Source organism: Saccharomonospora piscinae (assembly GCF_005862235.1).
Lineage (GTDB): Bacteria > Actinomycetota > Actinomycetes > Mycobacteriales > Pseudonocardiaceae > Saccharomonospora > Saccharomonospora piscinae.
Map to the genome: position 1 here is coordinate 1088575 of NZ_VCEK01000002.1, position 45906 is coordinate 1134480.

At 70.3% G+C, this 45906-nt stretch carries 44 protein-coding genes (1 of these 44 only partly in view); 28 read left to right on the forward strand and 16 right to left on the reverse strand.

Annotated features, from left to right (window positions below; translation table 11 throughout):
* From FFT09_RS10970 to FFT09_RS10980, 3 genes are all read left to right on the forward strand, one after another.
* Nucleotides 1-1834: the 3' portion of an aerobic carbon-monoxide dehydrogenase large subunit gene (locus tag FFT09_RS10970; RefSeq protein ID WP_081193413.1), read on the forward strand. The gene continues 554 nt to the left of window position 1, outside the view; 1834 of the gene's 2388 nt are visible here — the last part of the coding sequence; the start codon falls outside the window, past its left edge; the stop codon is at nt 1832-1834.
* Nucleotides 1831-2769, forward strand: a complete 939-nt coding sequence (locus FFT09_RS10975; RefSeq protein ID WP_138382553.1) for an XdhC family protein — start codon at nt 1831-1833, stop codon at nt 2767-2769. Before FFT09_RS10970 ends, FFT09_RS10975 begins: the two co-directional genes overlap by 4 nt.
* A gap of 102 nt (nt 2770-2871) precedes the next feature.
* Nucleotides 2872-3201 (forward strand): SH3 domain-containing protein, encoded by a 330-nt coding sequence (locus tag FFT09_RS10980; protein ID WP_244231299.1) that lies wholly within the window; start codon nt 2872-2874, stop codon nt 3199-3201.
* A gap of 4 nt (nt 3202-3205) precedes the next feature.
* On the opposite strand, the gene FFT09_RS10985 is transcribed toward FFT09_RS10980, so the two are convergent.
* Nucleotides 3206-3958, reverse strand: coding sequence for an MBL fold metallo-hydrolase (locus tag FFT09_RS10985; protein WP_138382554.1), 753 nt, complete (start codon nt 3956-3958; stop codon nt 3206-3208).
* A 53-nt stretch (nt 3959-4011) separates the two neighbouring features.
* Here FFT09_RS10985 and FFT09_RS10990 point away from each other — a divergent pair, with 53 nt between their 5' ends.
* The 5 genes from FFT09_RS10990 (at nt 4012) to FFT09_RS11005 (ending at nt 6429) form a co-directional block, all read left to right on the forward strand.
* A complete protein-coding gene (locus FFT09_RS10990; RefSeq protein ID WP_138382555.1) occupies nt 4012-4812 on the forward strand; it encodes an exodeoxyribonuclease III in 801 nt (266 codons plus the stop codon).
* A 7-nt stretch (nt 4813-4819) separates the two neighbouring features.
* The gene (locus tag FFT09_RS10995) at nt 4820-5086 is read left to right on the forward strand and encodes a nucleotidyltransferase family protein (RefSeq protein WP_138382556.1); all 267 of its coding nucleotides are present in this window, start codon (nt 4820-4822) and stop codon (nt 5084-5086) included.
* 76 nt (nt 5087-5162) lie between these two features.
* Entirely contained in the window at nt 5163-5300 is a 138-nt protein-coding gene (locus FFT09_RS22900) for a hypothetical protein (RefSeq protein WP_167305358.1), read from the forward strand.
* 95 nt (nt 5301-5395) lie between these two features.
* Complete coding sequence (locus FFT09_RS11000; protein ID WP_081193419.1) at nt 5396-5872, forward strand: hypothetical protein; 477 nt, start codon at nt 5396-5398, stop codon at nt 5870-5872.
* Nucleotides 5872-6429, forward strand: a complete 558-nt coding sequence (locus FFT09_RS11005) for a DUF3558 family protein (protein WP_138382557.1) — start codon at nt 5872-5874, stop codon at nt 6427-6429. Before FFT09_RS11000 ends, FFT09_RS11005 begins: the two co-directional genes overlap by 1 nt.
* An 11-nt stretch (nt 6430-6440) precedes the next feature.
* On the opposite strand, the gene FFT09_RS11010 is transcribed toward FFT09_RS11005, so the two are convergent.
* A complete protein-coding gene (locus FFT09_RS11010; protein WP_081193423.1) occupies nt 6441-6686 on the reverse strand; it encodes a hypothetical protein in 246 nt (81 codons plus the stop codon).
* A 222-nt stretch (nt 6687-6908) separates the two neighbouring features.
* Between FFT09_RS11010 and FFT09_RS11015 the strand changes: the two genes are divergently transcribed.
* Nucleotides 6909-7382, forward strand: a complete 474-nt coding sequence (locus tag FFT09_RS11015) for a hypothetical protein (RefSeq protein ID WP_244231301.1) — start codon at nt 6909-6911, stop codon at nt 7380-7382.
* A gap of 21 nt (nt 7383-7403) precedes the next feature.
* The gene (locus tag FFT09_RS11020; RefSeq protein WP_279631018.1) at nt 7404-7958 is read left to right on the forward strand and encodes a DUF3558 domain-containing protein; all 555 of its coding nucleotides are present in this window, start codon (nt 7404-7406) and stop codon (nt 7956-7958) included.
* A gap of 11 nt (nt 7959-7969) precedes the next feature.
* On the opposite strand, the gene FFT09_RS11025 is transcribed toward FFT09_RS11020, so the two are convergent.
* Nucleotides 7970-8275 carry a hypothetical protein gene (locus FFT09_RS11025; RefSeq protein WP_244231303.1) on the reverse strand — a complete coding sequence of 102 codons (306 nt, stop codon included), beginning with the start codon at nt 8273-8275 and terminating at the stop codon, nt 7970-7972.
* A 47-nt stretch (nt 8276-8322) separates the two neighbouring features.
* Between FFT09_RS11025 and FFT09_RS23435 the strand changes: the two genes are divergently transcribed.
* The 5 genes from FFT09_RS23435 (at nt 8323) to FFT09_RS11050 (ending at nt 13543) form a co-directional block, all read left to right on the forward strand.
* Nucleotides 8323-8454, forward strand: a complete 132-nt coding sequence (locus FFT09_RS23435) for a hypothetical protein (RefSeq protein ID WP_279631017.1) — start codon at nt 8323-8325, stop codon at nt 8452-8454.
* A 705-nt stretch (nt 8455-9159) separates the two neighbouring features.
* Nucleotides 9160-9495 carry a hypothetical protein gene (locus FFT09_RS11035; protein ID WP_138382559.1) on the forward strand — a complete coding sequence of 112 codons (336 nt, stop codon included), beginning with the start codon at nt 9160-9162 and terminating at the stop codon, nt 9493-9495.
* Nucleotides 9496-9680: 185 nt separating this feature from the next.
* Nucleotides 9681-11123, forward strand: a complete 1443-nt coding sequence (locus FFT09_RS11040) for an alpha-amylase (protein ID WP_138382560.1) — start codon at nt 9681-9683, stop codon at nt 11121-11123.
* A gap of 189 nt (nt 11124-11312) precedes the next feature.
* A complete protein-coding gene (gene yhjD / locus FFT09_RS11045; protein ID WP_081193583.1) occupies nt 11313-12281 on the forward strand; it encodes an inner membrane protein YhjD in 969 nt (322 codons plus the stop codon).
* A gap of 17 nt (nt 12282-12298) precedes the next feature.
* Entirely contained in the window at nt 12299-13543 is a 1245-nt protein-coding gene (locus FFT09_RS11050; RefSeq protein ID WP_138382561.1) for an MFS transporter, read from the forward strand.
* Nucleotide 13544: 1 nt separating this feature from the next.
* On the opposite strand, the gene FFT09_RS11055 is transcribed toward FFT09_RS11050, so the two are convergent.
* Nucleotides 13545-14789 carry a D-alanyl-D-alanine carboxypeptidase family protein gene (locus tag FFT09_RS11055; protein WP_425273053.1) on the reverse strand — a complete coding sequence of 415 codons (1245 nt, stop codon included), beginning with the start codon at nt 14787-14789 and terminating at the stop codon, nt 13545-13547.
* 42 nt (nt 14790-14831) lie between these two features.
* Here FFT09_RS11055 and FFT09_RS11060 point away from each other — a divergent pair, with 42 nt between their 5' ends.
* The gene (locus tag FFT09_RS11060) at nt 14832-15092 is read left to right on the forward strand and encodes an SCO4848 family membrane protein (RefSeq protein WP_024877897.1); all 261 of its coding nucleotides are present in this window, start codon (nt 14832-14834) and stop codon (nt 15090-15092) included.
* Complete coding sequence (locus FFT09_RS11065) at nt 15089-15523, forward strand: hypothetical protein (RefSeq protein ID WP_138382562.1); 435 nt, start codon at nt 15089-15091, stop codon at nt 15521-15523. Before FFT09_RS11060 ends, FFT09_RS11065 begins: the two co-directional genes overlap by 4 nt.
* 102 nt (nt 15524-15625) lie before the next feature.
* Here the strand turns inward: FFT09_RS11065 and FFT09_RS11070 are convergent, their stop codons facing one another.
* From FFT09_RS11070 to sdhC, 4 genes are read right to left on the reverse strand one after another with little or no spacing between them, the layout of a single operon-like run.
* On the reverse strand, nt 15626-16405 hold the full coding sequence (locus FFT09_RS11070) for a succinate dehydrogenase iron-sulfur subunit (protein WP_138382563.1): 780 nt from the start codon (nt 16403-16405) through the stop codon (nt 15626-15628).
* Nucleotide 16406: 1 nt separating this feature from the next.
* Nucleotides 16407-18194 (reverse strand): succinate dehydrogenase flavoprotein subunit, encoded by a 1788-nt coding sequence (gene sdhA / locus FFT09_RS11075; protein ID WP_081193439.1) that lies wholly within the window; start codon nt 18192-18194, stop codon nt 16407-16409.
* Between the two features lie 27 nt (nt 18195-18221).
* On the reverse strand, nt 18222-18641 hold the full coding sequence (locus tag FFT09_RS11080) for a succinate dehydrogenase hydrophobic membrane anchor subunit (RefSeq protein ID WP_024877901.1): 420 nt from the start codon (nt 18639-18641) through the stop codon (nt 18222-18224).
* Nucleotides 18641-19087 carry a succinate dehydrogenase, cytochrome b556 subunit gene (sdhC, locus tag FFT09_RS11085; protein WP_024877902.1) on the reverse strand — a complete coding sequence of 149 codons (447 nt, stop codon included), beginning with the start codon at nt 19085-19087 and terminating at the stop codon, nt 18641-18643. Before sdhC ends, FFT09_RS11080 begins: the two co-directional genes overlap by 1 nt.
* Nucleotides 19088-19531: 444 nt before the next feature.
* On the opposite strand from sdhC, the gene FFT09_RS11090 reads away from it, so the two are divergent.
* The 6 genes from FFT09_RS11090 (at nt 19532) to FFT09_RS11115 (ending at nt 26407) form a co-directional block, all read left to right on the forward strand.
* Complete coding sequence (locus FFT09_RS11090) at nt 19532-20629, forward strand: BMP family lipoprotein (RefSeq protein ID WP_081193441.1); 1098 nt, start codon at nt 19532-19534, stop codon at nt 20627-20629.
* Between the two features lie 139 nt (nt 20630-20768).
* Nucleotides 20769-22322 carry an ABC transporter ATP-binding protein gene (locus FFT09_RS11095; RefSeq protein WP_138382564.1) on the forward strand — a complete coding sequence of 518 codons (1554 nt, stop codon included), beginning with the start codon at nt 20769-20771 and terminating at the stop codon, nt 22320-22322.
* Entirely contained in the window at nt 22319-23413 is a 1095-nt protein-coding gene (locus tag FFT09_RS11100) for an ABC transporter permease (RefSeq protein WP_138382565.1), read from the forward strand. Before FFT09_RS11095 ends, FFT09_RS11100 begins: the two co-directional genes overlap by 4 nt.
* The gene (locus tag FFT09_RS11105) at nt 23410-24702 is read left to right on the forward strand and encodes an ABC transporter permease (protein WP_024877906.1); all 1293 of its coding nucleotides are present in this window, start codon (nt 23410-23412) and stop codon (nt 24700-24702) included. Before FFT09_RS11100 ends, FFT09_RS11105 begins: the two co-directional genes overlap by 4 nt.
* A 2-nt stretch (nt 24703-24704) precedes the next feature.
* Nucleotides 24705-25097 (forward strand): cytidine deaminase, encoded by a 393-nt coding sequence (locus FFT09_RS11110; protein ID WP_081193443.1) that lies wholly within the window; start codon nt 24705-24707, stop codon nt 25095-25097.
* The gene (locus tag FFT09_RS11115; RefSeq protein WP_138382566.1) at nt 25094-26407 is read left to right on the forward strand and encodes a thymidine phosphorylase; all 1314 of its coding nucleotides are present in this window, start codon (nt 25094-25096) and stop codon (nt 26405-26407) included. The genes FFT09_RS11110 and FFT09_RS11115 overlap by 4 nt, the downstream gene beginning before the upstream one ends.
* A gap of 27 nt (nt 26408-26434) precedes the next feature.
* Here the strand turns inward: FFT09_RS11115 and FFT09_RS11120 are convergent, their stop codons facing one another.
* The gene (locus FFT09_RS11120) at nt 26435-27487 is read right to left on the reverse strand and encodes a coiled-coil domain-containing protein (RefSeq protein WP_138382567.1); all 1053 of its coding nucleotides are present in this window, start codon (nt 27485-27487) and stop codon (nt 26435-26437) included.
* Nucleotides 27488-27700: 213 nt separating this feature from the next.
* Between FFT09_RS11120 and FFT09_RS11125 the strand changes: the two genes are divergently transcribed.
* Nucleotides 27701-28789 (forward strand): adenosine deaminase, encoded by a 1089-nt coding sequence (locus FFT09_RS11125; protein WP_138382568.1) that lies wholly within the window; start codon nt 27701-27703, stop codon nt 28787-28789.
* 66 nt (nt 28790-28855) lie between these two features.
* Here the strand turns inward: FFT09_RS11125 and FFT09_RS11130 are convergent, their stop codons facing one another.
* Complete coding sequence (locus FFT09_RS11130; RefSeq protein WP_138382569.1) at nt 28856-30157, reverse strand: primosomal protein; 1302 nt, start codon at nt 30155-30157, stop codon at nt 28856-28858.
* Between the two features lie 143 nt (nt 30158-30300).
* Here FFT09_RS11130 and FFT09_RS11135 point away from each other — a divergent pair, with 143 nt between their 5' ends.
* From FFT09_RS11135 to FFT09_RS11145, 3 genes are all read left to right on the forward strand, one after another.
* Nucleotides 30301-32835, forward strand: coding sequence for a DEAD/DEAH box helicase (locus tag FFT09_RS11135; protein WP_138382570.1), 2535 nt, complete (start codon nt 30301-30303; stop codon nt 32833-32835).
* 175 nt (nt 32836-33010) lie between these two features.
* On the forward strand, nt 33011-36247 hold the full coding sequence (locus FFT09_RS11140; protein WP_244231305.1) for a S8 family peptidase: 3237 nt from the start codon (nt 33011-33013) through the stop codon (nt 36245-36247).
* Nucleotides 36248-36427: 180 nt separating this feature from the next.
* Nucleotides 36428-39721 (forward strand): S8 family peptidase, encoded by a 3294-nt coding sequence (locus FFT09_RS11145; protein WP_244231306.1) that lies wholly within the window; start codon nt 36428-36430, stop codon nt 39719-39721.
* Between the two features lie 106 nt (nt 39722-39827).
* Here FFT09_RS11145 and FFT09_RS11150 read toward each other — a convergent pair whose 3' ends face one another.
* From FFT09_RS11150 to FFT09_RS11170, 5 genes are all read right to left on the reverse strand, one after another.
* Nucleotides 39828-40691: an aldehyde dehydrogenase family protein gene (locus tag FFT09_RS11150; protein ID WP_138382572.1), complete on the reverse strand. Its 864-nt coding sequence runs from the start codon at nt 40689-40691 to the stop codon at nt 39828-39830.
* On the reverse strand, nt 40678-42117 hold the full coding sequence (locus FFT09_RS11155) for an aldehyde dehydrogenase family protein (protein WP_081193457.1): 1440 nt from the start codon (nt 42115-42117) through the stop codon (nt 40678-40680). The genes FFT09_RS11150 and FFT09_RS11155 overlap by 14 nt, the downstream gene beginning before the upstream one ends.
* 2 nt (nt 42118-42119) lie before the next feature.
* Nucleotides 42120-43073 carry a deoxyribose-phosphate aldolase gene (deoC, locus tag FFT09_RS11160; RefSeq protein WP_024877916.1) on the reverse strand — a complete coding sequence of 318 codons (954 nt, stop codon included), beginning with the start codon at nt 43071-43073 and terminating at the stop codon, nt 42120-42122.
* A 56-nt stretch (nt 43074-43129) separates the two neighbouring features.
* On the reverse strand, nt 43130-43771 hold the full coding sequence (locus tag FFT09_RS11165) for a DUF1707 SHOCT-like domain-containing protein (protein ID WP_081193461.1): 642 nt from the start codon (nt 43769-43771) through the stop codon (nt 43130-43132).
* 80 nt (nt 43772-43851) lie between these two features.
* Nucleotides 43852-44241, reverse strand: coding sequence for a VOC family protein (locus tag FFT09_RS11170; protein WP_081193463.1), 390 nt, complete (start codon nt 44239-44241; stop codon nt 43852-43854).
* A gap of 73 nt (nt 44242-44314) precedes the next feature.
* Here FFT09_RS11170 and upp point away from each other — a divergent pair, with 73 nt between their 5' ends.
* On the forward strand, nt 44315-44938 hold the full coding sequence (gene upp / locus FFT09_RS11175; protein ID WP_024877919.1) for a uracil phosphoribosyltransferase: 624 nt from the start codon (nt 44315-44317) through the stop codon (nt 44936-44938).
* Here the strand turns inward: upp and FFT09_RS11180 are convergent.
* Complete coding sequence (locus FFT09_RS11180; RefSeq protein ID WP_081193465.1) at nt 44920-45528, reverse strand: TetR/AcrR family transcriptional regulator; 609 nt, start codon at nt 45526-45528, stop codon at nt 44920-44922. The genes upp and FFT09_RS11180 overlap by 19 nt on opposite strands.
* Nucleotides 45529-45906: the final 378 nt, after the last annotated feature.

Here is a 45906-nt window from a genome sequence, read left to right on the forward strand (position 1 = left end):
CGTGGTCGTCGAACAGGACATGCTGTATCCGAGGGTGCATCCCGCGCCGTTGGAGACCTGCGGCGCCGTGGCGGACATGGACGCCGTCACCGGCAAGCTCACCGTCTGGACCACCTCGCAGGCCCCGCACGCCCACCGCACCCTGTACGCGCTGGTGGCGGGGTTGCCCGAGCACAAGATCCGCGTGATCGCGCCGGACATCGGCGGCGGGTTCGGCAACAAGGTCGGCATCTACCCCGGCTACGTGTGCGCGGTGGTGGGCTCGATCCTCACCGGCAAGCCCGTGAAGTGGGTGGAGGACCGCTCCGAGAACCTCATGAGCACGTCGTTCGCCCGGGACTACCACATGCACGGCGAGATCGCCGCCAGCCGCGACGGCACGATCCTCGGCCTGCGGGTGCGGGTACTCGCCGACCACGGCGCGTTCAACGGCACCGCCCAGCCGAGCAAGTACCCGGCCGGGTTCTTCGGCGTGTTCACCGGCTCCTACGACCTGCAGGCCGCGCACTGTGAGGTCACCGGCGTCTACACCAACAAGGCGCCCGGCGGGGTGGCCTACGCGTGCTCGTTCCGCATCACCGAGGCCGTGTACCTGGTGGAACGCATGGTGGACGTGCTGGCCCACGACCTCGGGCTCGACCCGGCGCGCCTGCGCGAGCACAACCTGCTGCGGCCCTCGCAGTTCCCGTACCGCAGCAAGACCGGGTGGGAGTACGACTCGGGCGACTATCCGAGGACGCTGCGCACCGCGCTGGAGCTGGCGCACTACGACGACCTGCGCGCCGAGCAGCACCGGCGTCGCGACCGCGGTGAGCTGATGGGCATCGGGGTCAGCTTCTTCACCGAGGCCGTGGGCGCGGGGCCGCGCAAGCACATGGACATCGCGGGCCTCGGCATGGCCGACGGCGCCGAGCTGCGCGTCCACCCCACCGGCAAGGCCGTGCTGCGGCTGTCCGTGCAGACGCAGGGCCAGGGCCACGAGACCACGTTCGCGCAGATCGTGGCCGAGGAGCTGGGGATCTCACCCGCTGACGTCGACGTCGTCCACGGCGACACCGACCAGACGCCCTACGGCCTCGGCACGTACGGCTCGCGCAGCACGCCCGTCTCGGGAGCCGCGACCGCCGTCGTGGCCCGCCGCGTGCGCGACAAGGCACGCCTGGTGGCCTCGGCGATGCTGGAGGTCGACCCCGGCGATCTGGAGTGGGAGAAGGGCCGGTTCGCCGTGCGCGGCGACCCCGACTCGGCCAGGACCATCGCCGAGATCGCGCTCGCCGCCCACTCGGACCTCGACCTGCCCGAGGGCGTCGAGGGCCACCTCGACGCGAGTTGCGTCTACAACCCGCCGAACCTGACGTACCCGTTCGGTGCGTACGTGTGCGTCGTGGACGTCGATCCCGACACCGGGCAGGTGCGGGTGCGCGACTTCGTGGCCGTGGACGACTGCGGCGTGCGCATCAACCCCATGATCGTCGAGGGGCAGATCCACGGCGGGCTCGCCGACGGTGTCGGCATGGCGCTCATGCAGGTCATGGCGTTCGACGAGGACGGCAACCACCTCGGCGGCTCGTTCATGGACTACCTGCTGCCGACCACGATGGAGTGCCCGTCGTGGCGGCTCGGCCAGACGGTCACCCCGTCGCCGCACCACCCGATCGGCGCGAAGGGCGTCGGGGAGTCCGCCACGGTCGGCTCGCCCGCCGCCGTCGTCAACGCCGTCGTGGACGCCCTGAAGCCCCACGGCGTGCGGCATCTCGACATGCCGCTGACGCCCGCCGTGGTGTGGCGCGCCATGCAGGGGCGACCGCTGCGCACCGACCTGGCGATCACATGAGCACCTGGTCGCGCGCGTTGTTCGCGCACGCCGAGCGGCTGCGGGACGAGCGGGCGCCGTTCGTCCTCGCGACCGTGGTGCGCGCGCGGCGCCCCACCAGCGCGACCCCGGGCGACCGGGCGCTGGTGCTGGCCGACGGCACCGTGGAGGGCTTCGTCGGCGGCGTGTGCGCGGAGTCCACCGTGCGCCTGGAGGGGTTGCGCGTGCTCGCGTCGGGGCGGGCGACGATGCTGCGTATCACTCCGGACGCCGCGGCGGAAAGCGCGGAAGGCAAGCAGGAGCCGGACGAGCTGGACACCGTCACGGTGGCCAACCCGTGCCTGTCCGGGGGAGCGGTGGAACTCTTCCTCGAACCCCAGCTGCCACCGCCGCTGGTGGAGGTGTTCGGCGACTCGCCGACCGCGCGGGCGCTGCGGGATGTCGGTGCCGTGCTCGACTACGACGTCCGGACCTGCGCCCCCGACCCCGACTTCGGTGACGGCACCGAGACCGCCGTGGTCGTCGCCTCCCACGGCAGGGACGAGGAACCGGTGCTGCGCGCGGCACTGCGGGCCGGCGTCGCCTACGTCGGCCTGATCGCGAGCCCGCGCCGGGGGCGTGCCGTGCTCGACGCGCTGGGCGAGCCGGACGCGGAGCGCGTCCACACCCCGGCGGGGCTCGACCTCGGCGCGCGGAGCCCGCACGAGATCGCGCTCTCCGTGTACGCCGAGATCGTGGCGACCCGCCCTGGGGTGCCGGAACAGCGGCGTGAGCACACGGTGCCCGAGGTCGTCGAGGCGGTCGATCCGGTGTGTGGCATGACCGTGGCCGTGGCGCCCAGCACGCCCCAGTCCTCCTACGAGGGGCGGCGGTACTACTTCTGCGGCATCGGCTGCGCGGAGGCGTTCGCCGCGTGGCCAGCGCGCTACGCCACCAGCGGTGCCCACGCCGGGTGATCACGCGGGAGCGGCCGGTTCCACCGTGCGGACCTGTCGGCGCGGCCCGCGATTCTTCTACGCTGCACGCAGTCCGTGTCGCCGGAGACGAGGAGCCACGGCGTGCTGGGGATACCGAAGCGCACGTTCGTCATCGTGGGCGCCGTCCTCGGCGTCGCGCTCATCTACTCCAGCGGCGCGGAGCAGCGGGAGTCGGAGGCCGAAGGTGCGGGAGGCTCGGGCGAGCAGGCAGCCTGCACTGTGACCGTGACCGCCGACGTCCTCAACGTGCGCTCCGGCCCCGGCACCGGGCACGACGTCGTCGGCAAGTACCGCGAGGACGCGGAGGTGGAGGCCACCACCGAGGTGCGCGACGGTTTCCGCCGCGTCGGCGACGGACAGTGGGCGTCGGACGAGTTCCTGGAACCGGTCGACGGCGCCCGCTGCGAGTGAGCTGTCAAACGGTCAGCACAAGACCCTCGTGGGCGGCCAGCACCGGTCCGCCGAACACCGCGCGGGCCCGTCGTACCGCGTCGGCGCGGTCGGCGCCGGGCCAGAAGTGGGTGAGCAGCAAGCGGCTGGCGCCCGCCGCTCGGGCCGCCCCGGCGGCCTGTTCTGCCGTCAGCAGCCGTGCCGGCGGGGCCTCGGGGTCGGTGAGCGTGGCCTCCGCGACGAACAGGTCGGCGCCCGCGCCCAGCTCGGTCAGCACGTCGCTGGGCCCGGTGTCGCCGGTGTAGGCGACGGTCGCGCTCGGGCCGTGCAGACGCACCCCCACGGCGGGCACGTGGTGCGGCACCGGGACCGCGAGCGCGTCGATCCGGTCGGCGATGCGCTCGCCGATGCGCCAGGTCGCCCGCCCGTCGAGTGGGCACACGTCGAACACCGCACTCGGGTCGATCGTCGGTTCGGCCGCGGTCAGCACGTCCAGCACCCCGGGCGGGCAGTACAGCGGCACCCGTGGTTCACCCGCCGCCCGGTAGTGCCGCACCCGCGCCAGCGCGCTGAGATCCGCGCAGTGGTCCGGGTGTTCGTGCGTGATCACCACCGCGTCGACCGCCCCGTCGGGGCAGTGCTCCAGCAACCTGCTCACCGTGCCGTAGCCGAGGTCGAGCACGATGCGCGTCCCGCCGTCGCGGAACAGGAAGCCACTGCAGGCCCGGCCGGCTTCCGGCCACGCACCACTGCTGCCCAGCACCGTGAGCTCGCCCATGCCCGCAGTGTGGCAGGGCTGTGTGCGGAACGTTCGAAGGTAACCTGCGCGGGGTGTTCACCGTGTCCACCGTCAACGTCAACGGCCTGCGCGCCGCCGCGAAGAAGGGCTTCACCGAGTGGCTCGCGGCGACCGGTGCCGACGTCGTGGCCTGCCAGGAGGTGCGCGCCGACCTCACCGCCCTGCCCGGCGCGCTGCGCGAGCCCCCGGGCTGGCACACCGCGCACGCGGTGAGCGCCACCCCCGGCCGCAACGGCGTGTCCCTGCACAGCCGCGCCGAACCCGACGCCGTGTCGGTGGGCATCGGAGCCGCCGAGTTCGAGGCCAGCGGCCGCTACGTGGAGATGTGGCTGCCGGACGTGGTGGTGGGCAGCCTCTACCTGCCCAGCGGCGACGTCGGCACCCCGAGGCAGGACGAGAAGGAACGGTTCATGGCCGCGTTCGGCTCGTACCTGGCGACCCTGTGCGACAAGGCGGCCTCCGAAGGCAAGGAGGTCGTGGTCATGGGGGACTGGAACATCGCCCACACCGAGGCCGACCTGAAGAACTGGCGCGGCAACCGCCGCAACTCCGGCTTCCTGCCCGAGGAACGCGCCTGGCTGGGCGAGGTGTTCGACGACCTCGGCTACGTGGACGTGCAGCGCAACCTGGACCCGGACGGCCCCGGCCCGTACACGTGGTGGTCCTACCGGGGCAAGGCGTTCGACAACGACTCCGGCTGGCGCATCGACCTCGTCGTGGCGACACCGGGCCTGGCGCGGAGGTGCACGTCGGTGACGGTGGAACGCGCGGCGAGCTACGCGCAGCGCTGGTCCGACCACGCCCCGGTGACGGCGGTGTTCGAGGGGGCGTGAAGGTGGGCTGTGCCGCGGGCTTCCGGTGCGCCGGCTCGACGTGTTCGGCTCGGCGGTCGGAGACTCGTTCGACACGGAGACCAGTGATGTCGACGTGCTCGTCGAGTTCGAGGCGGGTGCCGAATTCGACTATTTCGACGCGTACTTCGAGCTGCGCGAAGGGCTGGAACGAATCCTCGGCCGCCCGGTCGATTTGGTGAGTGCCACCCCCCCTCCCAACCCGTACGTCAAGCAGCGGGTGCTGGCGACGCGGGAGCTCCTGTATGCGGCGTGAGTTCTCGCCGAGCTGGTGGCGTTTCTGACTGAAGCGGGCGGACCGGTTGGCGCGGAAGCTGCTGCAGGGTCTATGGGTGGTGTGTCCCGGCGATACGGGAAAGGAAGCGCCGCAGCGGGATGGGATCCGCGTGGAGGCGTTGACGGAGTCGGAGCGGGCGGTGCTGGACAAGGGCTACCTGCATGATCTGCGGGAGCACGCGCAGGCGAGCTGAGGCATGGGGTTCGGTCATCTCACTTCGGGCTGGTGGTGGGGTCGGTACCCTCCGAAGTCGAACGGTTCCGCGACGACGGCTTGTGGGGGTAAGTGATGGCCGATCCCATGGAGGTGGCTGGGAGCGCTGGTGCGCTGGCACCGGGTGGGGCGATCGTGAGCGCGGCGTCGGCTTTAAACAGGTCGATGGGCGTTGAGTCGATGGCTCAGATGAGCCAGGCAGCGGACGGGCTGGTCGCCTCGGCGAAGTCGGGGGGCTTCACCGTGACGAAGGAAGCCGCCGACCCGATCATCAAGACGCTGGAGGAGTTCATAGAAAAAATTGAAACGCTAAAGTTCGACATGAAGGTATTTGATCAGGCGCCTCAGCTTGGAGAGCATGACTACGGGAAGAAGATGGCGCAACATCTTCATGAGGCGGCAAATGACGACAAGTCTGCTCGCTTTGCGCTTGGTTCGCTACAGGATGTGCTGAGGCAAAGCCGAGAAGCGCTCCTGCGGGCTTCGGATCAATATCAAGAGCAAGAAGAATCGACGCGGGATGTGTTTCGGAAGCTGGGCGGAGGAGGCTAATGATCGCCAAGTATGGTCGAATTCTAACGGGAATATCTGCCGTAACGCTGCTGTCGCTAGGGGTATCTGGCTGTTCGAGTGAGAAACAGGGAGTCGCGGAGCCAGGGCCGTCCCCCAGTGTTTCATCCAGTGAGAAAACGATACCATCATCGGTGGTCCCGGTCAGCGCTTCGATCGATCCATGTGAATTGATTTCTGCCGCAGATTTAGCTGATATCGGAAAGTTTGAATCGGAGTACAGGGAGGGCGGTGCGGCTCGCTCCTGCTATTGGGGGCACAGTTTTGAGAATGGTGGAGATGGCTTTGGCTTCGGTGTAAGTGTACGAGATGCGCAAACTATTGAGTCGGTGAATGATAATGGCGGAGGGCTTCAATCTGCCGACATAAATCAGCGTCCAGCGGTCTCAACGGAAGATCCGAACTCGGGCGACTGCACTTTCGCGATGAAGATCGATGATCTTTCCCGGGTCGATGTGACTGTCACTGGGGAAGACGGATGCGAGATCGCTGAGGTAATCGCGGGTCTGGTCGAGCCTCGTCTGCCTGATATCCCGTGAGGCTCGTACCGTTAACATGACGTTAGTTCGTCGCCCTCTCCGCCGTAGCCAGGCAGGTCGTAGGTCTGGGCTACGGCGGTTTCGATGGCTTGGCAATTCATGCCGCCGTGTTCGGCGATGGTGAAGCCGAGTTCGAGGAGGCGGAAGGCGATGGCGCGGAGGGCTGGGTCGGCGTCGGTGTGGCCGTTGTCCTGGCGGTGGTAGAGCGCTTCTGTTTCGGTGTCGATGGCTCGCGTGATGCGTAGGAGTGTGGCCAAAGGGGCATGGTGCGGGGTTTGCCGTGCTGAGCTGGTTCCCGGCGTAGGGCTGTGATGCGGTGCTGTAAGCGGTGGTGCTGGGAGGTGCTCCTTGCGTGGGCTGCGGGAGCATGCACAGGCGAGCTGAGGCGCGGGGTTCAATTATCTCGCTTCGGGCTGGTGGTGGGGTCGGTATCCTCCGAAGTCGAACGGTTCCGCGACGACGGCTTGTGGGGGTAAGTGATGGCCGATCCCATGGAGGTAGCTGCTAGCGCTGGTGCGCTGGGGCCGGGTGGGGCGATTGTGACGGCGGCGTCGGCTTTGAACAAGTCGATGGGCGTCGAGGCGATGGCGAAGGTGACCAACTCGGCGAATGAGCTGGTCGCGTCGGCGAAGTCCGGCGGATTCACGGTCACGAAGGAAGCGGCTGACCCGATCATCAAAACGCTCGATGAGTTCATCGACCGGGTGGGAGCGCTGAAGTCTGACTTGAGTGTATTCGACCAAGCCCCTCCGCTTGGTGATCATGCCTACGGAAAGATGATCTCTCGGCACATGTATCAGGCAGCAAATGATGACCAGTCCGCTCGTGCTGCTGTGAATTCGCTTCAGGTGGTTCTGGAAAAGAGCAAAGAAGCGCTGTTAAGGGCATCGAGTCAGTATGAAGAGCAGGAGCAGTCGGCGCGTGATGTGCTCGAAGGAATGGGTGATTCATAACCTATGGTATCGAAAACGGGTATGCGGTCACTAGCGGCCGTTGCGGCGCTGCTGTCGCTGGTGGTCTCGGGGTGTGCTGCCAAAAAGCAAGGATATGTGGAGCCAGAGACGTCGCCAAGTAGTTCATTGGACGAAACGCATACGAGCTCTTCAAATCCATCAAGTTCGATTGGCTCTTCGATCGATCCCTGCGAACTGCTTTCCGCAGAAGATCTGGCTGAGGTTGGGGATTTCAAGCCTACGTATAAAGAGCAGGGTGGGGCTCGCGCCTGCCATTGGCAGAATAGTGTTAAGGACGGCGGGGATGGGTTTGTATTTGCTGTCAGCGTGAGGGATTCGCAAAGTATAGAAACCGTGAATGACGAAGGTGGAGGAATCCGCGAAGATGAGGTCAACGAGCGTCCGTCGGTAGTGACAGGAGACCCGAAGTTCGATGACTGTGCGATCGTGATGAAGCTTGACGACATGTCGCGTGTCGATGTAACTGTCCCTGGGGATCCAGGGTCGGACAACTCATGTGAGGTAGCCAAGGTAATCGCGGGTATGGTCGAGCCTCGTCTGCCCGATATCCCGTGAGGCTCGTACCGTTAACATGACGTTAGTTCGTCGCCCTCTCCGCCGTAGCCAGGCAGGTCGTAGGTCTGGGCTACGGCGGTTTCGATGGCTTGGCAGTTCATGCCGCCGTGTTCGGCGATGGTGAAGCCGAGTTCGAGGAGGCGGAAGGCGATGGCGCGGAGGGCTGGGTCGGCGTCGGTGTGGCCGTCGTCCTGGCGGTGGTAGAGCGCTTCGGTTTCGGTGTCGATGGCTCGCGTGATGCGCAGGAGTGTGGCCGGGAGGTCGCGGTGCGGTGCCCGCATCGTCGTGACGTCGGCGGCGCCGGTCGTGGTGTTCATGGCTGGTTCCCTTCCCTGCGGGCTGGTTACGGCACGGGTTGTGTGGAGTGCTCCAGCATGTGGCGGGCGAGGTCGGCCACGGCCTCTCCCGTGGCTCGCACGGCGCGCGGGTCGTCGGTGGCGGCGTCGGCGAGATGGGCGAGCTCGCCGATGACCTGCTGGACACGTTGCTGAAGTGAGTCGCCTCCAGGCAGGGCAGTGCTCTTCGCGGAGATGTGCGAGCGCACGGACGGCAACGGCGTCGATCCCGGCCGCCCGCGCATGCAGGTCCGCTGCGAGGGCTGCGAGCCGGTCGGCCAGCGCACACAGCCCCTCGGCGGGTAGTTCCCCGCCGTCTTGCCGATGCATCAGCTCGACCGCCACCGCGCCGAGATGACGGTTGAACCGGCCCAGTCTGGTCAGTAACTCCCGGTCCGTTTCGATCACATTGACTCCCCTCAAGTCGTGCGCGTAGACGGTGCCGCGATCCTGTTCGCCCCAGCCGCTCGATCACGGGTGGACGCTAAACGGACGGAACCTCGTCGCGCTGCTCGATCGACACGCTTGGCACCGATGCGACGGATGCGACGGTCTGGGGCCGCGTCCTTCGTGAAGGCCAGATAGGCGTCAACGAGCATTGTGAGGACGCTATTGGGACCAAGAGGGCGGTCCCTCGCAGCTACGTATCGCTACGTCTCGATGCGAGTCGACCGGGGGAACGCGGACTGGATCGAAGTGCGCGTGAGACCGGCACCCCCCCCGTCCGAGGGGTGGTGTCGGAAGCGTTAGTCTCACCCGCGCCCGTGGGCACCGGGGTTGACACGCTCGGTAATGTCCAGGGGCGCGACATTCACACGTAGTGGTGAATGGCTGCGTCGATCAGTCGAGAAGCAGGAGGCACTCCGGTGCGCAACGCAGGCAAGGCGTCGAGTGGTCCGGCCCAGCGCGCTCTGCGCGGGTCGGCGGTGTCCGGCGCCGTGGCCGTGGCCGCGCTGCTGACGAGTGCGGGCACCGCGTCGGCGGATGACTCGACGCTGTCGGTGGCAGTTCAAGCTGAGCCCAACGCGATGACGTTCGGGTTGCTTGGCCCGGTAGGCCTCGTGGCCGTGGCGCTCGGGGTGCTCGGCATGGTGGCCGGCGTGGTTCGCCAGCGTCGCAACTCGCGCCCTGAGGCGGCAGTCCCCGCGGGCGATGCCGGTACGGAGTCCGAGGCTCCGGTGCCCGCTTACGCGGCCGACTGACGATCCTTTCTGCCCGCCGCTGCGGGTGATCTTTGCAAGAATCTCCACGGTTTTCCCAGGTCGAACCAACCGCGCCCGACGACTTTCGCAAGTTTCTGCAAGTTTCTTGACAGTCGTGTCGCGCGTCCGCTCTCATGGCTGAGCCGCCGGTGGCCGTCACATCAGCCGAGCACGGAGGTTCGACGATGTTCCAACGTGTTGCCAGTGCGGTCGCGCTCGCGGCCGCTTTCCTGACCGTTCCCGCCACCGCGCCACCCGTGGCCGACGCGGCCCCGCCCGGGGACCGCGACGTGATCGCCACCCTGTTCCAGTGGAACTGGGACAGCGTCGCGACGGCCTGCCGCGACCAGCTCGGACCCGACGGCTACGGTGCCGTCCAGGTCTCGCCGCCGTCCGAGCACGTCGTCCTCGGCGATCAAGGGCACCCGTGGTGGCAGGACTACCAGCCGGTGTCCTACTCGCTCGACCGGACGCGCCGGGGTACCCGCGCCGAGTTCGCCGCCATGGTCCAGACCTGTCACGACGCCGGTGTGCAGGTCTACACCGACGTGGTCGTCAACCACATGACCGGGCAGGAGAGCTGCGGCACCGGCAGCGCGGGATCCGGCTACTGTCACTACGAGTACGGCGCGGCGGGCTACGGCTACGACGACTTCCACCACTGCGGCCGCAACGGCAACGACGACATCGTCAACTACGGCGACCGCTACGAGGTGCAGAACTGCGAGCTCGTCAACCTCGCCGACCTGGCCACGGAGTCCGACTACGTCCGGGACCGCATCGGGGCGTACCTGAACGACCTGCTCTCGCTGGGAGTGGACGGGTTCCGAATCGACGCGGCCAAGCACATGCCGGCGTCGGACGTCGGCGCGATCCTCGACCGGCTCGCCGGGCCCGCCTACATCTACCAGGAGACGCTGTACGGCGCGGGTGAGCCGGTCACGCCGGACGAGTATCTCGGCAACGGCGACGTCTACGACCAGCGCTACGCCCGCGATATCGCGCGGATCTTCGACTCCGAGCGGCTGTCGTACCTGCGGGAGTTCGGCACGGCCGTGCCGTCCGAGCAGGTCGTGGTGTTCATCGACAACCACGACAGCCAGCGCGGGGGCGAGACACTGAGCTACCACGACGGCGCGCGGTACTCGCTGGCCAACGCCTTCATGCTGGCCTGGCCGGTGGGCACACCGAAGATCATGAGCAGCTACACCTACAGCGACTACGATGCCGGCCCGCCCTCCGATGGCGCGGGCAACACCACCGACGCCGACTGCGCCTCGGCGGCCTGGCAGTGCGAGCACGACTGGCAGCCGATCCGCAACATGGTCGGGTTCCACAACGAGGTGGGCGACGAGCCGGTGGTGCACTGGTGGGACAACGGCAACGACACCATCGCCTTCGGCCGCGGTGACAACGGCTACGTCGTCATCAACGACGAGTCGGGGCCGGTGACGGGGCGCTCGTTCCAGACCGAACTGCCGCAGGGCACCTACTGCGACGTGCTGCACGGCGACGTCGAGGGGGGTACCTGCACCGGACCGACGTACACCGTCGACGCGGGCGGCTGGTTCCGCGCCGACATCGGTGCGCACGACGGCGTGGCGCTGCACACCGGCGCCCGGGGCTGACCCGTCGAACGCCGTGTCCGCAGCCTGGGTAGCCGTGTCCGCACCGCACGGTGCGAACTCGGCTACCTAATCTGCGGACACGGCTACGTCGTCTGCGGACACGGCGTTCGCGTTGCGGGGGGCCCGTGGCGTCGTTAGCGTCGGCGCGTGAGTGATCAGCGGTCGGACGAGGACAAGCTGCTGCCCCGGATGCGCAGGAAGTATCCCTGGCTCGACCACGTCGTCAGAGCCAACGACGCCTTCACCGAGCGCTACGGCAACCACTACGCCGCCGCGATCACGTACTTCTCCGTGCTGTCGCTGTTCCCGTTGCTGATGGTGGGCTTCTCCATCGCCGGGTTCGTGCTGGCAGGCAACGACGCCGCGATGCAGCAACTGCGCGAAGGCATTGTCAGCTCCGCGCCGGACGGGCTCGGCGAGTTCCTCGCCAACATCGTCGACGCCGCACTCGATTCGCGGGCGGGCATCGGCGTGTTCGGGTTGCTGCTCGCGCTCTACTCCGGGCTCGGCTGGATGACCAACCTGCGCGACGCGCTGACCGCGCAGTGGGGCCAGGAGAAGAAGAAGCTGCCGTTCGTCTCGACCAAGATCAAGGACCTGCTGTCGCTGGTGGGCCTCGGTGCCGCGCTGGCGCTGTCGTTCGGCCTGACCGCCGTCGGCGGCGTCGTCGGCTCGTTCCTGCTGGAGCTGGTGGGCCTGGACGACGTCGGGTGGGCCCGGTTCCTGCTCCGGCTGGCGACGATCGTGCTGTCCCTGCTCGCGAACGTGCTCGTTTTCCTGTGGGTGTTGTCACAACTACCGCGCGAGAAGGTGGCGCCGCGCAGTGCGGTGCGGGGCGCGGTACTGGCGGCGCTGGGATTCGAGGTCCTCAAGCAGGTCGGGGGCATCTACCTGGCCAGTGTCATGAGTTCGCCCAGCACCGCGCTGTTCGGCCCGATCATCGGTCTGCTGGTGTTCGCGAACCTGGTGGCCCGGTTCCTGCTGTTCGTGACCGCGTGGACGGCCACGGCCCGCGAGAACGTCTCCGACACCGTGGCGCCACCGGCCCCGGCGGTGGTGCGGCCGACGGTGGAGCTGCGGCGCGGCGGAGGTACCGGATTCGCGGCGGGCGCGTTCGGTGTGGGCGCGTTACTGGGCTGGCTTTCGCGGCGGCGTTGACGTCGGTGTGTTGACCTATGCTCGCCTCGGACGGAGGGGTGAGTGTGAGGGCGACGACCACGACGCCGCGCGGAGCGGCGCTTCCCCGCGAGATCTGGATTCTCGTGGGTGCCAGTTTCCTCATCGCCATCGGGTACGGCATCATCGGGCCCGCGCTGCCGAGCTACGCGACGAGCTTCGACGTCGGCGTCACGGCGGCGTCGGTGGTGGTGAGCGCGTTCGCGTTCGTGCGGTTGCTGTTCGCGCCGATGAGCGGGCGCCTGGTGACCCGGTTCGGCGAGCGGCCCATCTACCTGTGGGGCGTGTCGATCGTGGCCGTGGGCACGCTGCTGTGCGCGGCGGCGACGGAGTACTGGCAGCTGCTGCTGTTCCGCTCGGCCAGCGGCATCGGCTCCACGATGTTCACGGTGTCGGCCATCGGCCTGCTGATCCGCATCTCGCCGCCGCACCTGCGGGGCCGTGCGTCGAGCCTGTGGGGGTCGAGCTTCCTGCTCGGCGGCATCGCGGGCCCCGTGGTGGGCAGCGCCCTGGTGTCGGTGTCGCTGCGCGCGCCGTTCCTGGTCTATGGGCTGGCGCTGGTGCTCACCACGCTGTTCGTGTGGTGGAAGCTGCGCGACTCGGAGCTGGTGGCCCGGCAGGCCGACGACGGCGAACCCGCGCTGACGTTCCCCCAGGCGTTGCGGCACCCGTCGTACCGCGCGGCGCTCGCCTCGAACCTGGCCAACGGCTGGGTGGTCTTCGGGGTGCGCATGTCGCTGTTGCCGCTGTTCGTGACGGCGGTGCTGGGGCGCGACGAGTCGTTCACGGGCATCGCGCTGGCCGTGTTCGCCGCCGTGAACGCGGTGGCCCTGCTCTGGGTGGGCAAGATCGCCGACACCCGGGGACGGAAACCGCCCGCGCTCGTGGGGCTGGCGCTGCTGGCGGCCGGCACCGCAGGGCTCGGGCTGACCAGCGATCCGTGGGTGTTCATCGGCGCGGTGGTGGTGGCCGGTCTTGGCGCGGGAGCGCTGAACCCCGCGCAGAACGCGGCCGTCGCCGACGTGCTGGGGTCCAAGGCCCGGGGCGGTTCGGTGCTGGCCGGGTTCCAGATGTCCGCCGATGTCGGCGCCGTGGTGGGGCCGCTGGTGGCGGGGGCCGTGGCCGAGCGGTTCTCGTACACGGCGGCGTTCGCGCTGACCGGCGCGGTGGCGGCGCTGGCGCTGGTGCTGTGGTTCGGCGCGCGGGAGACCCTGCCGAGCAGGTCCGAGCCCGACCCGGCGTGAGCTACTCGGGGCGGCGCAGCACGCCCTTGTGGTGGCCCACCAGCATTCCCGCGATCACGAGCAGGGTGACGACGAGCGTCACGATCCAGCCCGTGGTGCCGAACGGGTCGTCCGGTGTCGGCGCGCCGGCTCCGGCGACGTCGGTGTCCGCCTGCTCGTCTCCGACGGGAGAGGCCGTGGGCTCGGTGGTCACGGTGCCGACCGGCTCGCCACCCGAGGCCGCGAGGTCGAACCCGTAGTCGAGCAGGCGCTGTGCCTGTTCCGACACCATGACCGGCTGCGGTTCCGAGCGCAGCATGACCACCGCGACGCGCCTGCCGTCGCGCTCGGCGGCACCGGCGTAGGTGTGCCGCGCGTCGTCGGTGAACCCGGTCTTGCCGCCGAGGAAGCCGTCGTAGGACGACCACAGCCGGTTGTCGTTGTAGACCGGGAAGTCCGGCTCGCCCGGCCCGCCGGGGAAGCGGATCTCGCGGGTGCCCACGGCCTCGGCGTAGGCGGGCTGCCGCATGGCGTAGCTGAAGATGACGCTCATGTCGTAGGCGGAGGTCATCATGCCGGGGCCGTCGAGCCCCGACGGGGTGGCGGCACGGGTGTCCGCCGCGCCGAGCCACTCGGCGAGCGCGTTCATCTTGTCCACGGCCTGTTCCACGCCGCCCAGCGCGCCGGCGAGCGTGTGCGCCACGTCGTTGCCCGAGCGCATCAGCAGCGCGTGGACGAGTTGCTCGACCGTGTACTCGCCGCCCTCGACGATGCCCACGCAAGTGCATTCCTGATCGGCGTTCGCCTTGGTGGCCACCACGGTGTGATCGGCGGGCAGCTCCTCCAGCACGACCAGCGCGAGCAGCGTCTTGACCAGCGACGCGGGGCGGTAGCGGCCGTGGGGGTTCTTCGCCGCGAGCACGTCGCCGCTGTCGAGGTCCTGCACCAGCCAGGCCTGCGACGTGATGTCGGGCGGCGGGGCCGGGCTGCCCTCGGGCCGCACGAGGCCGCACTCGGCCATCCGCTCGCCGCCCGCGGGGGTCTCCGGCACGGACGGCGGGGCGGGGGAGGCCTCACCGGGCGGGGGTTCCTCCGACGTGTCCACCGGCGAGGGCGGCAGCGTCCGGTTGGCGCACTCGGCCTGCGACTGTGTTGCGTGTGGCGCCGCCGCCCGGGTCTGCGGCGCACCGGCCAGCGCGAGCGTACCCGCGAGCAGGGCCGTGACGAGGGTGGCGAACGCGGTTCGGGTCAGCGTGGTCCTGCGCACCCGTGCAGGCTAGCGGGCACGTCGAGGGGGATACTGCGGGACATGCGGATGTCTCGCCGGACGTCGCTGTTCCTCGCCGCCTTCGGAATCTGGTCCTGGATCATCTGGATCACGTTCGCCCGCAACCTGTGGAACAGCGACAACGCCTGGAACCCCGACGGCTCGCCGACGTCGTACTTCGTGGTCCACGCCGTCCTGGCGGTGACCTCGTTCGTGCTGGGCACGATCATCGGTGTGCTCGGCTGGCGAGGGTGGCGTGCCACACGGAACCACCGCGATGCCGAGCGGGTCACAGGGCAATGAGCGAGCCGAGTCACCTCCCACCGCCGCCGTTCCCGCCGGCGGCCCCGCCGACCCCCAAGCCCCGCCGCGGAGTGCCGCTGGCACTCGGGCTCGTCGCGGGTGTGCTCGTCGGCGCGGGTGGGGTCGGCCTGACCTGGTGGCTCACGACGCCGTCGGGCGGCGAGGGCGCCGATGCGGACGCGCGCGCCGCGTGCGAGATCGCCGACCGGACGAGCACGGTCGACGTGCGCGAGGACTCCGCCGCGAACCTGCACCGGTGGGGTGCCGCCGTGTCACTGGCCGCCGCCGCGGCGGAGCCGGGCGAGAAGTACGACAGCCTGTACGAGGCGCTGAACAAGCCGCTGCTCATCTTCCGCCAGCAGTACGACACCGACTCCCCGGAGTACGCGGAGGCGATGCAGGCGGCCCGCGAAGCCTGCGCGGCCCTGTGAGCGGGGTGCCGCGAAGGCCACCTTCCCTGCACCAGATGCAGCGAAGGCCACCTTCACCGCGCGACACGCAGCGAGGGTGGCCTTCGCGGCACCAACCCGGCGTCACACGCGCTTGAACAGCAGCGCGCGCTTGACCTCCTGGATCGCCTTGGTGATCTGGATGCCGCGCGGGCAGGCGTCGGTGCAGTTGAACGTCGTGCGGCAGCGCCACACGCCCTCGGCGTCGTTGAGGATGTCCAGCCGCTCCTCCGCGCCCTCGTCGCGCGAGTCGAAGATGAACCGGTGCGCGTTGACGATCGCGGCGGGGCCGAAGTACGAGCCGTCGGCCCAGTACACCGGGCACGACGACGTACACGCCGCGCACAGGATGCACTTGGTGGTGTCGTCGAAGCGCTCCCGGTCGGCCGGCGACTGGACGCGCTCGCGCGTGGGCTCGTTGCCGTAGGCGATGAGGTACGGCTTGACGGCCCGGTACGCCTCGAAGAAGGGCTCCATGTCGACATAGAGATCCTTCATCGTGGGCAGGCCCTTGATCGGTGCCACCGAGATGGTCGTCGGCTTGCCGCCCTTGGCCAGCAGGTCCCGGACCAGCACCTTGCACGCCAGCCGGTTGACGCCGTTGATCTGCATGGCGTCGGAGCCGCAGATGCCGTGCGCGCACGACCGCCGGAACGCCAGCGTGCCGTCCACGTAGTTCTTGACGTTGAACAGCAGGTTGAGCACCCGGTCGGTGGGCAGTGCGGGGACGTCGTAGGACTCCCAGTGCGGCTCGCTGTCGATTTCGGGGTTGAACCGCAGGATCTTCACCGTGACGGTGACCGAACCCTCCGGCGCGGGGATCTGCGAGGTGTCGTGGACGCCCTCGGAAACCGTGGCAGTCATATCAGTACTTCCGCTCCATCGGTTCGTACCGGGTGAAGGTCACCGGCTTGTAGTCCAGGCGGATGTCGGAGGTGAACCCGCTGAGGCCGAGCGGCGCGTCCGGGTCGGCCTGCTCCGGCAGCAACTTGTACGACATCGAGTGCCGCATGAAGTTGACGTCGTCGCGGTCCGGGTAGTCCTCGCGGGCGTGCCCGCCCCGGGACTCCTTGCGGGCCAGCGCGGCGTTGACCAGCAGCTCGGCGAGGTCGAGCAGGAACCCGAGCTCGATGGCCTCCAGCAGGTCGGTGTTGTACCGCCTGCCCTTGTCCATCACGGCGATGCGGCCGTAGCGCTGCTTGAGCGCCTGCACGTCGGTCAGCGCCTGCTTGAGCGTGTCCTCGGTGCGGTAGACGGCGGCGTTGGCGTCCATCGTGGCCTGCAGCTCCGTGCGGATGTCGGCGACCCGCTCCCCGCCGGTGGCGGTGCGCAGGTGGTCGACCATGCCCTCCACCATCGTGGCGGGGCCCTCGGGCAGCTCGACGTGCTCGTGCGCGTTGGCGTACTCGGCGGCGGCAAGGCCCGCCCTGCGGCCGAACACGTTGATGTCGAGCAGCGAGTTGGTGCCCAGCCGGTTCGCGCCGTGCACGGACACGCACGCCACCTCACCGGCCGCGTACAGGCCGGGGATGACGGAGTCGTTGTCCCGCAAAGCCTCGCCGTGCACGTTGGTGGGGATGCCGCCCATCGCGTAGTGCGCCGTCGGGTACACCGGCACGGGCTCCTTCACCGGGTCCACGCCCAGGTAGGTGCGCGCGAACTCGGTGATGTCGGGCAGCTTGGTCTCCAGCACCTCCGCGCCGAGGTGGGTGCAGTCGAGGAACACGTAGTCCTTGTTCGGCCCGGCGCCCCGGCCCTCCAGCACCTCCAGCACCATCGACCGGGCGACGATGTCGCGCGGCGCGAGGTCCTTGATCGTCGGGGCGTAGCGCTCCATGAACCGCTCGCCCGACTCGTTGCGCAGGATCGCGCCCTCGCCCCTGGCTCCCTCGGTGAGCAGGATGCCCAGGCCCGCGAGGCCGGTGGGGTGGAACTGGTAGAACTCCATGTCCTCCAGCGGCAGGCCCTTGCGCGCGTAGATGCCCATGCCGTCGCCGGTGAGGGTGTGCGCGTTGGACGTGGTCTTGAAGACCTTCCCGAAGCCGCCCGTGGCGAACACGATCGACTTCGCCTGGAAGACGTGGATCTCGCCGGTGGCCAGCTCGTAGGCGACCGCGCCGGAGGCCACGGGGCCGTCCGGGGTGTCGCTGAGCGTGATGTCGAGGACGTAGAACTCGTTGAAGAACTCGATGCCGTGCTTGACGCAGTTCTGGTACAGCGTCTGCAGGATCATGTGCCCGGTGCGGTCGGCCGCGTAGCACGAGCGGCGCACGGCCGCCTTGCCGTGGTCGCGCGTGTGGCCGCCGAACCGGCGCTGGTCGATCCTGCCCTCCGGGGTCCGGTTGAACGGCAGGCCCATCTTCTCCAGGTCGAGCACCGCGTCGATGGCCTCCTTGGCCATGATCTCGGCGGCGTCCTGGTCGGTGAGGTAGTCACCACCCTTGACCGTGTCGAAGGTGTGCCACTCCCAGTTGTCCTCCTCGACGTTGGCCAGCGCGGCGCACATGCCGCCCTGGGCCGCGCCGGTGTGGGACCGCGTCGGGTAGAGCTTGGTGAGCACCGCGGTGCGGGAACGCTGCCCGGCCTCGATCGCCGCGCGCATCCCCGCGCCGCCCGCCCCGACGATCACCACGTCGTACTTGTGGAACTGCATGTCCTCGTCGCTTTCCTGTGGTGGGGGTCAGTCGGCCGGGATGTTCGGATCGAAGGTGAAGACCACCAGCGTGCCGAGCACGATGATCACGACGGTGGCGACGTAGAGCAGCATCTTCAGCCAGAAGCGGGTGCTGTCCCTGCGGGCGTAGTCGTCGATGATCGTGCGGACGCCGTTGCCGCCGTGGAGCATCGCGAGCCACAGCATCGCCAGGTCCCAGAACTGCCAGAACGGCGAGGCCCACCGGCCCGCGACGAACGCGAAGTTGATCCGGTGTACGCCGCCGTCGAGGATGTTCATGATGAACAGGTGGCCGAGCACCAGCACCACGAGCAGCAGGCCCGACATGCGCATGAACAGCCAGCTGTACATCTCGAAGTTGCTGCGCCGGGCCGCGGGCCTGCGGGGGGAGCGCGGCTTGTCGAGGGAGAGCGCCGTCTCTGCCATCAGTTGCCGCCTCCGAACATCTCGCTCACGGTGCGTTCGAGCATGAAGTAGGTGCCGGGCACCATCACGAGGACCCACACCCCGATGAGCGACCACAGCATCACCCGCTGGTGCCGGGCGCCCTGGGACCAGAAGTCGACCAGGATGATCCTGATGCCGTTCAGTGCGTGGTAGAGGACCGCGCCGACGAGCCCGACCTCCATGAGGTTGACCAGCGGGGTCTTGTAGGTCTCGATGATCGCGTCGTAGGCGTTCGGGGAAACCCGGACCAGCGCGGTGTCGAGGACGTGGACGAACAGGAAGAAGAACGTGAGCACGCCGGTGATGCGGTGCAGCACCCAGGACCACATGCCCGGGTCGCCGCGGTAGAACGTACCGCTCCGACGTGAGGCGCCTGCCCGATCACTCGCAGCCGCCTCGGCGGCGCTGCTTGCGGTGGTGGACATCGGTGTACGGCCTCCAACGTCACTGATGGACTGTGCCCGGCGTACCAGCGGCTTCGCAGGCCCACAAGCCGTCGGGCGTGGATAGAAAGGATGCTAGACCTGCCTTGACAGGGGACTTTCACCTCGGGTTGGGCGCTGTGACGGACCAGACACGGATTTGACGCCGAAGCGTGTCGCGGGTCTCCTCGACGGCTTCGGGGGCGGGGCGCCCGTGGAGTCGATCTCACTGTTTGTGGTCACCTGATCGCGCAGGCGAGCGAGTCGTGAACATTTGGATTACGCGAGGCGGCCACCGTGTGACCTCGCTTTCCCCGGGCGGTACCGTTCCGCCAATCGCCCGGCGGTCGTGCCGGGCGCTTCCTTTGACCTGTGTTCCGCCGGCAGCGGCGGGAAGGGAGACACACCGTGCGTCTCAGGCGTGGTGGAGCGCTGGCGGCTATCGCCATGGCCGGCGCGTTGACGATGACGGCCTGCGCGAAGGACTCGGGCGACAACAGCGCCTCGGGTGACGACGGCGGGTCGGCGGGCGAGTGCGTGACCGCGCAGGCCCCGCCTCCTGTCGAGGCCAGCAGTGACGAGCGCGAGGCGGCGACCGACGTCGACGCCAGTGACCTCAAGGTCGCGCTCGCGTTCGACGTGGGCGGTCGCGGCGACGCGTCGTTCAACGACGCCGCGGCGGCGGGTGTCGACCAGGCCGAGGAGGACATGGGCGTCGGCGACACCACCGAGAGCACCGCCGCGGGCACGGAGTCCGAGGACGCCAAGCAGCAGCGGCTCACCCAGATGGCCGACAAGGGCTACGACCCGATCATCGCGGTCGGGTTCGCCTACGCCGACGCGCTGAAGGCCGTGGCCCCGGAGTTCCCCGACACGCAGTTCGCGATCGTCGACGACGACTCGGTGGACGAGCCCAACGTGACGCCGCTGGTGTTCGCCGAGGAGCAGGGCTCCTTCCTCGCCGGGGTGGCCGCGGTCTACAAGAGCCAGAACTGCCACGTGGGCTTCGTCGGCGGTGTGGACACCCCGCTGATCAAGAAGTTCGAGGCGGGCTTCGTGCAGGGTGCCGAGGCGGTCTCCGACAACGTCACGGTCGAGGTCGACTACCTGACGCCCGCGGGCGACATCTCCGGCTTCAACGACCCCGGCAAAGGCAACGTCGTCGGTAAGGCGCAGCTCAACAAGGGTGCCGACGTGCTCTACCACGCGGCGGGCGCGTCCGGGAAGGGCGTGTTCGAGGCCGCGGCGGCAGGCGACGCGCTGGCGATCGGTGTGGACTCCGACCAGTACGAGCAGAAGACGGTGGCCGACGTCAAGGACGTCATCATGACCTCGATGCTCAAGCGGGTGGACGTGGCGGTCTACGACTACATCCGCGCGCTGGCCGAGGACGACCTCGACTCGCTGCCCGAGCGCTTCGACCTGTCCGTTGACGGGGTGGGTTACTCGACCTCCGGCGGCCAGGTGGACGACATCGCCGAGGTTCTGAACGGCTACAAGAAGCAGATCGTGGACGGCGAGATCGAGGTCTCGGCGACCCCCTGACCGTTCCCGACTCACTCGACTGCCGCGTGGTGCCGGGGCGGGCCGGAGGCGATCCCTCCTGCCCGCCCCGGCGTCGGCGGATGGCAGGCTGTCGCCGCGACGAGCCCGGATGGCGACGGCCGTGGGGAGCTTTCACGACATGACCGAATCCCGACCAGCGGTCGAACTCGCGGGGATCACCAAGCGGTTCCCCGGCGTGGTGGCCAACTCCGACGTGCACCTGACCGTGCGCGCGGGCGAGGTCCACGCGGTGTGCGGCGAGAACGGCGCGGGCAAGTCCACGCTGATGAAGATCCTGTACGGCATGCAGCAGCCGGACGAGGGCACCATCGCGGTCAACGGCGAGATCGTGCGGCTGCGCAACCCGCAGGACGCCATCAGGGCCGGCATCGGCATGGTGCACCAGCACTTCATGCTCGCCGACAACCTCACCGTGCGCGAGAACGTGCTGCTGGGCGCGGAGGCACTGCACGGCATCGGCAGGAAGGCCACGGCGCGGCTTGCCGAGCTGGCCGAGAGCACCGGGCTGCGCGCGGCGCCCGACACGCTGCTGGAGGAACTGGGCGTCGCCGACCGGCAGCGGGTGGAGATCGTCAAGGTGCTCTACCGGGGCGCCCGGATCGTGATCCTCGACGAGCCCACGGCCGTGCTCGTGCCGCAGGAGGTCGACGCGCTGTTCGACACGGTGCGGCGCATGCGGGAGCAGGGCTACACGTTCCTGTTCATCTCCCACAAGCTCGACGAGGTCCGCAAGATCGCCGACCAGGCCACGGTGATCCGGCGCGGCACCACCGTCGGCACGGTGGACCCGCGCACGGTGAGTTCCCGCGAGCTGGCCGAGCTGATGGTCGGCTCGCAGCTGCCCAGCCCGGAGACCAGGGAGTCCACGGTCACCGATCGCGTCGTGCTGCGGGTCGAGGACCTGCGGCTCGCCGCCGAGGGCTCCGAGCGCGCCGTGCTCGACGACGTCTCGCTGACCGTCCGCGCGGGTGAGGTGCTGGGCATCGCGGGCGTCGAGGGCAACGGCCAGACCGAGCTGGTCGAGACCATCATGGGCATGCGTAAGGCGGCGTCGGGGCGGATCGAACTCTTCGACGCCGACGGCCGCGAGCGCGACCTGAGCAAGTTGGGCACACTCGCGCGGCGCGAGGCCGGGATCGGCTACATCGCCGAGGACCGCCACCGCCACGGGCTGCTGCTCACGCGCCCGCTGTGGACCAACCGCATGCTCGGCTACCAGACCCGCGAGCCGGTGTCGAACGGCCGCATCCTGGACTGCTCCGCCGCCCGCACCGACACCGAGCGCATCGTGGAGGAGTACGACGTGCGCACCCCGGGCGTCGAGGTGGCCGCGGGCGCGCTGTCGGGCGGCAACCAGCAGAAACTCATCGTCGGCAGGGAGCTGTCCGGCGATCCCGTCCTGCTCATCGCCTCCCACCCCACGCGCGGTGTCGACGTGGGCGCGCAGGCGCTGATCTGGGACCGCATCAGGGCCGCGCGGCGCGACGGTCTCGCGGTGCTGCTCATCTCCGCCGACCTCGACGAGCTGATCGGGTTGTCCGACACGATCCGCGTCATGCTGCGCGGCAGGCTCGTCAGTGAGGCCGATCCCGCCACCGTCACCCCCGCCGAGCTGGGCTCGGCCATGACGGGGGCGGGCGAGGGCCACTCCGTTCCCGAGGACGTCGCATGATCTCCTGGCGCACCGCCCTGCTCCCTCCCGCGCTCGCGATCGTGTTCGCGATGGCGCTGTCGTCGGTGGCGCTGCTCATCTCCGGCGCCGACCCGCTCCAGGCGTTCGCCACGATGGGCGCGCAGTTGTTCGAGGGCACGACCGCCGTCGACACGGTGAACCTGGCGACGGTCTACTACTTCGCGGGCCTGGCCGTGGCCATCGGCTTCCAGATGAACCTGTTCAACATCGGGGTCGAGGGCCAGTACCGGTTCGCGGCGGTGATCGCCGCGATCGTCGGCGCCGCGATGGAGCTGCCGCCGGTGCTGCACGTGCTGGTCATCCTCGCGGTGGCGATGCTGTCCGGCGCGGCCTACGCGCTGCTGCCCGCCATCCTCAAGGTGACCCGGGGCGTGTCCGAGGTCATCACGACGATCATGCTGAACTCGATCGTCTTCGGCATCGTCGCGTACCTGATCAGCGACGACCAGTTCGGTGTGCTGCACGGCAACAACATCAGCACGGCCGAGATCCCGGAGACGGGGTGGATTCCCGGCATCCCGCTGGGCGCGGCCGGCACGGTGTTCGGGGCCGTTCTCATCGCGGCGGTTCTCGGCGGCGGCTACTGGTTCCTGCTCAACCGCACCCGGTTCGGGTTCGAATTGCAGGCCAGCGGCGAGTCGCCCAGCGCGGCCACGGCGGGCGGTGTGAGCGCCAAGCGCATGACGATGACGGCGATGCTGCTCTCCGGTGCGGTGGCCGGGCTCATCGCCATGCCGGAACTGCTCGGCCGCGACCACGTCTACGCGATGACCGCGACCCAGGGCTACGGCTTCACCGGGATCGCGGTCGCGCTGCTGGGCCGCAACCATCCCGCCGGGGTCGCGCTCGGCGCGCTGCTGTGGGCCTTCCTCGACAAGTCGGCCGTGTCGCTGGAGTCGATCCAGGTGCCCCGGGAGATCGCCACCATCATCCAGGGCACGATCGTGCTGTCGGTCGTGGTGGCCTACGAAATCGTCAAGCGGGCCGACCTGGCCGCCGAGCAACGCAATGTCGGCAGGCAGACCCGCAACGGCACGCCCGCGAGCGTGAGCCAGGGAGGTGCGGTGTGAGCACCACGGTCGAGACCGGACCACCACCGGCTGATTCGAGCAAGCCGGGCACGGCGGAGCAGGCCCGTCCGCCGCGCCGCCCCGTCCCGGGATGGCTGCGCGGCGTGCTGTGGGCGGTGGCCGCCATCGCGGTGCTGTCCACCACGTCGTACCTGACCGGGATGGACTCCCTGACGTCGGGCAACACCTCACAGACCGCGCTGCGGCTGGCGCTGCCGATCCTGTTCGCGGCTCTCGGCGGGCTGTGGGCCGAGCGTGCTGGCGTCATCAACATCGGCCTCGAGGGCATGATGATCCTCGGCACGTGGGGTGCGGCCTGGGGCGCCTTCTACGGCGGCGTCTGGGCCGGGCTGCTCGCGGCGCTGGTGTTCGGCGCGCTGGGCGGGCTGCTGCACGCCGTGGCGACGGTGACCTTCGGCGTCAACCACATCGTGTCCGGTGTGGCCATCAACCTGCTCGGGCTCGGGGTGGCGAAGTACCTCGCCGACCTGGTGTTCCAGCCGCTGTCGGGCAACCCGAGGCAGTCGCCGCCCGTGCCGAAGTTCGACACGTACTCGGCGACGTTTTTGTCCGACTGGCTCGCGGACCTGGAAGCCGCACAGCGGGTCGGGATCTCCGACGCGGCGGGCCTGCTGCGCGGGCTGGTGACGAGCGTGTCGCCGCTGGCGATGCTCGGCCTGCTGCTGGTGCCGCTCAGCTACTTCCTGCTGTGGCGGACGCGGTTCGGGCTGCGGCTGCGCTCGTGCGGCGAGAACCCGGTGGCCGCCGAGTCGCTCGGTGTCAACGTCTACGCGCACAAGTACGTCGCGCTGCTGATCTCGGGCGGCCTGGCCGGGATGGGTGGTGCCTCGCTGGTGCTGCTGGCCGGTGGCGCGGACTACCTGGAGAACCAGACCAACGGCCGCGGCTACATCGGGCTCGCCGCGATGATCTTCGGTAACTGGCGGCCCGGCGGGCTGCTCGGCGGCGCGGCGCTGTTCGGCTACTCCGACGGGCTCCAGCTCTCGGCGGGCGGGGAGGCCGTGCTCGCGCTCTGCTACGGCGTGGTGCTGCTGCTCGTGGTGCTGCTGATCTGGCAGGCGGTGCGCAAGCAGTGGCTGGCCGCGGCGCTGTCGGCCGTGGGTGCGGTGGTCCTCTACTACGTGTACTGGGCCAACGACGAGCTGCCGCGCGAGCTGATCCCGTACACGCCGCACTTCGTCACGATCATCGTGCTGGCAGTGGCCGCGCAGAAGCTGCGGCCCCCGAAGGCGATCGGCAAGCGCTACCGGCGCGGGGAGGGCGACTGAGCATGCCCGAGATCGACTGGGAACGGCTGCGGGCCGAGGCCCTCGCGGCGGCACGGCACGCCTACGCCCCGTACTCGGGGCTGTCGGTGGGCTCGGCCGCGCTGACCGATGACGGGCGCGTGGTCACCGGATGCAACGTGGAGAACGCCTCCTACGGCCTGGGGCTCTGTGCCGAGGTGACCATGACGGGGCAGCTGCGGCTCTCCGGCGGGGGCCGGTTCGTCGCGGTGGCGTGCCGCTCCGGTGCGGGGGCGCTGCTGATGCCGTGCGGGCGGTGCAGGCAACTGCTGTCCGAGTTCGGCGGCACCACCTGCCTGGTGGACACACCGCGCGGCGTGCTGCCGATGAGCGACGTGCTGCCGCAGGCGTTCGGCCCCGGGGATCTGCCGTCATGACGGGCGAACCGTTCGCCGCCGTGGACGTCATCCGCGCCAAGCGCGACGGCGCCCGCCTGCGGGACGAGCAGATCGACTGGGTCGTCGACGCCTTCACCCGTGGCGTGGTCGCCGACGAGCAGATGGCGGCGCTGGCGATGGCGATCCTGCTGCGCGGCATGGACGCCGCCGAGACGGCCCGCTGGACCGGGGCGATGATCGACTCCGGGGAGCGGCTGTCCCTGCGCTGTTCGCGCCCGACGGTGGACAAGCACTCCACGGGCGGCGTCGGCGACAAGATCACGCTGCCGCTCGCGCCCCTGGTGGCGGCGTGCGGGGCCGCCGTGCCGCAGCTGTCGGGGCGCGGGCTCGGGCACACCGGTGGCACGCTCGACAAGCTGGAGGCCGTGCCGGGCTGGCGGGCCGAGCTGTCCACCGACGAGATCGCGGCGCAGCTGGAGTCCGTGGGCGCCGTCGTGTGCGCCGCCACGCCGTCGCTGGCCCCCGCCGACCGCAAGCTCTACGCGCTGCGCGACGTGACCGGCACCGTGGAGTCGGTGCCGCTGATCGCCAGCTCGATCATGAGCAAGAAGATCGCCGAGGGCGCGGACGGGCTGGTGCTCGACGTCAAGACGGGCTCCGGCGCGTTCATGAAGACCCGCGAGCAGGCCCGCGCACTGGCGACCGCGCTCACGGAGATCGGTGCCGCGCACGGCCTGGCCACCACCGCCGTGCTCACCGGAATGGACACCCCGCTCGGCGCCGCCGTCGGCAACGCCGTCGAGGTCGCCGAGGCCGTCGAGGTCCTGCGTGGCGGCGGTCCCGCCGACGTCGTGGCCCTCACGGTGGCGCTGGCGCGCGAGATGCTCGCGCTGGCGGGCCTGCCCGAGGTCGACCCGGCGCGGGTGCTCGCCTCGGGAGCGGCGTACGAGACGTGGTGCCGCATGATCCGCGCCCAGGGCGGTGACCCGGAGGCCGAGCTGCCCCGGCCCGCCCACGTCCACGTCGAGCCCGCCCCCGAGTCCGGGGTGCTCACGCGGCTCGACGCCTACGGAGTCGGCGTGGCGGCGTGGCGCCTCGGGGCTGGCCGGGCCCGCAAGGACGACCCGGTGCAGCTCGCGGCCGGGGTGCGTTGCCTGGCCAAACCGGGCGACACCCTCGAGCGGGGCGAGCCGCTGTTCGCGCTGCACACCGACACCCCGGAGGCCGTGGCGGCCGTCCTGCCGACACTGCGGGAGGCCTGCACGATCGGCGACGCGCACGGAAACGCCCCCGGCGCCGGTGAGGCGGCCGAGGGCGGTCCGGTGCTGGAGCGGGTGGTGAGCGGCTGAGCGGTTCCGCCGCTCACCACACCGGCGTCACTCCTCGGAGTCGGCGTCGGCTCCGGACTTCGCCTTCGCGTCGGAGCCCTTGTTGGGGGAACGGCCGTTGCGGCGACGCGGCTGGCGCGGCGTCGGAGGAGCCGAGATCGCGGGCTGCGGCGAGGGGCCACCACCCAGCATCAGCTCGGCGAACGTGGCCATGGCCTCGTCGAGCTGCCCGCCGATGCGCCGCTCGGAATCCTCGTTGCTCTTGCGCACCACCGAGGTGAACGACTCGTTGTCCGGCTGCTGCGACAGCGTGCCCTCGACCTTCGACAGGCCCGACTTCACCGAGCCGTCCAGGTCGCCGAGCTGCGAGGCGACGTTCTCCTCGACCTTGTCGAGGCGGCCCGTCAGCTCGTCCAGCTTGCCGCCCACCTTCTCCAGCCGCTCGCCGAGCGAGTCGAGCCTCGCCGTGGGGTCGAGGATCTCGGCGTTGTCGGACAGCGCGGTGCGCAGCGTGTCCGTGGTCGCGGTGAGGCGGTCCCTGGAGTCGGTGTCGAGCCGGTCGACCCGCTCCTTGAGGCCCGTCTCCAGGGTGTCGACGCGCTCCCGCACCGGTCCGTGTACCGCGGCGGGCACCGAGTCGATCTTGGAGTCCTGCTTGTCGAGGTGCGCGCCAAGCTCGTCGAGCCTGCGGTGGATGTTCGAGAGCTTGTCCTCCAGGCCGTCCATGCGGCCCGCGACGCCCTCGAACCGCGCCGCGACGCCGTCGAGCCTGCCGTCGAGCTGCGCGAAGGGCTTGGCGAGCTTGTCGACGATCGCCTCGACCGACCGGGCGAGGTCGGCCAGCGCGTTGTCCTGCGCTTCCAGGCGGGTCATCGCCTCGTCGAGCCGCTCGGCGAGGACACCGACCTCGGTGCGGTCGGGCAGCTCGGACAGCCGCTTGCGCACGGCGCCGAGGGAGTCGACGGGGGCGAGTCGCGCGTAGATGTCGTCGAGCGCGTCGAAGATCTGCTGCTGTTCGCTCTCCCGGACCTCGGCCGCGCGCACCAACATGTTGCGCATCCGGTCGAAGGACGGGGCTGCGAGGTGGTTGTCAGTCGTCACTGCGGGGTCCTTCATCGGCGGGGAAGAGGGGACGTCGCTGGCAGCCTAGCGATCGACTCACTCCGGAGGGTATCGACCCCGTGGAGTAACCGTGTGACGTGCGGCTCCGCCTGTGGATAACGAAGGGGTCACACGGCAAGGTTCGAGTACGGCATGAGACTTGCGGGCCGTGCGCGTCCCCGACCGGGTGGGCCACCGGGGTACCGTCGACGCATGTCGACGCGAACCGTTCCGACTCCGCAGGATCTCCGCGAAGCTCCCAAGGTACTGCTGCACGACCACCTCGACGGTGGGCTGCGGCCCAGCACGGTCATCGACCTGGCCGACGAGACCGGCTACGGCGGGCTGCCCACCACCGACGTCGGCGAGCTGAGCCGGTGGTTCGTCACCGCGGCCGACTCCGGCTCGCTGGAGACCTACCTGGAGACGTTCGCCCACACCTGCGGCGTCATGCAGACCGAGGAGGCGCTCGCGAGGGTCGCCGCCGAGTGTGTCGAGGACCTCGCCGACGACGGCGTGGTCTACGCGGAGGTGCGTTACGCGCCCGAGCTGTTCGTCGAGCGCGGCCTCTCGCTGGACGCGGTCGTGGAGGCCGTGCAGGACGGGTTCGAGCGCGGACGCAAGAACGCCGCCGAGCGCGGGAAGCAGATCAGGGTCGGCACGCTGCTGTGCGCGATGCGGCAGCACGCCAGGGCGCTGGAGATCGCCGAGCTGACCGTGCGCTACCGCGACCAGGGCGTCGTCGGGTTCGACATCGCCGGTCCCGAGGCGGGTTACCCGCCCACCCGCAACCTCGACGCCTTCGAGTACATCCGGACCAGCAACGCGCACTTCACCATCCACGCCGGTGAGGCGTTCGGCCTGGCCTCGATCTGGGAGGCCATCCAGCACTGCGGCGCGGAACGGCTGGGCCACGGCGTGCGCATCGTCGACGACATCACCACCGGAACCGACGGCGCGGAACTCGGCAGGCTCGCCGCCTACGTGCGCGACCGCCGCATCCCGCTGGAGCTGTGCCCGTCGTCGAACGTGCAGACCGGCGCGGTGGGCTCGATCGGCGAGCACCCCGTCGGGATGCTGGCGAAACTGCGGTTCCGCGTCACCGTGAACACCGACAACCGGCTGATGAGCGACTGCACGGTGTCGTCGGAGTTCGCCGCGCTGGTGGACGCCTTCGGTTTCGACTGGGCCGACGTGCGGTGGTGCACGATCAACGCCATGAAGTCCGCGTTCATCGGGTTCGACGAGCGCCTCGACATCATCGACAACGTCATCAAGCCCTGGTACGCCGCGCGGGTGTGAGGTGCCGCGAAGGCCACCCTCGCCGCGTGAGACGCAGTGCAGGTGGCCTTCGCGGCACCCAGCCGCTCAGTTGAGGTGCAGGCGGTTCTCGAAGGACTCCACGAGGCCGCGCCAGGCCTGCTGCTCCGCGTCGAACGGCGGGCTCGGCGTCAGCCGGGTGGGGTCCGGCCGCAGCACGAACGACACCAGCCAGCCGAGGCTCTCGGAACTCGACAGCGCCTTGGCCACCTCGTCGTCGCCCGCCCAGTCGGCCGCGTCGGTGAGCAGTTCCACCGCGAGATCGAGCTGGGTGGGTTCGATGGCGTCCACGCCGTCGGCGATGTCGTCGTCGAGACCGGCCAGCACGTAGACGTTGTCGGGGTCGACGTCGACCTCCAGCTCGCCGGCCGTGGCCGCGGCCAGCACCTCGTCCCAGGTGGACACCTCGGCGAGGTCGGTGTGCGCGAGGTCGCCCCCGTCCGCGAGTGCCCTCGCCAGCGCCCGCTCCGACGGGTACGCCTCGATGACGCCGTCCGAGCCCAGAAACACCGGCTCGTCGTCGAGGTAGCAGCGCAGTGTGTAGTAGTCGCGCGACGAGAGCACGATCTTTACGGGGTCGATGCCCACCTCGGCCCAGAAGCCCGCGGGCTCGTCGTCCGCGTCGTCCGCGTCGTCGTCGGAGTCGGAGTCCGTGTCGTCCGCGTCATCCGTGTCCGCGCGTTCGGCCGTGTCGTCGTCGAACTCGTCGTCGCGGGAGTCGACGCCGGCCTCGGCCTCGGCCGACTCCTCGTGGTAGGCGGCCAGTTCCTCCGCCGTCTGGTCGAGCGTCGCGGAGTCGACGCTCGGCACCGTGATGAGCTCGTCGATGGTGTCGAGCACGACGTCCCACTTCTCGGAGACCGTGGTCGACAGATCGTTCCACAGGCGCGCGCCCTCGCGGCCGGTGAACGGGAGCTGTCCCTGGTCGAGCAGGGAGAACGCCTCGCACCCGTCGAGGACCTCGTGGACCTCGTCGAGTTCGCACACGTCGGCCAGCGAGCGCACGATGTTGACGATCTCCGCCAGCTCGGACAGCGTCCAGGAGTCGGGCTCCTCGGCCACCATCTCGGGCACGCCGACGAGGTCGAAGCTGTGGTCGTCGTCGGGGATCAGTTCCGGCACGTTCAGTGCGGGCACGGCGTCCCACGCCGGGTGGTCCGCCAGGTCGTGCTGCTCCGACGTCCGTACGTACGCGGCGAGGTGGGCGGCGTCGGGGAACGCGTAGAGGTCCTCCTCGTCGCCGAGGAACGCCTCCCACTCCTCGCCGTCCTCCCGCCATCGTGGCGCCCACAGGGTCACCAGATCGCCTTGTGGCAGCCCGAGCTCGATCGGGATGATATCCTGTGCCATTCCGCCCTCCGGGAACACCTGTGCGCGCCGGATCACCGTAATGCCTCGAAACCGGACGTGTAAGGCGCAGCCTACGGGTTCCGGTGCCGAGCCGCGATCACCCCTCATGGGATCGACACGCGAGTGACACGATTTAAGGCACGATGACTGACTTTCTCACAACCCGCCTGCCCGGGGACGCCGATCCCGACGAGCTCTTCGACGCCTTCGCCACCTGGGCGGGTGAACGCGGCCTCGAGCTGTACCCGGCGCAGGAGGAGGCGCTGATCGAGCTGGTCTCGGGCGCCAACGTGATCCTCTCGACGCCCACCGGCTCGGGAAAGAGCCTGGTGGCGGTCGGGGCCCACTTCGCCGCGCTGGCCGAGGGAAGGCGCAGCTTCTACACCGCGCCGATCAAGGCGCTGGTGTCGGAGAAGTTCTTCTCGCTGGTGGAGATCTTCGGCGCCGACCACGTCGGCATGCTCACCGGCGACTCCAGCGTCAACCCCGACGCGCCCATCATCTGCTGCACGGCGGAGATCCTCGCCAACCTCGCGTTGCGCCTGGGGCCGGAGGCCGCCGACGACGAGATCGGTCAGGTCGTGGCCGACGAGTTCCACTTCTACTCCGAGCCCGACCGGGGGTGGGCGTGGCAGGTGCCGCTGCTGGAGCTGCCGCATGCCCAGTTCCTGCTCATGTCGGCCACGCTCGGCGACGTCTCGTTCTTCGAAAAGGACCTCTCCCGCCGCACCGGCCGCCACACGGCTGCGGTCACCTCGGCGCAGCGGCCGGTGCCGCTGACGTTCCGGTACGCGCTGACCCCGATGCACGAGACGGTGACGGAGCTGCTGCACTCCGACCAGGCACCGGTCTACGTCGTGCACTTCTCGCAGGCCGCCGCCGTGGAACGCGCGCAGGCGCTCATGAGCATCAACGTCTGCACCCGTGCCGAGAAGGACGCCATCGCCGAGGCCATCGGCGACTTCCGCTTCTCGGCGGGTTTCGGCAAGACGCTGTCGCGGCTGGTTCGCCACGGCATCGGGGTCCACCACGCCGGGATGCTGCCGAAGTACCGGCGCCTGGTCGAACAGCTGGCGCAGGCCGGGTTGCTGAAACTGATCTGCGGCACCGACACGCTCGGGGTGGGTATCAACGTGCCCATCCGCACGGTGGTGCTCTCGGCACTGACGAAGTTCGACGGCGTCCGCCAGCGCCATCTCAAGGCCAGGGAGTTCCACCAGATCGCGGGCCGCGCGGGCCGCGCGGGCTACGACACCGACGGCTACGTCGTCGTGCAGGCCCCCGACCACGTCATCGAGAACGCGAAGGCACTCGACAAGGCGGGCGACGACCCCAAGAAGAAGCGCAAGATCGTGCGCAAGAAGGCGCCGGAGGGCTTTGTCAACTGGACGGAGAGCACCTTCGACCGGCTGGTCGCGGCCGAGCCGGAGCCACTGGTCTCGCGCTTCGGGGTCAGCCACTCGATGTTGCTCAACGTCATCTCCCGGCCGGGTGACGCCTTCGCCCACCTGCGGCGGCTGCTGGAGGACAACCACGAGGACCGGCCCGCGCAGCGCAGACACATCCTGCGCGCCATCGCGATCTACCGCGCGCTGCTCGCGGCCGGTGTGGTGGAGGAACTGCCCGAGCCCGACGACCAGGGCCGCCGTGTCCGCCTCACCGTGGACCTGCAACTCGACTTCGCACTGAACCAGCCGCTGTCCCCGCTGGCGCTGGCCGCGCTCGACCTGCTCGACCCCGAGTCGCCGTCCTACGCGCACGACGTGGTGTCCGTCGTCGAGGCCACTGTGGACGACCCCAAGCAGGTGCTGTCGCAACAGCAGTTCCGGGCCCGCAACGAGGCCATCGCCGCGATGAAGGCCGACGGCATCGAGTACGAGCAGCGGATGGAGTTGCTGGACGACGTCACCTACCCGAAGCCGCTGGAGGACCTGCTGGAGGCCGCGTACTCGCGGTACCGGCAGGGGCATCCGTGGGTGGCGGACTACCGGTTGTCCCCGAAGTCGGTCGTGCGGGACATGTCCGAGCGGGCGATGAACTTCGTCGAGTACATCGGCTACTACAACCTCGCCAGGTCGGAGGGGGTGCTGCTGCGCTACCTCGCGAACACCTACGACGCGCTGCGCCGCACCGTCCCGGACGACGCCAAGACCGAGCCGTTGCAGGACCTGATCGAGTGGCTGGGTGAGCTGGTGCGGCAGGTGGACTCCAGCCTGCTCGACGAGTGGGAGGCGCTGCGCCACCCCGACGAAGCGCTCGCGGACGGTGGCGCGTCGGGCAGGCCCGCGCTGCCGGAGGGGCCGCCCCCGGTCACGCGCAACGAGCGGGCGTTCCGGGTGCTGGTGCGCAACGAGATGTTCCGCCGGGTTCAGCTCGCCGCGCGGGAGGACTACGACGCGCTCGGGGCGCTCGACGCGTCCTCCGGCTGGGACGCCGATGCCTGGGCGGACGCGCTGGCCGACTACTACGACACCTACGACGAGATCGGCACCGGGGCGAACGCCCGCGGCCCTGGTCTGCTGCTGATCGAGCAGGAGCCGGAGCTCTGGCGGGTGCGCCAGCTGCTCGACGATCCCGACGGCAACCACGACTGGAGCATCACCGCCGAGGTCGATCTCGCCGCCTCCGACGAGGCGGGCGAGGCCGTGATCCGCGTCGTGGACGTCGCGGAGGTCTGACGCGCGCGTCGCTCGCTTCGGCCGAACGGCCGATTTCGCCGCGCCGACGGCCGATGTGCGCCGCCGCTGCCCGCCCTAGCGTTGATCCCCTTGTTGATCATTGAGGGGAGCGAAGCAGGTGGGCTTAGGTTTCAGACGTTCCGGGCGTGCCGTCGCGGTGGCCGCCCTGGCCGCGGTGACTATCACGGTGGCCGGAAGTGGAAGTGCCGCCACGGTGGCCGCGCCCGGTGCGACGGCGCACCCGGCCGGAGCCGATGCGGCGGCACCGGGCGCGTCCGTCGTCACATTGGTGACCGGTGACCGGGCGATCCTCGGCGCCGGTCCCGGCGCCGAGTTCGTGCCGGGGCCGGGCCGCGACGACGTGGGGTACCGCCAGTATCTCGACCACGGCGAGGTCCACGTCATCCCGAACGACGCCGCTGCGCTGATCGCGGACGGCACGCTCGACCGGCGGCTGTTCAACGTGACCGCGCTGGTCGAGGCGGGCTACCACGACAGTGCGCGCGACGATCTGCCGGTGCTGGTGTCGTACCGGCAGGGGCAGGCGGCTTCGGCCGAGGCCAGGGCCCGCACCACGGCCGGCGGCGCGGCGGTGCGGACCCGCTCGCTCGCCGCGATCGGGGGTGCCGCGCTGGAAGCGGACAAGGCCGAGGCCAGCCGGTTCTGGGACGGGGTGCGCCCCATGCTGCGGCCCGGTGCGGAGATCGAGCGGCTGTGGCTCGACGCCCCGGTGCGGGCCTCGCTCGCGGAGAGCGTGCCGCAGATCGGTGCCGACGAGGTACACGAGAACGGCTACACCGGCGAGGGCGTCCGGGTGGCCGTGCTCGACACCGGAATCGACGCCGAGCACCCGGACCTGGCCTCCGCCGTCGTGGAGGCGAAGGACTTCACCGGCGGCGGCAGCGCCCACGACGGCAACGGGCACGGCACGCACGTGGCCGGGACCATCGCGGGTGACGGCGCCGCCAGCGACGGCCGGTACCGGGGCGTCGCCCCGGACGCGGAGCTGGTCGTCGGCAAGGTCCTGGCCGATCACGGCTCCGGGCAGGAGTCCTGGATTCTGGCCGGGATGGAGTGGGCCGCAGGCAACGCGGCCGTGGTGAACATGAGCCTGGGTGGCGACCCCAGCGACGGCACCGACCCCATGTCGGTGGCGGTGAACCGGCTCACCGAGGAGACCGGGGCCCTGTTCGTGGTCGCCGCGGGCAACGCGGGACCGGACACGGGCACGGTCGGCTCACCCGGCTCCGCCGACGCCGCGCTGACCGTGGGAGCGGTCACCAAGGACGACGAACTCGCCGAGTTCTCCAGTCGCGGTCCCCGCACGGGCGACGGGGCCATCAAACCGGACGTCACCGCGCCGGGCCAGGACATCGTGGCCGCCAGGGCAGCGGGCCCGGCGATGGGCGAGCCGGTGGGAGAGCACTACACCACCGCGTCCGGGACGTCGATGGCGGCGCCGCACGTCGCCGGTGCCGCCGCGCTGCTCGCCGAGAGCCGGACCGGCTGGGACGCGGACGAACTCAAGCCCGTGCTCATGGGCAGTGCCCAGGCTCACCCCGCGCTCACCGTGCACGAGCAGGGCGCGGGGCGGATCGACGCCGCCGCGGCCCTGCGGCGAGCGGTGTTCGCCTCACCCGCGAGTCTGAGCCTCGGTGTCGTGGAGTGGCCGCACACCGACGACGAGCCGGTGCGGCGCTCGCTCACCTACACCAACACGGCGGAGGAGCCGATCACCCTGGACCTCGCAGGCGAGCTGTCCGGGCCGGCCGGGAGCGCGCCCGAGGGCATGCTCACGGTCGAGCCTGCTCAGCTCACGGTGCCCGCGGGTGGACAGGCCGACGCGACGGTCACCGTCGACACCACCGTTGGCGGGGCCGACGGGCGCTACAGCGGTGTCGTGCTCGCCACCGCGGGAGACACGGCGGTGCGCACTCCGGTCGGCGTGGACCAAGAGGTCGAGAGCTACGAGCTCGACCTCACCGTGCTCGGTCGCGACGGGGAGCCCGCGACGAAGGCTTACGTCTTCCTGTCCCGCCACGGCAAGCCGTGGACGTACGGGGGCTACCACGAGTCCGGTGAGTTCTCCCAGCGGCTGGCCAAGGACGACTACTACCTGGCGGTCGACGTCAACGACGGTTACGGGCTGGCCGGTTCCACGATCTTCGTGGAGCCCACCGTCAGCCTCGACCGGGACCGATCGCTGGTGCTCGACGCCAGGGACGCCGAGCCGCTGAGCGTGACACCGGAGCGAGCGGACGCCGAGATCGACCAGGTCGTGGCGACATTCCTGATGGAGACCGATGGCGGCTATCCCGAGACCGGCATGCTGACCGGGGGCGGCAGCCTGGACGACGTCTTCCTGCGACCGTCCGAGACGACGGACGACACGTTCGAGTTCACCCTGGAGACCGAGCACGCGCGTCCGGACGGTGCCGGGGGATTCGCGGGCAGCCCGTACGCCTACCACCTGCGGCAGACGGAGCACGGGGGAATCCCGGACGAGCTGACCTACTTGGTGGGCGACGAGGAGCTGGCGCGGGTCCACAGTGTCCATACCGGCGGTGGTGCCGGGTTCGGCGCCGCACGCGAGCTCGTCACGGGCACGGTGCCGTTCGAGGTCACCGACTACTACACGCCGGGGGTGCGCTGGACCTCGCCGTTGCGGCTGGGGCGGGTGGGGCAGCCGCTGGGTGAGTTCACCCTGCTGCACACCGAGGTCTTCGAGCGCGGGGACAACGGGCAGCGCCGGTGGAACGTGCCGGTGTTCGGCCCTGCCTTCCCGCAGACCGACGGGTTCTGGGCCGAGCGCGACGGCGACACCCTGCGGTTCGACCTGCCGCTGTACGCGGACTCCACCCCCGGCAGTGCGGGCCGATCGGTGGTGGACTCCGGGTTCACCGAACTGTTCCGCGACGGCGAATCGCTGGGCCGGACCGAATCCGCCGGCTTCGGAGCCTTCGCGGTACCGGCGTCGGCGGGCGAGTACCGCCTGCGCGTCGAGGCCGACCGGAGCAGTGTCACCCCACTGTCCCGGACCCTGACGAGCGAGTGGACGTTCCGGTCCGGGCAGCAAGACACCGCCGGTGCCGTCCCGCTGCTCGCCGTGCGCTACGCCCCGGACCTCGGTGACGATCACGCCGCGACACCGGGTGAACCGGTGCGGGTTCCGGTGACGGTGCAGCGCAACGGGCTGGCAGGTGAACCGGAGCTGGCGTCGCTGCGCGTCGAGGTCTCCTTCGACGGAGGCGAGTCGTGGCGGTTCACGCCGTACCGGCCGAACCAGGCCCAGCGTGTTCTCACCGTGACGGCACCGGAGGGCACGGACGACGTGTCGCTGCGGGCCGTGGCCGAGGACACCGACGGCAACACGGTGGAGCAGACCATCGTCGGCGCCTACCCGGTGCGCTGACGGCCGTGGGATGCGGACGCCACCGTGTCCGCATCCCACGTAGCCGTGTCCGCAGCCTGCGTAGCCGTGTCCGCAGTGCGACGAGGGCCCAGGTCCGTCTGGGACGCGGGCCCTTCCCCGAACCAAGAGTGGGCGGGGAAGCGGCACCGCTTCCCCCAACCCACGGAAAGGGGAGCGACGTTGAGAGGTCGACGACCCACGCTCGGGCTCGTGGCCGCGTTGGCGACCACGCTCGCGGCGGCGCCGCCGGTGGCGGTGGCCGACGCGGACCCACGCGCGCGGCAGGCGGACTTCCACACCGCCGGAGGACCCACGGTCACGCTGGTCACCGGAGACCGGGTCCGGCTCACGGGCTCGGGCGCGGACGCGCGGGCACGGGTGGAGCCGGGAGCAGGCCGGGAGAACATCGGGTTCCGGACCGTCCGGAGGGCGGGAGATGTCCACGTGGTGCCCCACGACGCGGCACCCGCCGTCGCGGCGGGAACGCTGGACCGGCGGTTGTTCAACGTGTCGAAGCTGATCGAGGTCGGCTACCACGACGGCGCCCGCGAGGACGTGCCGGTCATGGTGTCCTACGAGGACTCGACGGAACAGGAACACAGCCGCACCCGCGTGCTGTCCGACGGTGCGGCGGAACGCACGGGCACCCTCGCGGCCGTCGACGGTGAGGCGCTGTCGGCCGCGAAGTCCTCGGCGACCCGGTTCTGGGACGGCGTGCGGCCGATGCTGCGGCCCGGACAGGGCATCGAGCACCTGTGGCTCGACGCCCCCGTGCACGCCACCTCCGACGAGACGGTGCCGCGCATCGGCGCCCCGGAGGCCTGGGAGAACGGCTATACCGGGGAAGGTGTGACGGTGGCCGTGCTCGACAGCGGTATCGACGCCGACCACCCTGACCTCGCGGACGCCGTGGCCGAGTCCCGGGACTTCACCGGGGAAGGCACCGTCGACGACGAGCACGGACACGGCACGCACGTGGCCGGGACCATCGCCGGTGACGGCACCGCCAGCGACGGCCGCTACCGGGGCGTGGCTCCCGACGCCGACCTCGCTGTGGGCCGGGTGCTCAACGCCAGCGCCTCCGGACAGGAGTCGTGGATTCTCGCGGGCATGGACTGGGCGGCCGAGCGCGCGTCCGTGGTCAACATGAGCCTCGGCGCGACCTGGGCCGATGACGGCAGCGGCCCCCTCGCGCAAGCCGTGGACCGGCTCACCGAGGAGACCGGCAGCCTGTTCGTGGTCTCGGCGGGCAACACCGGCGACTCCACCATCGGCGATCCCGCGTCGGCCGACGCGGCACTGACCGTCGGGGCCGTCGACAACGACGACCGGCTCGCCGACTTCTCCAGCCGGGGGCCCCGGCTCGGCGACAACGCCGTCAAGCCGGAGATCACCGCCCCCGGCGTGGACGTCGTCGCGGCCAGGGCGAGTGGCTCGGAGGTCGGCGATCCGGTCGGCGACCACTACCAGGGCATGTCGGGCACCTCGATGGCGGCACCGCACGTGACGGGTGCCGCGGCGCTGGTCGCGCAGGCTCGTGGCGATGCCGATGCGGGCGAGCTCAAGTCGGCGCTGACCAACTCCGCCACACCCAGTCCGAACGCGACCGTGTACGAGCAGGGCGCGGGCCGGGTGGACGTGGCGCGCGCGGTGCGCCAGCAGGTCAGCGCCCAGCCCGCGGTGCTGAACCTGGGCATCCAGGAGTGGCCGCACCACGACGACACTCCGGTGGAGCGCACTCTCACCTACACCAACGACGGCGCCGAGCCGGTCACGCTGTCGCTCGAGACGACTCTGCACGGGCCCGAGGGCGCCCCGGTCGACGGCGTGCTCAGCCTCGCCGACGACGAGCTGACCGTACCGGCGGGCGGGCAGGCCGAGACCACCGTCACCGTCGACACCGGCGTCGACGCGCCGAACGGGCTCTACAGCGGGGCCGTCCTCGCCACCGGTGGCGACGGCACGCACCTGCGGACCGTGCTCGGCGTGACCCGCGAGCGGGAGAGCTACGACGTCGACGTCACCGTGATCGGACTCGACGGCGAGCCGGTCGAGGACGCCCACGTGCGGCTCGTGTCGCTGACCGAGCCTCGGGACCACGAACTGTCCGCCGAGGACGGTGGCTACCACGTCAGGGCACGCAAGGGCACCTACTACCTGGAGTCGCTACGGATGGCACAGGATGCGACCGGCACGCCGACCACGGGCATCGCGGTCGAACCCAGGGTGGTCGTGGACCAGCGGCGCGACATCGTGTTCGACCTGCGCGAGGGCTACCACCCGACGGTGGAGCTCACCGACCGGCCTGAGGCTCGGGTCGGTGACGCGTTCCTGTCCTTCGGTGCCGTCGCCCCGTGGGGGAGCTTCGGCTGGCAGGTGGCACGACGCGATCTCGACGACGTCACGGTACTGGGCTCCCGGAGCGAGCACGAGAGCTTCGAGTTCGCCGTCGAGACCTCACACGCCCGGCCCGACGGCGACGGGACGTTCGTGGACAGCCCGTATCTCTACCGGCTGCGGCACGCGCACCAGGGATCGCTGCCGGACGCGATGGGGCATCGCGTCGCGGATGACGAACTCGCCCGGGTACGCGGCAGTCACGCGGACAGCGGCCTGGCTCCCTGGGGACAGCGCGATATCGTCGCCGCCCGGTTCCCGTTCGAGCTGGCGGAGTACTACACCCCGGGTGTGCCCTGGGCGTCCTCGCTGATGGTGGTCGAGGAACCCGTTCGCGACGACGCACCGCCGATGCTCGTCGGTGAGCAGACCGCCGCTGCCCGCGCCTTCGAGCCGGGGGAGAGCGTGGAGCAGCGGTGGAACACGGCGGTGCAGGGACCCGCTTTCCCGCCGTCGGCGACGCCCTGGGCCTACCAGGCCGACTACGGCGTGGGTTTCCACCTGCCGCTGTACAGCGACGGCGGCGGGCACGCTGGCATGTCGGTCACGGACGAGGCGCTGACGCGGCTCTACCGCGAGGGTGAGCTGGTCGGCGAGACGGCCTGGACCGGCGGTGGTTTCGAGGTGCCGAACGAGCCCGCGTCGTACCGGCTGAGCGTGCACGCCGACCGCGGCGAGCGGGCGCTGCTGTCGCGGGAGATCGACGCGGAGTGGACGTTCCGGGGCGGGACCGCCGGGCCGGGTCAGCAGGTCGCGCTGCCACTGCTGGCGGTGCATTTCGACACCGGTTTCGGCGTGGGCGACGCGCCCGAGGCGGGGGAGAAGGTGCGGTTGCCGTTCACCGTGCAGCGCAACGGGAGTACAGCGGAGCCGGAGCTGGAGTCGTTGCGATTCCAGGTCTCCTTCGACGGTGGCCAGGAGTGGCGTCCGGTGCCGTACAACGCGTTCCGCGACGGTCGCGAGATCGCGGTGACGGCGCCCGAGGATGCGAAGGACGTGTCGTTGCGGGTCGAGGCGAAGGACACCGACGGCAACGGCCTGAAGCAGACCATCGTCGGCGCCTACCCGCTCCGCTGACGGCCGTGGGGTGCGGACGCACCGTGTCCGCACCCCACGTAGCCGTGTCCGCAGCTGACGTAGCCGTGTCCGCAGGCTACGTAGCCGTGTCCGCAGTTCGCGTAGCTCAGACGCCCATCGGGTGCCACACCGTCTTGGCCTCGAGGCAGTGCCGCAGCCGGGCGGTCGTCGGCTGCCGGGTCCAGTCGGGCTCGTCGTCGGACACGTCGAGCACCCGCTTGACCGTCCCCGCGGCCTCCCTGGCGATCTCCACCCGGCCCGTGGGCCCCGCCCCGGTGGGGTCGACGGCGTTCACGTCCTCGTGCGAGGCCAGCCACGGCCCGAGCTCCAGTGCCCGGCCCGTCAGCACGTTCACCACACCGCCCGGCACGTCCGACGTCGCCAGCACCTCCGCCAGCGTCACGGCGGGCAGCGGCCGGTCGGCGCTGCTCACCACGACGGCGGTGCAGCCCGTCGCCAGCACCGGGGCCAGCACGCTGACCAGCCCCAGCAGCGACGAGCGCTGCGGCGCGAGCACCCCGACGACACCCGTTGGCTCCGGCACCGTGAACGAGAAGTACGGCCCCGCCACCGGGTTCGCCGCCCCGAACACCGACGCGAGCTTGTCGGTCCAGCCCGCGTAGTACACCCAGCGGTCCACGGCGGCGTCCACGACGGACTCCGCCTTCTTACCGGTCAGCCCCTCCGATGCGGCGACGGCGGAGACGAACTGCTCCCGCCGTCCCTCCAGCATCTCCGCGACGCGGTACAGCACCTGGCCCCGCTTGTAGGCCGTCGCCCCCGACCAGCCGCCGAAGGCCTTGCGCGCGGCCACCACCGCGTCGCGCAGGTCCTTGCGGGAGGCGTGGGAGGCGTTGGCCAAAAACCGCCCCTTGGTGTCGTTCACCGGGTAGGTCCGCCCCGACTCCGAACGCGGGAACGCGCCGCCGACATACAGCTTGTAGGTCTTCGCCACCTCAACCCTGGACATGCAGGTACGCCTCCAGACCCGTCCGGCCGCCCTCGCGCCCGAATCCTGATTCCTTGTAGCCACCGAACGGCGCGGCGGGATCGAAACGGTTGAACGTGTTGGCCCACACCACGCCGGCGCGCAGCTTGTCGGCCATCCACAGGATGCGGGAACCCTTGTCGGTCCACACACCCGCCGACAGGCCGTAGGGCGTGTTGTTGGCCTTCGCCACGGCCTCGTCGGGGGTGCGGAACGTGAGCACCGACAGCACGGGCCCGAAGATCTCCTCCCTGGCGATGCGCATGGACTGCTCGACGCCGGAGAACACCGTGGGCGCGAAGAAGTAACCCTTCTCCGGCAGCGGGCACGGGCTGGTCCACCGCTGCGCGCCCTCGCTCTCACCGGAGTCGGCGAGCTCCCGGATCCTGGCGAGCTGCTCGGCGGAGTTGACCGCGCCGATGTCGGTGTTCTTGTCCAGCGGGTCGCCCAGCCGCAGCGTGGCCACCCGCGCACGGAGCTTGGCCAGCACCTCGTCGGCGATCGACTCCTGCACCAGCAGCCGGGAACCCGCACAGCACACGTGCCCCTGGTTGAAGAAGATGCCGTTCACGATGCCCTCGACGGCCTGGTCGAGCGGCGCGTCGTCGAACACGATGTTCGCGGCCTTCCCGCCCAGCTCCAGCGTCAGCCGCTTGCCGGTGCCCGCGACCGTGCGCTGGATCTGCTTGCCGACCTCCGTCGACCCGGTGAACGCGACCTTGTTCACGCCGGGGTGGTCGACGACGGCCGCCCCGACGTCGCCCGCGCCCGGCAGCACGTTGACCACACCGGGGGGCAGGCCGGCCTGCTGGCAGATCTCGGCGAACACCAGCGCCGTCAGCGGCGTGGTCTCGGCGGGCTTGAGCACCACCGTGTTGCCGGTGGCCAGCGCGGGCGCGACCTTCCACGCCAGCATCAGCAGCGGGAAGTTCCACGGGATGACCTGCCCCGCCACGCCCAGCGGGCGCGGGTCGGGGCCCAGCCCCGCGTGGTCGAGCTTGTCCGCCCAGCCCGCGTGGTAGAAGAAGTGCGCCGCCGCCGTGGGCACGTCCGCGTCGCGCGACTCCTTGATCGGCTTGCCGTTGTCCAGCGTCTCCAGCACGGCGAGCTCGCGCGCGCGTTCCTGGAGCAGCCGGGCCAGGCGGAACACGTACTTCGCGCGTTCGGCGCCGGGCATCGGCCCCCACACACGGTCGTACGCCTTGCGCGCGGCCTTCACCGCGTTGTCCACGTCGGCGGGCCCCGCCGTGCCGACCTCGGCCAGCACCTCCTCGGTGGCCGGGTTGAGCGTCTTGAGCGGCTCGCCCGTCCCGTCGACGAACTCGCCACCGATGAACGGGTGGTACTGGGGCTTGAGGTTGGCCACCTCACGCGACTCGGGCGCGGGTGCGTAGTCCCACTGGCTCACGATCAGTCCAATGCGAGGTAGTCGGGGCCGCTGTAACGGCCGGTGAGCTGGGTGCGGCGCTGCAACAGCAGGTCGTTGAGCAGGCTGGACGCGCCGAAGCGGAACAGCGACGGCGTCAGCCACTGCGGCCCCGCGACCTCGTGGACGGCGACGAGGTAACGCACGGCGTCCTTGGTGTTGCGGATGCCGCCCGCTGGCTTGACCCCGCGCAGCTCGCCGGTGGAGTCGTGCCAGTCGCGCACCGCCTGCAGCAGTACGTGCGTCACCGGCAGCGTCGCGGCGGGGGAGACCTTGCCGGTGGAGGTCTTCACGAAGTCCCCACCCGCGAGCAGCGCGAGCCACGACGCGCGCCGGACGTTGTCGTAGGTGGCGAGTTCGCCGGTCTCCAGGATCACCTTCAGGTGCGCGTCCCCGCAGGCCTGCTTGACGGCGCGGATCTCATCGAACACCTGCCCGTACCGGCCGGCCAGGAACGCGCCCCGGTCGATGACCATGTCCACCTCGGTGGCGCCCGCGGACACGGCCAGCGCCACGTCCGCCAGCTTCACGTCCCGGCTGGATCGCCCCGAAGGGAACGCGGTCGCCACGCTGGCCACCGCGACCCCGCTGCCGTCGAGCGCCGCCACAGCCGTCGCGGCCAGGTCGGGGTACACGCACACCGCCGCCACGGGCGGTGCGTCGGGGTGGTCGGGGTCGGGGCGCCGGGCCTTCGCGGCCAGTGCCCGCACCTTGCCCGGGGTGTCGGCGCCTTCCAGCGTGGTCAGGTCGACCATCGAGATCGCGGTGTCGATCGCCCACCGCTTCGCGTCCTTCTTGATGCTGCGGGTGGCGAGGCCCGCGGCACGCTGTTCGACACCGACCTGGTCCACGCCGGGCAGGCCGTGCAGGAACCGGCGCAGGCTGCGCTCGTCGCGGGTCGCGTCGGCGAGCTCGGCCGGCAGGGTAGCTGTTGCCATGCGCGACAGGGTAGCCCGACGCCGGCCAGACGCGGCGCCGCTCGGTGCGGGCCGCGCTACTCCAGCTCCTTGATCTTGCTGCGAGGCACGCGCTTGACCTCGACACCGCCCCAGAACGCCAGTCCGGTGACCTTGACGACCGGGGCGCCGGGCGGTGCGGTGCGAGCCGCGCCCTTCTTGTCCCGGCTCTCGAAGCCGCCCATGATGCCGATTCCGGTGACGTCCACGACGACGTCGTCGGGCACGATCACCTCGATACCACCCATGATCGCGACGGCCGTGATCGTGGAGTGTTGCTCGGCGAAACGCGCGTGGCGCAGGTCGAGCTGCACGCCGCCCCAGAAGGCCACGCTGTTGTGCTGCGGCGGCACCACCCACTCGCCCTTGCGGTCGACCCCCGACATCACCGCGATGGAGAACGTGGAGCCGGGCCTGCCGCCGATGCGCCGGTCGGGTGCCGCCGGAGCGGTTTCGGCCGCCGGTGTCAGCGCCACGCCGTCGGCCGGAAGGTCGGCCAGCACGGGCTCCAGCTCGCCGACCGTCTTCGCGCCGTACACGGTGTCGAGGCGCTCCTCCAGCTCGGCCAGGGTGATCCTGCCCTCGCCCAGAGCCTTGTGCAGGAGCTGCGCGATGCGTTCCCGGTCGGCATCCGACGCGCGCAACCGCTTCGGGTCGGGACGTGGGGGCTGTTCGCTCACCCGCTCACCCTATCGCCGGAGCGGGCGCAGCGAAGGCCACCTTCACTGGGCCAGGTGCAGCGAGGGTGGCCTTCGCGGCGCTAGGTCGTGACGGGCCGTGGCGGATCATCGTGGGAGCCCCGCAGCACGCAGAACTCGTTGCCCTCGGGGTCCGCGAGGACGGCCCACCCCGTGCCGTCCGGACGGCGCTGGTCGTCGGCCAGTGTCGCGCCGAGGTCGAGCAGGCGCTGCACCTCCTCGTCCCGGGGCACGTCCGGCCGCAGGCAGAAGTGCAGACGGTTCTTCACCGACTTGGGCTCGGGAACCTGAATGAAGAGCAGGTTGCCCCCTCCGGGCAGTACGATCAGTGCCTCCGGGTCACCGGGCTCGTCCTCCGGAGACAGCGGCCGGTTCAGAACCGCGCTCCAGAACCGGCCCAGTGCGTACGCGTCCGCGCAGTCGACGACGGTGTTCTCGATGCTGCTTGCCATGCGGGGACCGTGCCGGAGAGGTGGTCGTCCGGACAACCGATTTCGGTCCGCGCAGGGGCGTTAGGGTGTCGCCATGGACGTTCTCGTCGTCGAACACCCGCTGGCCAGGGCGCGCCTGTCCACGATGCGTGACGCCCGCACCGACAGCGCCGCGTTCCGCGCGGCACTGCAGGAACTCACGGTCATGCTGACCTACGAGGCCACGCGGGACGCGCCGTTGACGACGGAGCGGATGCACACGCCGGTCGCCCGCACGGACGCCTACCGGCTGGCCGACCCGCCTCTGCTCGTGCCCGTGCTCAGGGCGGGGCTCGGAATGGCGGACCAGGCCCACAAGCTGATCCCGGACGCGCAGATGGGCTTCGTCGGGCTCGCCAGGGACGAGCGGACACTCGAACCGACGCCCTACCTGGAGTCGCTGCCCGCGTCACTGGAAGGGCGGCCGGTGTTCGTGCTCGATCCGATGCTCGCGACCGGCGGTTCGATGGAGTACACGATCCGCCTGCTGACCGAGCGGGGCGCCACCGACGTGACGGCCGTGTGCGCGCTGGCCGCGCCGGAGGGGCTTCGCAGGCTGGAGGAGACCGGTCTGCCGGTGCGCGTGGTCACCGCGAGCGTCGACGAGCGGCTCAACGACTCCGGCTTCATCGTGCCGGGTCTCGGTGACGCGGGGGACCGTCAGTACGGGGCGGTGTGAGGTGAACCGGCCCAGCCGGTGACCGTCGCCCGAAGCCCGCGCTCGTAGGCACGGCAGTACTCGAACCCGTCCGGCAGGGCCCGGCCCAGCTCGAACGACACCATGCCGTGCGCGTACGCCCACACGCTGCCCGCGACCATGTCGTCGGGCACGCGGGGAAGGGCGCCGGTGGCCACGGCCGCTCGCACCGCCTCGCGCAGGGGAGCCAGCACCGGGCCCGCGATGTCGTCCTCGGCCGGGGCGCCGCCCGGCGTGCCGGGGTCGCCGAACATGATCGGGTAGAGGTGGCGCTGGGTGAGCGCGAACGCGCGGTACTCCGTGCCGAGCCGCACCAGGTCGGCGATCGGGTCGCCGGTCGGTGCGGTCGCACGCAGCTGGTCGCCGAGCCGGCGGAACCCGTCGGCTCGCAACTCGGACAGCAGCGCGGGCTTGCTGCCGAACAGGGAGTACACGGCGGTCGTCGACGTCCCCACTTCCGAGGCGAGCCTGCGGAGGCTGAGCCCCCGCGGGCCCTCCTCCGCGACGAGCTCCCCGGCGCGGTCGAGCAGCTTCACCCGCAGGGCGTCGTCGTGGGTCTTCGGGCGAGGCATGGGGCCAGCGTATCGCCGGGAACGGCCGCTGTGCCGATCTTGCTCGGGGGTAGGCGTGCTGACCTGCGAAGATCCACTAAAGGGACCCCCCTGTTTGTGGGGTTGGTGGGGGTGTGTAATCTTCTTTTCGTCGCCGGGGAGACCGGGCCGGGCCGGAAGGGCCGGGTGCGGGTTACTCGGTACAGGGGAATGCGAACCAAACTGCTTGTTGTGGTAGTGTGGGTGTTCCCTGCGGGTGTGTTGACCTCCCTTGGAAGTGTGTGGGGTTGGTTGGTGCGCTCGGTGGATAACATATGGCTTTGTGTGTTGTTTGAGAACTCAACAGTGTGCTAGTGATTGTCATCTAGTGGTGATGATTGTTTTGAACCCTTTGTGGGT

What these genes read in the sequence shown, in the direction of transcription:
- FFT09_RS11110 (WP_081193443.1), top strand. Translation starts at nt 24,705, where the DNA reads ATGCCCGAGATCGACTGGGAACGGCTGCGGGCCGAGGCCCTCGCGGCG.
- FFT09_RS11050 (WP_138382561.1), top strand. Translation starts at nt 12,299, where the DNA reads ATGCTCGCCTCGGACGGAGGGGTGAGTGTGAGGGCGACGACCACGACG.
- FFT09_RS11130 (WP_138382569.1), bottom strand. Translation starts at nt 30,157, where the DNA reads ATGGCACAGGATATCATCCCGATCGAGCTCGGGCTGCCACAAGGCGAT.
- FFT09_RS11065 (WP_138382562.1), top strand. Translation starts at nt 15,089, where the DNA reads ATGAGCGAGCCGAGTCACCTCCCACCGCCGCCGTTCCCGCCGGCGGCC.
- FFT09_RS11170 (WP_081193463.1), bottom strand. Translation starts at nt 44,241, where the DNA reads ATGGCAAGCAGCATCGAGAACACCGTCGTCGACTGCGCGGACGCGTAC.
- FFT09_RS11070 (WP_138382563.1), bottom strand. Translation starts at nt 16,405, where the DNA reads ATGACTGCCACGGTTTCCGAGGGCGTCCACGACACCTCGCAGATCCCC.
- FFT09_RS11090 (WP_081193441.1), top strand. Translation starts at nt 19,532, where the DNA reads ATGGCCGGCGCGTTGACGATGACGGCCTGCGCGAAGGACTCGGGCGAC.
- FFT09_RS11040 (WP_138382560.1), top strand. Translation starts at nt 9,681, where the DNA reads ATGTTCCAACGTGTTGCCAGTGCGGTCGCGCTCGCGGCCGCTTTCCTG.
- FFT09_RS11025 (WP_244231303.1), bottom strand. Translation starts at nt 8,275, where the DNA reads ATGAACACCACGACCGGCGCCGCCGACGTCACGACGATGCGGGCACCG.
- FFT09_RS11020 (WP_279631018.1), top strand. Translation starts at nt 7,404, where the DNA reads ATGCGGTCACTAGCGGCCGTTGCGGCGCTGCTGTCGCTGGTGGTCTCG.
- FFT09_RS11135 (WP_138382570.1), top strand. Translation starts at nt 30,301, where the DNA reads ATGACTGACTTTCTCACAACCCGCCTGCCCGGGGACGCCGATCCCGAC.
- sdhA (WP_081193439.1), bottom strand. Translation starts at nt 18,194, where the DNA reads ATGCAGTTCCACAAGTACGACGTGGTGATCGTCGGGGCGGGCGGCGCG.
- FFT09_RS11080 (WP_024877901.1), bottom strand. Translation starts at nt 18,641, where the DNA reads ATGGCAGAGACGGCGCTCTCCCTCGACAAGCCGCGCTCCCCCCGCAGG.
- FFT09_RS11125 (WP_138382568.1), top strand. Translation starts at nt 27,701, where the DNA reads ATGTCGACGCGAACCGTTCCGACTCCGCAGGATCTCCGCGAAGCTCCC.
- FFT09_RS11095 (WP_138382564.1), top strand. Translation starts at nt 20,769, where the DNA reads ATGACCGAATCCCGACCAGCGGTCGAACTCGCGGGGATCACCAAGCGG.
- FFT09_RS11100 (WP_138382565.1), top strand. Translation starts at nt 22,319, where the DNA reads ATGATCTCCTGGCGCACCGCCCTGCTCCCTCCCGCGCTCGCGATCGTG.
- FFT09_RS11000 (WP_081193419.1), top strand. Translation starts at nt 5,396, where the DNA reads ATGGCCGATCCCATGGAGGTGGCTGGGAGCGCTGGTGCGCTGGCACCG.
- deoC (WP_024877916.1), bottom strand. Translation starts at nt 43,073, where the DNA reads ATGGCAACAGCTACCCTGCCGGCCGAGCTCGCCGACGCGACCCGCGAC.
- yhjD (WP_081193583.1), top strand. Translation starts at nt 11,313, where the DNA reads ATGCGCAGGAAGTATCCCTGGCTCGACCACGTCGTCAGAGCCAACGAC.
- FFT09_RS11005 (WP_138382557.1), top strand. Translation starts at nt 5,872, where the DNA reads ATGATCGCCAAGTATGGTCGAATTCTAACGGGAATATCTGCCGTAACG.
- sdhC (WP_024877902.1), bottom strand. Translation starts at nt 19,087, where the DNA reads ATGTCCACCACCGCAAGCAGCGCCGCCGAGGCGGCTGCGAGTGATCGG.
- FFT09_RS11180 (WP_081193465.1), bottom strand. Translation starts at nt 45,528, where the DNA reads ATGCCTCGCCCGAAGACCCACGACGACGCCCTGCGGGTGAAGCTGCTC.
- FFT09_RS11150 (WP_138382572.1), bottom strand. Translation starts at nt 40,691, where the DNA reads ATGTCCAGGGTTGAGGTGGCGAAGACCTACAAGCTGTATGTCGGCGGC.
- FFT09_RS10985 (WP_138382554.1), bottom strand. Translation starts at nt 3,958, where the DNA reads ATGGGCGAGCTCACGGTGCTGGGCAGCAGTGGTGCGTGGCCGGAAGCC.
- FFT09_RS10975 (WP_138382553.1), top strand. Translation starts at nt 1,831, where the DNA reads ATGAGCACCTGGTCGCGCGCGTTGTTCGCGCACGCCGAGCGGCTGCGG.
- FFT09_RS11115 (WP_138382566.1), top strand. Translation starts at nt 25,094, where the DNA reads ATGACGGGCGAACCGTTCGCCGCCGTGGACGTCATCCGCGCCAAGCGC.
- upp (WP_024877919.1), top strand. Translation starts at nt 44,315, where the DNA reads ATGGACGTTCTCGTCGTCGAACACCCGCTGGCCAGGGCGCGCCTGTCC.
- FFT09_RS11060 (WP_024877897.1), top strand. Translation starts at nt 14,832, where the DNA reads ATGCGGATGTCTCGCCGGACGTCGCTGTTCCTCGCCGCCTTCGGAATC.
- FFT09_RS11015 (WP_244231301.1), top strand. Translation starts at nt 6,909, where the DNA reads ATGGCCGATCCCATGGAGGTAGCTGCTAGCGCTGGTGCGCTGGGGCCG.